The 57,671-nt window shown below is 52.1% G+C and carries 56 protein-coding genes and 3 tRNA genes (1 of these 59 running past the window's edge); 38 read left to right on the top strand and 21 right to left on the bottom strand.

Going from position 1 to position 57,671, the window contains the following annotated elements; all coding sequences use genetic code 11:
• The 4 genes from silA to NBA72_RS13640 all read left to right on the top strand — a co-directional run.
• Positions 1–2,711 carry the 3' portion of a Cu(+)/Ag(+) efflux RND transporter permease subunit SilA gene (gene silA, locus NBA72_RS13655; RefSeq protein WP_000574021.1) on the top strand. 436 nt of this gene lie to the left of the window's left edge, so the window shows 2,711 of its 3,147 coding nt (coding positions 437–3,147); its start codon lies off the left edge, out of view; its stop codon occupies positions 2,709–2,711.
• An 86-nt stretch (positions 2,712–2,797) separates the two neighbouring features.
• Positions 2,798–3,238: a DUF411 domain-containing protein gene (locus NBA72_RS13650; protein WP_002436620.1), complete on the top strand. Its 441-nt coding sequence runs from the start codon at positions 2,798–2,800 to the stop codon at positions 3,236–3,238.
• Positions 3,239–3,335: 97 nt separating this feature from the next.
• A complete protein-coding gene (gene silP, locus NBA72_RS13645) occupies positions 3,336–5,807 on the top strand; it encodes an Ag(+)-translocating P-type ATPase SilP (protein ID WP_129244003.1) in 2,472 nt (823 codons plus the stop codon).
• 40 nt (positions 5,808–5,847) lie between these two features.
• Positions 5,848–6,045 (top strand): DUF2933 domain-containing protein, encoded by a 198-nt coding sequence (locus NBA72_RS13640; RefSeq protein WP_000843497.1) that lies wholly within the window; start codon positions 5,848–5,850, stop codon positions 6,043–6,045.
• 33 nt (positions 6,046–6,078) lie between these two features.
• Here the strand turns inward: NBA72_RS13640 and NBA72_RS13635 are convergent, their stop codons facing one another.
• Both NBA72_RS13635 and NBA72_RS13630 read right to left on the bottom strand, forming a co-directional pair.
• Complete coding sequence (locus NBA72_RS13635; RefSeq protein WP_042949231.1) at positions 6,079–6,816, bottom strand: peptidoglycan DD-metalloendopeptidase family protein; 738 nt, start codon at positions 6,814–6,816, stop codon at positions 6,079–6,081.
• 288 nt (positions 6,817–7,104) lie between these two features.
• The gene (locus tag NBA72_RS13630; RefSeq protein WP_001023257.1) at positions 7,105–7,554 is read right to left on the bottom strand and encodes a copper resistance protein; all 450 of its coding nucleotides are present in this window, start codon (positions 7,552–7,554) and stop codon (positions 7,105–7,107) included.
• Between the two features lie 233 nt (positions 7,555–7,787).
• Between NBA72_RS13630 and pcoA the strand changes: the two genes are divergently transcribed.
• From pcoA to NBA72_RS13530, 20 genes are all read left to right on the top strand, one after another.
• Positions 7,788–9,605 (top strand): multicopper oxidase PcoA, encoded by a 1,818-nt coding sequence (pcoA, locus tag NBA72_RS13625; RefSeq protein ID WP_000925242.1) that lies wholly within the window; start codon positions 7,788–7,790, stop codon positions 9,603–9,605.
• Positions 9,606–9,610: 5 nt separating this feature from the next.
• Positions 9,611–10,501 (top strand): copper resistance outer membrane transporter PcoB, encoded by an 891-nt coding sequence (gene pcoB / locus NBA72_RS13620; RefSeq protein ID WP_006785895.1) that lies wholly within the window; start codon positions 9,611–9,613, stop codon positions 10,499–10,501.
• 39 nt (positions 10,502–10,540) lie between these two features.
• Complete coding sequence (pcoC, locus tag NBA72_RS13615) at positions 10,541–10,921, top strand: copper resistance system metallochaperone PcoC (protein ID WP_000025662.1); 381 nt, start codon at positions 10,541–10,543, stop codon at positions 10,919–10,921.
• Between the two features lie 55 nt (positions 10,922–10,976).
• A complete protein-coding gene (gene pcoD, locus NBA72_RS13610; RefSeq protein WP_229692861.1) occupies positions 10,977–11,855 on the top strand; it encodes a copper resistance inner membrane protein PcoD in 879 nt (292 codons plus the stop codon).
• Between the two features lie 54 nt (positions 11,856–11,909).
• Positions 11,910–12,590 (top strand): copper response regulator transcription factor PcoR, encoded by a 681-nt coding sequence (gene pcoR, locus NBA72_RS13605; RefSeq protein WP_001188930.1) that lies wholly within the window; start codon positions 11,910–11,912, stop codon positions 12,588–12,590.
• Positions 12,587–13,987, top strand: coding sequence for a copper resistance membrane spanning protein PcoS (gene pcoS, locus NBA72_RS13600; RefSeq protein WP_006785898.1), 1,401 nt, complete (start codon positions 12,587–12,589; stop codon positions 13,985–13,987). The genes pcoR and pcoS overlap by 4 nt, the downstream gene beginning before the upstream one ends.
• 215 nt (positions 13,988–14,202) lie before the next feature.
• Positions 14,203–14,637, top strand: coding sequence for a copper resistance system metallochaperone PcoE (gene pcoE / locus NBA72_RS13595; protein ID WP_004388336.1), 435 nt, complete (start codon positions 14,203–14,205; stop codon positions 14,635–14,637).
• 184 nt (positions 14,638–14,821) lie between these two features.
• Positions 14,822–15,567, top strand: a protein-coding gene (locus tag NBA72_RS13590) for an IS1-like element IS1B family transposase (protein WP_223151193.1) whose coding sequence is annotated in 2 segments (ribosomal slippage) — positions 14,822–15,071 and positions 15,071–15,567 — 747 coding nt in all. Because the reading frame shifts where the segments join, the coding sequence is not laid out codon by codon here.
• Positions 15,564–16,544: an IS5-like element ISKpn26 family transposase gene (locus NBA72_RS13585; protein WP_020899206.1), complete on the top strand. Its 981-nt coding sequence runs from the start codon at positions 15,564–15,566 to the stop codon at positions 16,542–16,544. Before NBA72_RS13590 ends, NBA72_RS13585 begins: the two co-directional genes overlap by 4 nt.
• Before the next feature lie 589 nt (positions 16,545–17,133).
• Positions 17,134–17,502, top strand: a complete 369-nt coding sequence (locus NBA72_RS13580; protein WP_154283625.1) for a hypothetical protein — start codon at positions 17,134–17,136, stop codon at positions 17,500–17,502.
• A 462-nt stretch (positions 17,503–17,964) separates the two neighbouring features.
• On the top strand, positions 17,965–18,330 hold the full coding sequence (locus NBA72_RS13575) for a hypothetical protein (RefSeq protein WP_006781400.1): 366 nt from the start codon (positions 17,965–17,967) through the stop codon (positions 18,328–18,330).
• 84 nt (positions 18,331–18,414) lie between these two features.
• Positions 18,415–19,062: a hypothetical protein gene (locus NBA72_RS13570; RefSeq protein WP_006781402.1), complete on the top strand. Its 648-nt coding sequence runs from the start codon at positions 18,415–18,417 to the stop codon at positions 19,060–19,062.
• Between the two features lie 75 nt (positions 19,063–19,137).
• A complete protein-coding gene (locus tag NBA72_RS13565; protein ID WP_006781404.1) occupies positions 19,138–19,740 on the top strand; it encodes a DUF3085 domain-containing protein in 603 nt (200 codons plus the stop codon).
• Between the two features lie 67 nt (positions 19,741–19,807).
• A complete protein-coding gene (locus NBA72_RS13560) occupies positions 19,808–20,155 on the top strand; it encodes a hypothetical protein (RefSeq protein ID WP_006781405.1) in 348 nt (115 codons plus the stop codon).
• Positions 20,156–20,236: 81 nt separating this feature from the next.
• A complete protein-coding gene (locus NBA72_RS13555; protein ID WP_006781408.1) occupies positions 20,237–21,223 on the top strand; it encodes an ArdC family protein in 987 nt (328 codons plus the stop codon).
• Between the two features lie 105 nt (positions 21,224–21,328).
• Positions 21,329–22,261: a DUF1281 domain-containing protein gene (locus tag NBA72_RS13550; protein WP_006781409.1), complete on the top strand. Its 933-nt coding sequence runs from the start codon at positions 21,329–21,331 to the stop codon at positions 22,259–22,261.
• A 108-nt stretch (positions 22,262–22,369) separates the two neighbouring features.
• On the top strand, positions 22,370–23,053 hold the full coding sequence (locus NBA72_RS13545) for an N-6 DNA methylase (protein ID WP_006781411.1): 684 nt from the start codon (positions 22,370–22,372) through the stop codon (positions 23,051–23,053).
• 128 nt (positions 23,054–23,181) lie between these two features.
• The gene (locus tag NBA72_RS13540; protein WP_006781413.1) at positions 23,182–24,690 is read left to right on the top strand and encodes a UvrD-helicase domain-containing protein; all 1,509 of its coding nucleotides are present in this window, start codon (positions 23,182–23,184) and stop codon (positions 24,688–24,690) included.
• A 66-nt stretch (positions 24,691–24,756) separates the two neighbouring features.
• Positions 24,757–26,400 (top strand): conjugal transfer nickase/helicase domain-containing protein, encoded by a 1,644-nt coding sequence (locus NBA72_RS13535; RefSeq protein ID WP_006781415.1) that lies wholly within the window; start codon positions 24,757–24,759, stop codon positions 26,398–26,400.
• Between the two features lie 57 nt (positions 26,401–26,457).
• Positions 26,458–27,459 (top strand): tyrosine-type recombinase/integrase, encoded by a 1,002-nt coding sequence (locus NBA72_RS13530; RefSeq protein ID WP_006781417.1) that lies wholly within the window; start codon positions 26,458–26,460, stop codon positions 27,457–27,459.
• Positions 27,460–27,640: 181 nt separating this feature from the next.
• Here NBA72_RS13530 and NBA72_RS13525 read toward each other — a convergent pair.
• From NBA72_RS13525 to aspA, 6 genes are all read right to left on the bottom strand, one after another.
• Positions 27,641–27,716 (bottom strand) — tRNA-Phe (locus tag NBA72_RS13525).
• A gap of 115 nt (positions 27,717–27,831) precedes the next feature.
• Positions 27,832–28,407, bottom strand: a complete 576-nt coding sequence (locus NBA72_RS13520) for a transcriptional regulator (RefSeq protein WP_001188509.1) — start codon at positions 28,405–28,407, stop codon at positions 27,832–27,834.
• Positions 28,408–28,443: 36 nt separating this feature from the next.
• A complete protein-coding gene (locus NBA72_RS13515) occupies positions 28,444–30,147 on the bottom strand; it encodes a protein-disulfide reductase DsbD (RefSeq protein ID WP_024156592.1) in 1,704 nt (567 codons plus the stop codon).
• The gene (gene cutA, locus NBA72_RS13510; protein WP_000887832.1) at positions 30,123–30,470 is read right to left on the bottom strand and encodes a divalent cation tolerance protein CutA; all 348 of its coding nucleotides are present in this window, start codon (positions 30,468–30,470) and stop codon (positions 30,123–30,125) included. The genes NBA72_RS13515 and cutA overlap by 25 nt, the downstream gene beginning before the upstream one ends.
• A gap of 120 nt (positions 30,471–30,590) precedes the next feature.
• Positions 30,591–31,892 carry an anaerobic C4-dicarboxylate transporter DcuA gene (dcuA, locus tag NBA72_RS13505; RefSeq protein ID WP_000637595.1) on the bottom strand — a complete coding sequence of 434 codons (1,302 nt, stop codon included), beginning with the start codon at positions 31,890–31,892 and terminating at the stop codon, positions 30,591–30,593.
• A 114-nt stretch (positions 31,893–32,006) separates the two neighbouring features.
• Positions 32,007–33,443: an aspartate ammonia-lyase gene (gene aspA / locus NBA72_RS13500; protein WP_000069440.1), complete on the bottom strand. Its 1,437-nt coding sequence runs from the start codon at positions 33,441–33,443 to the stop codon at positions 32,007–32,009.
• A gap of 340 nt (positions 33,444–33,783) precedes the next feature.
• Here aspA and NBA72_RS13495 point away from each other — a divergent pair, with 340 nt between their 5' ends.
• Complete coding sequence (locus tag NBA72_RS13495) at positions 33,784–34,260, top strand: FxsA family protein (RefSeq protein WP_042947915.1); 477 nt, start codon at positions 33,784–33,786, stop codon at positions 34,258–34,260.
• A gap of 58 nt (positions 34,261–34,318) precedes the next feature.
• On the opposite strand, the gene yjeH is transcribed toward NBA72_RS13495, so the two are convergent.
• Positions 34,319–35,560, bottom strand: a complete 1,242-nt coding sequence (gene yjeH / locus NBA72_RS13490; RefSeq protein WP_023136358.1) for an L-methionine/branched-chain amino acid transporter — start codon at positions 35,558–35,560, stop codon at positions 34,319–34,321.
• Between the two features lie 275 nt (positions 35,561–35,835).
• On the opposite strand from yjeH, the gene NBA72_RS13485 reads away from it, so the two are divergent.
• The 3 genes from NBA72_RS13485 (at position 35,836) to NBA72_RS13475 (ending at position 38,416) form a co-directional block, all read left to right on the top strand.
• On the top strand, positions 35,836–36,129 hold the full coding sequence (locus tag NBA72_RS13485; protein ID WP_000027827.1) for a co-chaperone GroES: 294 nt from the start codon (positions 35,836–35,838) through the stop codon (positions 36,127–36,129).
• Positions 36,130–36,172: 43 nt separating this feature from the next.
• Complete coding sequence (gene groL, locus NBA72_RS13480; RefSeq protein ID WP_000729126.1) at positions 36,173–37,819, top strand: chaperonin GroEL; 1,647 nt, start codon at positions 36,173–36,175, stop codon at positions 37,817–37,819.
• 243 nt (positions 37,820–38,062) lie between these two features.
• Entirely contained in the window at positions 38,063–38,416 is a 354-nt protein-coding gene (locus NBA72_RS13475) for a DUF4156 domain-containing protein (protein ID WP_000558210.1), read from the top strand.
• 47 nt (positions 38,417–38,463) lie between these two features.
• Here the strand turns inward: NBA72_RS13475 and NBA72_RS13470 are convergent, their stop codons facing one another.
• A complete protein-coding gene (locus NBA72_RS13470; RefSeq protein ID WP_001229227.1) occupies positions 38,464–39,321 on the bottom strand; it encodes a YjeJ family protein in 858 nt (285 codons plus the stop codon).
• 281 nt (positions 39,322–39,602) lie between these two features.
• On the bottom strand, positions 39,603–40,631 hold the full coding sequence (epmB, locus tag NBA72_RS13465; RefSeq protein ID WP_000940482.1) for an EF-P beta-lysylation protein EpmB: 1,029 nt from the start codon (positions 40,629–40,631) through the stop codon (positions 39,603–39,605).
• 40 nt (positions 40,632–40,671) lie between these two features.
• Between epmB and efp the strand changes: the two genes are divergently transcribed.
• From efp to ecnB, 3 genes are all read left to right on the top strand, one after another.
• Positions 40,672–41,238: an elongation factor P gene (gene efp, locus NBA72_RS13460; RefSeq protein WP_000257282.1), complete on the top strand. Its 567-nt coding sequence runs from the start codon at positions 40,672–40,674 to the stop codon at positions 41,236–41,238.
• Between the two features lie 60 nt (positions 41,239–41,298).
• A complete protein-coding gene (locus tag NBA72_RS13455; RefSeq protein WP_000977686.1) occupies positions 41,299–41,433 on the top strand; it encodes an entericidin A/B family lipoprotein in 135 nt (44 codons plus the stop codon).
• Positions 41,434–41,540: 107 nt separating this feature from the next.
• Positions 41,541–41,687: a lipoprotein toxin entericidin B gene (gene ecnB / locus NBA72_RS13450; protein ID WP_000239598.1), complete on the top strand. Its 147-nt coding sequence runs from the start codon at positions 41,541–41,543 to the stop codon at positions 41,685–41,687.
• 30 nt (positions 41,688–41,717) lie between these two features.
• Here ecnB and NBA72_RS13445 read toward each other — a convergent pair whose 3' ends face one another.
• Positions 41,718–42,305, bottom strand: a complete 588-nt coding sequence (locus NBA72_RS13445) for a response regulator transcription factor (RefSeq protein WP_001763937.1) — start codon at positions 42,303–42,305, stop codon at positions 41,718–41,720.
• Positions 42,306–42,561: 256 nt separating this feature from the next.
• Between NBA72_RS13445 and sugE the strand changes: the two genes are divergently transcribed.
• A complete protein-coding gene (gene sugE, locus NBA72_RS13440; RefSeq protein ID WP_000118469.1) occupies positions 42,562–42,879 on the top strand; it encodes a quaternary ammonium compound efflux SMR transporter SugE in 318 nt (105 codons plus the stop codon).
• 16 nt (positions 42,880–42,895) lie between these two features.
• On the opposite strand, the gene NBA72_RS13435 is transcribed toward sugE, so the two are convergent.
• The 5 genes from NBA72_RS13435 to frdA all read right to left on the bottom strand — a co-directional run bounded on the left by NBA72_RS13435 (position 42,896) and on the right by frdA (position 46,834).
• On the bottom strand, positions 42,896–43,429 hold the full coding sequence (locus NBA72_RS13435; protein WP_001238398.1) for a lipocalin family protein: 534 nt from the start codon (positions 43,427–43,429) through the stop codon (positions 42,896–42,898).
• Between the two features lie 111 nt (positions 43,430–43,540).
• The gene (gene frdD, locus NBA72_RS13430) at positions 43,541–43,900 is read right to left on the bottom strand and encodes a fumarate reductase subunit FrdD (protein ID WP_000609650.1); all 360 of its coding nucleotides are present in this window, start codon (positions 43,898–43,900) and stop codon (positions 43,541–43,543) included.
• Positions 43,901–43,910: 10 nt separating this feature from the next.
• Positions 43,911–44,306: a fumarate reductase subunit FrdC gene (gene frdC, locus NBA72_RS13425; RefSeq protein WP_042947908.1), complete on the bottom strand. Its 396-nt coding sequence runs from the start codon at positions 44,304–44,306 to the stop codon at positions 43,911–43,913.
• A gap of 10 nt (positions 44,307–44,316) precedes the next feature.
• Positions 44,317–45,051, bottom strand: a complete 735-nt coding sequence (gene frdB, locus NBA72_RS13420; RefSeq protein WP_000829509.1) for a fumarate reductase iron-sulfur protein — start codon at positions 45,049–45,051, stop codon at positions 44,317–44,319.
• Positions 45,044–46,834, bottom strand: a complete 1,791-nt coding sequence (gene frdA / locus NBA72_RS13415; protein WP_001192952.1) for a fumarate reductase (quinol) flavoprotein subunit — start codon at positions 46,832–46,834, stop codon at positions 45,044–45,046. The genes frdB and frdA overlap by 8 nt, the downstream gene beginning before the upstream one ends.
• 322 nt (positions 46,835–47,156) lie before the next feature.
• Here frdA and epmA point away from each other — a divergent pair, with 322 nt between their 5' ends.
• The 3 genes from epmA to NBA72_RS13400 all read left to right on the top strand — a co-directional run bounded on the left by epmA (position 47,157) and on the right by NBA72_RS13400 (position 50,228).
• Positions 47,157–48,134, top strand: coding sequence for an elongation factor P--(R)-beta-lysine ligase (epmA, locus tag NBA72_RS13410; RefSeq protein ID WP_000004797.1), 978 nt, complete (start codon positions 47,157–47,159; stop codon positions 48,132–48,134).
• 225 nt (positions 48,135–48,359) lie between these two features.
• On the top strand, positions 48,360–49,862 hold the full coding sequence (yjeM, locus tag NBA72_RS13405) for a glutamate/gamma-aminobutyrate family transporter YjeM (RefSeq protein ID WP_042947905.1): 1,503 nt from the start codon (positions 48,360–48,362) through the stop codon (positions 49,860–49,862).
• A gap of 51 nt (positions 49,863–49,913) precedes the next feature.
• Positions 49,914–50,228, top strand: coding sequence for a YjeO family protein (locus tag NBA72_RS13400; RefSeq protein WP_000074655.1), 315 nt, complete (start codon positions 49,914–49,916; stop codon positions 50,226–50,228).
• Between the two features lie 66 nt (positions 50,229–50,294).
• On the opposite strand, the gene mscM is transcribed toward NBA72_RS13400, so the two are convergent.
• From mscM to rsgA, 3 genes are all read right to left on the bottom strand, one after another.
• Positions 50,295–53,621, bottom strand: a complete 3,327-nt coding sequence (gene mscM / locus NBA72_RS13395; RefSeq protein WP_001236755.1) for a miniconductance mechanosensitive channel MscM — start codon at positions 53,619–53,621, stop codon at positions 50,295–50,297.
• Positions 53,622–53,639: 18 nt separating this feature from the next.
• Positions 53,640–54,608, bottom strand: coding sequence for an archaetidylserine decarboxylase (asd, locus tag NBA72_RS13390; RefSeq protein WP_000934949.1), 969 nt, complete (start codon positions 54,606–54,608; stop codon positions 53,640–53,642).
• A 91-nt stretch (positions 54,609–54,699) separates the two neighbouring features.
• Entirely contained in the window at positions 54,700–55,752 is a 1,053-nt protein-coding gene (gene rsgA, locus NBA72_RS13385; protein WP_000041945.1) for a small ribosomal subunit biogenesis GTPase RsgA, read from the bottom strand.
• Between the two features lie 106 nt (positions 55,753–55,858).
• On the opposite strand from rsgA, the gene orn reads away from it, so the two are divergent.
• Positions 55,859–56,404 (top strand): oligoribonuclease, encoded by a 546-nt coding sequence (gene orn, locus NBA72_RS13380; RefSeq protein WP_023207253.1) that lies wholly within the window; start codon positions 55,859–55,861, stop codon positions 56,402–56,404.
• Between the two features lie 61 nt (positions 56,405–56,465).
• On the opposite strand, the gene NBA72_RS13375 is transcribed toward orn, so the two are convergent.
• Positions 56,466–57,206, bottom strand: coding sequence for an arginine ABC transporter substrate-binding protein (locus NBA72_RS13375; RefSeq protein ID WP_000727892.1), 741 nt, complete (start codon positions 57,204–57,206; stop codon positions 56,466–56,468).
• A gap of 275 nt (positions 57,207–57,481) precedes the next feature.
• On the opposite strand from NBA72_RS13375, the gene NBA72_RS13370 reads away from it, so the two are divergent.
• Together NBA72_RS13370 and NBA72_RS13365 are read left to right on the top strand one after the other, a co-directional pair.
• Positions 57,482–57,557, top strand: a tRNA-Gly gene (locus tag NBA72_RS13370).
• 37 nt (positions 57,558–57,594) lie between these two features.
• A tRNA-Gly gene (locus NBA72_RS13365) sits at positions 57,595–57,670 on the top strand.
• Position 57,671 lies beyond the last annotated feature (1 nt).

Raw genomic sequence — 57,671 nt, 5'->3', positions numbered from 1 at the left:
ATCGCAACGGAAAACACGACCTTTCAGAACTGCGCTCTCTGCAGGACTGGTTCCTGAAATTTGAGCTGAAAACCATCCCGAACGTGGCTGAGGTCGCTTCGGTTGGCGGCGTGGTGAAACAGTACCAGATTCAGGTCAATCCGGTAAAACTGTCCCAGTACGGTATCAGCCTGCCCGAAGTGAAACAGGCACTTGAATCGTCTAACCAGGAGGCCGGTGGCTCATCCGTTGAAATGGCCGAAGCGGAGTATATGGTCCGTGCCAGCGGTTATCTTCAGAGCATTGATGATTTTAATAACATCGTCCTGAAAACAGGTGAGAACGGCGTGCCGGTTTATCTGCGGGATGTTGCCCGCGTGCAGACCGGGCCCGAAATGAGGCGTGGTATTGCCGAGCTGAACGGCCAGGGAGAAGTCGCTGGCGGCGTGGTGATCCTGCGGTCGGGTAAAAATGCGCGCGACGTTATCACGGCAGTGAGGGATAAACTGGAGACGCTGAAGGCCAGCCTGCCGGAAGGCGTTGAAATCGTGACCACCTACGATCGCAGCCAGTTAATCGACCGGGCGATTGATAACCTCAGTTCCAAACTTCTGGAAGAGTTTATCGTGGTGGCCATCGTCTGTGCTCTGTTCCTGTGGCACGTACGTTCTGCCCTGGTGGCGATTATCTCTCTGCCGCTTGGCCTGTGTATCGCCTTTATCGTCATGCACTTCCAGGGACTGAACGCCAATATCATGTCGCTGGGAGGGATAGCGATTGCCGTCGGTGCGATGGTGGATGCCGCCATTGTGATGATTGAAAATGCGCACAAACGGCTTGAGGAGTGGGATCATCAGCATCCGGGTGAGCAGATTGACAACGCCACCCGCTGGAAGGTGATTACCGACGCCTCCGTGGAAGTGGGACCCGCGTTGTTCATTAGCCTGCTGATCATCACCCTGTCCTTTATTCCTATCTTTACCCTGGAAGGGCAGGAAGGTCGTCTGTTTGGCCCGCTGGCATTCACGAAAACGTACTCCATGGCGGGAGCGGCCGCACTGGCCATCATCGTCATTCCTATTCTGATGGGATTCTGGATCCGGGGGAAAATTCCTGCCGAGACAAGTAACCCCCTGAACCGGGTGCTGATCAAAGCGTATCATCCTTTGCTGCTGCGGGTCCTCCACTGGCCAAAAACAACCCTGCTGGTTGCGGCCTTGTCCATTTTCACGGTTATCTGGCCACTGAGTCAGGTGGGCGGTGAATTTCTGCCGAAGATTAACGAGGGCGATCTGCTGTATATGCCGTCGACCTTGCCTGGCGTCTCTCCGGCAGAAGCTGCAGCGCTCCTGCAGACAACAGACAAGTTAATCAAAAGCGTTCCTGAAGTGGCTTCTGTATTTGGCAAGACCGGTAAAGCAGAGACCGCAACGGATTCCGCGCCGCTCGAAATGGTGGAAACCACGATCCAGCTCAAACCTGAGGATCAGTGGCGTCCCGGCATGACAATTGACAAGATTATTGATGAACTCGACAGGACAGTCCGTTTACCGGGTCTGGCAAACCTCTGGGTGCCGCCTATCCGTAACCGTATTGATATGCTCTCAACCGGGATCAAAAGCCCGATAGGTATCAAAGTGTCCGGGACTGTTCTGTCCGATATCGACGCGACGGCGCAGAGTATCGAGGCGGTAGCCAAAACCGTGCCTGGCGTGGTGTCTGTCCTGGCTGAGCGACTTGAGGGCGGGCGCTACATCGATATCGATATCAACCGGGAGAAAGCCTCCCGCTACGGGATGACGGTAGGTGATGTCCAGCTGTTCGTCTCTTCAGCAATCGGAGGTGCTATGGTGGGTGAGACGGTTGAAGGGGTGGCCCGGTACCCTATTAACATTCGCTACCCGCAGGATTACCGGAACAGTCCGCAGGCGCTGAAACAGATGCCGATCCTGACCCCGATGAAGCAGCAGATCACGCTGGGCGATGTCGCGGATATTAACGTCGTTTCTGGACCAACCATGCTGAAAACCGAAAATGCCCGGCCAGCCAGCTGGATTTATGTTGATGCCCGCGGCAGGGACATGGTGTCGGTGGTTAACGACATTAAGACGGCCATCAGCGAGAAAGTGAAACTGAGACCGGGAACCAGTGTGGCATTCTCCGGACAGTTTGAACTGCTTGAGCATGCCAACAAGAAACTGAAGCTGATGGTGCCGATGACGGTGATGATCATTTTCATCCTGTTGTATCTGGCATTCCGCCGGGTTGACGAAGCCCTGCTGATCCTGATGAGCCTGCCGTTCGCCCTGGTTGGCGGAATATGGTTCCTGTACTGGCAGGGCTTCCATATGTCAGTGGCGACCGGAACCGGGTTTATCGCCCTGGCCGGGGTGGCAGCAGAGTTTGGCGTGGTCATGCTGATGTATCTGCGTCATGCCATTGAAGCGCACCCGGAATTGTCCCGTAAAGAGACGTTCACACCGGAAGGTCTTGATGAAGCCCTCTATCATGGTGCCGTACTGCGTGTCCGGCCGAAAGCCATGACCGTGGCGGTGATCATTGCGGGTCTGCTGCCAATACTCTGGGGAACCGGCGCAGGTTCAGAAGTCATGAGCCGTATTGCTGCGCCAATGATTGGTGGGATGATCACGGCTCCGCTGCTGTCCCTGTTCATTATTCCTGCCGCCTACAAATTAATCTGGCTGCGCAGACATAAAAAAAGCGTGTCATAACCCTGAAAGGGCGCCCCCAGTGGGCGTCCTTCTGCACTGATTCACCCTGACGTCAGGGTTTATATCGATAATATACAGAGGTGAGTATGAAAAAAGTGGTTCTAATGGCCCTGGCTCTCGGCCTGTCACTGCCTGCAATGGCGAGTGAAAAAGTCATTGATATGTACAAATCTGAAAACTGTGGCTGTTGTTCCCTGTGGGGCAAAGCGATGGAAAAAGACGGGTTCGAAGTGCGAACTCACGTCATGAATGATCAGGCGCTGTCAGCCCTGAAAGAAAAGCATGCTGTTCCTGCTGGACTACGAAGTTGTCATACCGCGGTTGTAGGTAATTTGATCATTGAAGGCCATGTGCCTGCGGCAACGATACATAAGGCCATGCAGTCTGGTTCGGGTATATACGGTCTCGCCACCCCCGGTATGCCAGCAGGAAGTCCGGGAATGGAGATGGGGGCCCGAAAAGAGGCTTACGATGTTATCGCATTCTCACCGGAGGGCAGTAAAAAAGTCTTCCAGCGAATCGAATAGTCAGCGGAACGGCTGATAACGGGACGCCGGCAGCAGGCACTCTTATGCCGGCGGCATTCGTGGTAATCGCATCCATGACATATCCTGAAGACAGAAAATGCTTCAGATATGCATAAGGAGAGTTACTGTGAAAAATGACAATGCAGTGGAACATAACAACCAGACTGCTTCTGAGCAGACATCATCCCCGGACGAGAGTCACGCATTGCATAAGGTGAGAGATCCCGTGTGCGGGATGGTCATCCTGCCTGACAAGGCGCACAGCAGCATTCGATACCAGGACCATCAGCTTTATTTCTGCTCCGCCAGCTGTGAGAGCAAATTTAAAGCCCATCCCGATCATTATTTTACCGAAGATGCCAGTGAACATCACCATCACCACGACCACCATGAAGTCAGCCCTGATAAGATAAAACAGTCTCACCGCCAGGCGGAGAAAGAGATTTCTGAAGGTGTGTGGACATGTCCGATGCATCCGGAGATACGCCGTAGTGGTCCCGGAAGCTGTCCTGTCTGTGGAATGGCACTGGAGCCGCTCGTAGCTACGGCATCCACGGGGACGAGTGATGAACTTCGCGACATGACAAGACGCTTCTGGCTGGGGTTGTTGCTGGCGTTTCCGGTTCTGATACTCGAAATGGGTTCTCATCTGTTTCCCGCTTTGAGGAATACAGTACCGCCACAGTACAACACATGGCTGCAGTTACTTCTGGCCTCTCCTGTCGTTTTGTGGTGTGGCTGGCCATTCTTCGCCCGGGCCGGAATGTCGTTACGTAACCGCTCCCTGAATATGTTTACCCTTGTTGCAATGGGGACCGGCGTAGCCTGGGTTTACAGCGTCATTGCAACCGTCTTCCCCTCCTGGTTTCCTGCATCGTTCAGAAACATGGATGGCCTGGTGGCCATTTATTTTGAAGCCGCAGCTGTTATTACGGTGCTTGTTCTGCTGGGACAGGTCCTTGAATTGCGGGCAAGGGAACAAACCTCAGGTGCCATTACTGCGCTTCTTAACCTTGCCCCCAAAACCGCCAGGCGGCTGGATCAAGACGGTCATGAAACGGATATTAATGCGGAAGATGTCCTGCCTGGCGATAAGCTCCGCATCAGACCTGGAGAGAGTATTCCGGTCGACGGTATCGTGGTCGAAGGCAAAACAACCGTTGATGAATCGATGGTGACCGGGGAATCTATGCCTGTTACCAAAACGGAGGGTGACCCTGTCATCGGGGGGACCATTAATCAGACAGGTAGTCTTATCATCCGTGCAGAGAAAGTCGGTGATGAAACGATGCTCTCACGAATTGTTCAGATGGTCGCTGATGCACAGCGTTCGCGGGCCCCCATCCAGAGAATGGCTGACAGCGTTTCAGGCTGGTTTGTTCCTCTGGTGATACTTATCGCGGTTGTTGCTTTCATGATCTGGTCTGTCTGGGGGCCCGAGCCCAGGATGGCGCACGGTCTCATTGCGGCTGTGTCGGTCCTGATTATTGCCTGTCCCTGCGCGCTGGGGCTGGCCACGCCGATGTCGATAATGGTGGGGGTGGGCAAAGGAGCCCAGGCCGGGGTGTTAATCAAGAATGCCGAAGCCCTTGAGCGTCTTGAAAAAGTGGACACGCTGGTTGTCGACAAAACAGGCACGCTCACGGAAGGTTCGCCGACGGTGACAGGGATTATCAGTCTCAATCCGGGTGGGGAAACATCTCTTTTGCGTGTAACGGCCGCAGTGGAAAAAGGCTCGCAGCATCCGCTGGGTATGGCAGTAGTTAAAGCAGCACAGGAAAAGGGGATCGCAATACCCGCAGTCACTCATTTCAATGCGCCGTCGGGTAAAGGTGTCTCAGGCGATGTCGAAGGTCAACGGGTTGTTATTGGTAATGAACTGGCTATGCAGGAAAACAGTATCGTTATTGATAATCAAAAGGCCGTTGCGGATACGTTGCGGATGGAAGGCGCTACCGTTATCTATGTGGCCACAGACGGGCACCTTGCAGGCCTGATAGCTATCTCGGATCCCGTGAAAGCAACCACGCCGGATGCGCTTAAAGCTTTGCGTCAGGCGGGGATCCGCATCGTTATGCTCACCGGGGATAACCAGCTTACCGCTGAAGCAGTCGCACGGAAACTGGGAATAGATGAGGTTGAAGCCGGGATTCTGCCGGATGGCAAAAAAGCAGTGATAACCCGACTGAAAGCGTCTGGCCATGTGGTTGCGATGGCCGGAGACGGTGTGAATGATGCCCCGGCGCTGGCAGCGGCTGACGTGGGTATAGCCATGGGAACGGGTACAGATGTGGCAATTGAAAGTGCCGGAGTCACCCTTCTCAAAGGCGACTTGATGATACTGAACAGGGCCCGTCATCTGTCAGAAATCACCATGAAAAATATCCGACAGAATCTGTTTTTTGCATTTATCTACAACGCACTTGGCGTGCCTGTGGCTGCAGGTCTGCTTTATCCTGTGTATGGAATACTGCTGTCGCCAGTTATTGCGGCGGCGGCCATGGCTCTTTCCTCCGTCAGCGTCATTGTGAATGCGTTGCGTCTGAAAAGTGTCAGGCTCGGGAAATAACACTGAGTGAAGGGGCTGTTACGAACAGAAGGAGTCCAGTATGAAAAGTACCACCTATGCGCTTATTGCTGTCGCCGCGATCGCGGCATTTGCCCTCCTGCGCGAACACTGGTCACATGTGGCAGGTTACTGGCCATATCTGTTATTGCTGGTCTGCCCGCTAATGCATCTTTTCCACGGCCACGGAGGGCATGGAGATCATCAACATCAAGGAAGTGAAAACGATAAAAAAAATTAATCCGGCAGACGGGGCCGCGTCGCGGCCCCGTTATCAGTCCAGGTATCGTTCGTAGTCTCTGGCATGCGCAAAGGCATGCTGTTCAAGTTTGTTATCAGCGGGTGCCGCTGCCCGGAACGCCAGTGAGTTAACAGGATTGTTATTGATGACCAGCTCGTAATGCAGATGAGGACCGGATGAACGTCCGCTGTTACCGGATAACGCAATAACGTCTCCCCGGGTAACCCTGGCCCCTTTAGTAACGAGTATTTTATTGAGGTGGAGATAGCGAGTTTTAACACCGGCTTTTCCCGTTACTTCAACAAAATATCCCATGGTACTGTTGTATTCGGCCCGGGTGATTTTTCCGTCGATGACGCTGACTATTTTCGTGTTCATGGGCATGGAATAATCAATGCCATTATGGGGACTCACTTTTCCCGATACCGGGTTAAGTCTTGCAGGATTGAAAGGCGAACTGAGTCTTGCTGTGGCCGGTAACGGATAATCGAGACTGCCTTTCCCGGAAGTATCGGAAAGGTTATAGAACTTTTTATCTGATATACGATACGCCGTGTAATTAAATGAACCGGACGTAAATTTATAGGCCACGACACGTGATTTTCCCGCTTTCTTTTGCAGTACGAGTTTTAATGATTCATTTTTTTTCAAATGCCGCAGATTAAACCGGGAAGGCAAGGAGCGCTGAAGAGTAGCGATCTCGTTCGATTCCAGCCCCGAGCGGGTGGCTGAAAGGTAGGCATTTTCTTTTACGACATCGGTAGAATACATTTACTGGAATTCGCCGTTAGCATGAACACTGCGGCGTATGCTAGGGGTTTTCAGGAGGCGTGTCATCTGTCAGTTAATCGGGAGCACCGTTGATGGTCGTCATTTTTGTAACATATCTTGTTTCCCGTTTGCTCCTGAAGCTCTGGGAACTGTATGACCAGCCCGACGGTGATGATTAACGGGACTGAAACAGGTTACGGCAGAGCAATATGGGGCTCATGTCCTGCTACGTAACCCGTCAGTAAAGCCCTGCTGCGCACCTGACGCTAAGCACTAACCCGCCTGCAGTTACCTGGTCGAATACAGCCCGCGAAGCTTTCTTGCCTGCGTCTGATGTGCTTCCGCACCGGCATTATTGACCTGCTCATGCACGAGAGCGGCTTTTTCTCCGGCATTCAGTTCGTTAAAAGAAGAAGACGAGGTCTTTGAATTTGCATCACTGCCGGACAGCATTTTTTTATGTTCCTCAATCATTTTCTGATGCGCATAGGACGCGCTGTTGTTCATAAATGAATGAGCAACAATGGCCCTTTCATGTTCATTCATTTCAGAGAATGAGGGCGTGTTGTTTTTATTAACCCTGTCCGGTAAGTTTTCATGCGTCGAGGAATTCACATGACTGACGGCTGAGGCATTATTAACAAATCGATGTGCTTCATGGGCAATATCACTGGACTGAGCAAAAGCTGCCCCACAAAATAAAGCTGTAAACGCAGTGGTCGTGATTAATATATTCATGTGTAATTACCTTCTGAGGTACATAAAAGATGTCCTTATGATCATATATAAAAATAATCAACCTGTGGGGAAGATGACGTAAATGTAATACAGCTATGTACATTACACGATTGTAATGAATTTGTTTCTTAAGGTGTGCTAGATTCATTTCATTGTAGTGGATGAACCAGTAATTTAATTTAAATCGGTTCTCGAATTCTGTCAGTAACCATACTTTAAATAAGGGAATGCGCATGCTGTTGAAAACGTCTCGACGAACTTTCCTGAAGGGGTTAACCCTCTCTGGCGTAGCCGGAAGTCTTGGCGTATGGAGTTTCAATGCGCGTTCCAGTCTGAGCCTGCCAGTTGCCGCATCCCTGCAGGGTACTCAGTTTGACCTGACCATTGGTGAAACGGCCGTCAATATCACGGGCAGTGAGCGTCAGGCCAAAACAATCAATGGAGGCCTGCCGGGGCCCGTTCTTCGCTGGAAAGAAGGTGACACCATTACCCTGAAGGTCAAAAACCGTCTTAATGAACAGACGTCCATTCACTGGCACGGCATTATTCTTCCGGCCAATATGGATGGTGTTCCGGGGCTGAGTTTTATGGGCATAGAGCCTGATGATACCTACGTTTACACCTTTAAGGTTAAGCAGAACGGGACTTACTGGTACCACAGCCATTCCGGTCTGCAGGAACAGGAGGGGGTATACGGTGCCATTATCATCGATGCCAGGGAGCCAGAACCGTTTGCTTACGATCGTGAGCATGTGGTCATGTTGTCTGACTGGACCGATGAAAATCCTCACAGCCTGCTGAAAAAATTAAAAAAACAGTCGGATTACTACAATTTCAATAAACCAACCGTTGGCTCTTTTTTCCGCGACGTGAATACCAGGGGGCTGTCAGCCACCATTGCCGATCGGAAAATGTGGGCTGAAATGAAAATGAATCCGACTGACCTCGCGGATGTCAGTGGCTACACCTACACCTATCTCATGAACGGGCAGGCCCCGCTGAAAAACTGGACCGGACTGTTCCGTCCCGGTGAAAAGATACGCTTACGGTTTATCAACGGCTCGGCAATGACCTATTTCGATATCCGTATCCCCGGGCTGAAAATGACGGTCGTGGCTGCAGATGGCCAGTATGTAAACCCGGTTACCGTTGACGAATTCAGGATTGCCGTTGCCGAAACCTATGATGTCATTGTGGAGCCTCAGGGTGAGGCCTATACCATCTTCGCACAATCCATGGACAGGACCGGTTACGCTCGAGGGACACTGGCCACGAGAGAGGGGTTAAGTGCTGCCGTTCCCCCCCTCGATCCCCGTCCTCTGTTGACCATGGAAGACATGGGTATGGGGGGAATGGGACATGATATGGCAGGAATGGACCACAGCCAGATGGGAGGCATGGATAACAGCGGAGAGATGATGTCTATGGACGGTGCTGACCTTCCGGATAGCGGGACATCCTCCGCGCCCATGGATCACAGCAGCATGGCCGGTATGGATCATTCCCGGATGGCCGGAATGCCGGGTATGCAAAGTCATCCTGCGTCAGAAACGGATAACCCACTGGTTGATATGCAGGCGATGAGCGTCTCTCCGAAATTAAATGATCCGGGTATTGGTCTTCGAAATAACGGAAGAAAGGTTCTCACGTACGCGGATTTGAAAAGCCGCTTTGAGGATCCTGACGGACGTGAACCTGGCCGTACCATAGAACTGCATTTAACCGGCCACATGGAAAAGTTTGCCTGGTCATTTAACGGAATCAAGTTTTCAGATGCCGCACCGGTGCTGCTGAAATACGGTGAGCGGCTCAGGATCACGCTGATCAACGATACCATGATGACTCACCCCATTCACCTGCATGGTATGTGGAGCGATCTGGAAGATGAAAACGGTAATTTCATGGTTCGTAAACACACAATAGATGTTCCCCCTGGTACAAAACGCAGTTACAGAGTGACAGCAGATGCGCTTGGCCGCTGGGCGTATCACTGCCATTTGCTCTATCACATGGAAATGGGAATGTTTCGTGAAGTCCGGGTGGAGGAATGATGCGAATGAAGAGAAATTTGAAGGCCATACCTGTTCTGGTCGCCGGTTTGTTTACCTCACAGCTTTCTATTGCGGCGGGCTCCGTCTCTGCAGATCCCCACGCCGGGCACGACATGTCTGCCATGCAGATGCCAGCAGATGAGAATTTCACTGAGATGACGTCAATGGAGCCCATTGTAACTGAGAGCAGAACGCCAATTCCGCCTGTTACCGATGCCGACCGGAAGGCTGCATTCGGCAATTTACAGGGGCATGCGATTCACGACAGTGCGATTAATTATCTGGTTCTGCTGGATCAACTGGAATGGCAACGGTCGGATAACACCAACAATTTCAGCTGGAGTGTTAACAGCTGGATTGGAGGCGACACAGATCGGATTTGGCTAAAGAGTGAAGGTGAACGAAGCAATGGGGAAACGGAGGCGGCTGAAGCGCAGTTACTCTGGGGACATGCGGTTGGCCCATGGTGGGATTTGGTTGCGGGTGTCAGGCAGGATTTCAGACCTGCTTCTGCCCGGACCTGGGCTGCTGTCGGTTTTCAGGGGCTGGCACTCTATAATTTTGAGTCTGAAATTTCGGGTTTTGTCAGTAATGGCGGAAAAGCAGCCCTTCGTCTGGGAGGAGAATACGACGTTTTACTGACTAACCGGCTCATACTCCAGCCATCCTATGAGGTGAATTTCTACAGTCAGGATGATGAATCGCGGGGTCGCGGCAGGGGACTGACTGACACAGAGCTGGGGCTCCGGCTGCGCTATGAAATACGCCGTGAGTTTGCACCCTATATAGGCGTTTCCTGGAATCAACTTTACGGGAAAACATCCGATATGGCGAAAAGAGAAGGTGAGAAAGACCATCAGGTAGTATTCCTGGCGGGAGCCAGAATCTGGTTTTAACGCACTGATATAAAACACTCAACTAAACAGGTAAATAAAATGTCGATTTTAAATAAAGCCATTCTTACAGGTGGCCTCGTTATGGGCGTTGCTTTCTCTGCTATGGCCCATCCGGAATTAAAAAGCTCTGTGCCACAGGCTGATTCAGCCGTAGCGGCCCCGGAAAAGATTCAGCTTAATTTCTCGGAAAATCTGACCGTGAAATTCTCAGGTGCAAAATTAACGATGACGGGTATGAAAGGCATGTCATCACATTCTCCGATGCCGGTCGCGGCAAAAGTGGCGCCAGGCGCTGACCCTAAATCGATGGTCATTATTCCGCGAGAGCCTTTACCCGCTGGCACTTATCGTGTTGACTGGCGCGCGGTTTCTTCAGATACGCACCCTATTACCGGTAATTACACCTTTACAGTGAAGTAATATTATGAACGACCTGATTATGATTGTTATTCGTTTTCTTCTTTATCTGGATTTGATGGTAATATTTGGATTGCCATTTTTTCAGATATATGGAATAAGCGGTGTCAGACATGAAACCTATAACCTGACTAATTTCAGGTCGTTTATAACCTTTGCTGTTGTTACAGGCATCATTCTTACTGGCATTAATATGCTCCTGGTATCTAATGCCATGAGTGGAGTAACTGACCTCAGAGAATTATCCATCCATGTTATCGAGATGGTGATAGAAGAAACTGATGTGGGTATTAGCTGGATTGTCAGGCTCTGTGCCCTGTTTACCACACTCGGTGCTTTGTTCCTTTACACTAATAAGAGAGTATTGTCCTGCCTGCTGATGACGATGAGTGGGGGCGTGGCGCTGGCTACACTTGCCTGGGGAGGACACGCCGTTATGCATGACGGTCTGCATTACTATCTCCATTTACTGAGCGATCTGACCCATCTCGGCGCTGCAGGTGCCTGGACAGGTGCTCTGGTTGCATTTGCTATCCTGCTGATGCGCAGAAACGAGCATAATGCACAGAGCGTCATTGTGATATCTGACTCCCTGGCAAAATTTGCCACGGCAGGAACGGTGATTGTTGTAGCCCTGATCCTGAGTGCGCTGGTCAACTATCTGTATATTGCTGAGGGTAACTTAACTCCCTTATTCAACAGTTCCTGGGGGAGGATATTGCTTGCCAAGACGGCTCTGTTTGTTCTGATGCTTCTTCTGGCTGCAGCAAACCGGTTTCACCTGGGTCCCCGGCTTGAAGTTATGGTCAGGGAAGGGAATTATGATCGCAGCGTTGCCCTGATGCGAAACAGCATCCTGACAGAATTCGTTGTTGCGATTATCATTCTGGGCGCCGTAGCGTGGCTCGGAATGCTTGCTCCGTCTCAGGTCAGCTAGGGGACAGCCAAAGCTCATGCGTGAGATTTTTACTTTCATATCAGCGAGTTGACCATGCAGCGTATTTTAATCGTTGAAGACGAACAAAAAACAGGTCGTTACCTGCAGCAGGGACTGGTTGAGGAAGGCTATCAGGCCGATCTCTTTAATAATGGCCGCGATGGTCTCGGGGCCGCGTCGAAGGGACAGTATGATTTGATAATACTGGACGTGATGCTGCCTTTCCTCGACGGGTGGCAAATCATCAGCGCACTGAGGGAGTCCGGGCACGAAGAACCGGTCCTGTTTTTAACCGCAAAGGACAACGTGCGGGACAAAGTGAAAGGACTGGAGCTTGGCGCAGATGACTACCTGATTAAGCCCTTTGATTTTACGGAGCTGGTTGCACGTGTAAGAACCCTACTGCGCCGGGCACGCTCGCAGGCCGCAACAGTCTGCACCATCGCCGATATGACCGTTGATATGGTGCGCCGGACCGTGATCCGTTCGGGGAAGAAGATCCATCTCACCGGTAAAGAATACGTTCTGCTTGAGTTGCTGCTGCAACGCACCGGAGAAGTGTTACCCAGGAGTCTTATCTCGTCCCTGGTCTGGAACATGAATTTTGACAGTGATACGAATGTGATTGATGTCGCCGTGAGACGTCTGAGAAGTAAAATTGATGATGACTTTGAGCCAAAACTGATCCATACCGTTCGCGGTGCCGGATATGTCCTGGAGATCAGAGAAGAGTGAGGTTCAAAATTTCCCTGACCACACGCCTGAGCCTGATTTTTTCTGCGGTGATGCTTACGGTATGGTGGTTATCAAGTTTTATCCTGATTAGCACCCTTAATGGCTATTTCGATAATCAGGACCGCGATTTTCTGACAGGTAAACTTCAGCTCACCGAAGAGTTTCTTAAAACAGAGACGTTCAGGAACAAAACGGATATTAAGTCATTATCAGAAAAAATAAACGATGCGATGGTGGGGCACAATGGCTTATTCATTTCTATAAAAAACATGGAAAATGAAAAAATTGTTGAACTCTATGCCAAAAATTCTGTTGTTCCAGCGGTCCTGCTTAATAAGTCGGGTGATATTCTCGACTATATGATCCAGACGGAAGAAAATAACACCGTGTACCGCAGTATCTCGCGGCGGGTTGCCGTGACGCCGGAACAGGGTAAAAGCAAACATGTCATCATTACGGTTGCCACGGATACTGGGTATCACACCCTGTTTATGGACAAACTCAGTACCTGGCTGTTCTGGTTCAATATCGGTCTGGTCTTTATTTCTGTTTTTCTGGGCTGGCTGACCACACGTATTGGTCTGAAACCGCTACGGGAAATGACCAGTCTGGCTTCCTCCATGACCGTACACAGCCTGGATCAGCGTCTAAATCCCGATCTGGCTCCGCCGGAAATCTCTGAGACCATGCAGGAGTTCAATAATATGTTTGATCGCCTGGAGGGGGCATTCCGGAAACTGTCAGATTTCTCGTCTGACATCGCGCATGAGCTGCGCACACCAGTCAGTAATCTGATGATGCAGACGCAGTTTGCACTGGCTAAGGAAAGGGATGTTTCGCATTACCGCGAAATTTTATTCGCTAACCTGGAAGAACTGAAAAGGTTGTCACGAATGACCAGTGACATGCTTTTTCTGGCACGTTCAGAGCATGGTCTGCTGCGGCTGGATAAACATGATGTGGATCTGGCAGCCGAACTGAATGAATTACGTGAGTTGTTCGAGCCCCTGGCAGACGAAACAGGAAAGACAATCACGGTTGAAGGAGAGGGCGTTGTTGCCGGAGACAGCGATATGCTCCGACGTGCTTTCAGTAACCTGCTTTCCAATGCAATCAAGTATTCTCCCGATAACACCTGTACAGCGATACACCTTGAGCGTGACAGTGACTGTGTGAACGTGATGATTACGAATACGATATCCGGCCAGGTTCCCGCTAATCTGGAACGTTTGTTTGACCGGTTCTATCGCGCAGACTCATCAAGGTTCTACAACACGGAAGGCGCGGGGCTGGGATTATCAATTACAAGGTCGATCATTCATGCTCACGGCGGCGAGCTGTCAGCAGAACAGCAGGGGCGGGAAATTGTGTTCAGTGTGCGTCTGTTAATGGATTAATACCGTTATTCAGGAGAAACCCGGAAGGTGACAAAAATGTCATCGTTCAGTCACGCGATAAACAGAGGCGGTTTTTTATAATCAGCCATAAATCAGGACAGCGTGATAATTCAATCGCCCGGTTCCTAGCATGATGATCAACCAGCCCTGAGATCAAATGCTTTCTCTGTTATAAGCATTGATTGTTCGGGTATGAAAACACCGGAGACCCAACCATGAAAAAGATCCTTGTATCCTTTATTGCCATGATGGCTGTCGCTTCATCTGCCTGGGCTGCAGAGACAATGAACATGCATGACCAGGTAAATAATGCCCAGGCGCCTGCCCATCAGATGCAATCATCCGCTGAAAAAAGTGCAGTTCAGGGGGAGAGCATGAAAATGATGGATATGAGCGGTCACGATCAGGCCGCAATGTCCCATGAAATGATGCAAAACGGCAATTCTGCTGCCCATCAGGACATGGCTGAAATGCATAAAAAAATGATGAAATCCAAGCCAGCAGCTTCTAACGAAACAGCAAAATCATTTTCCGAAATGAACGAGCATGAGAAAGCCGCTGTTGTGCATGAGAAGGCGAATAATGGTCAATCTTCCGTTATTCATCAGCAGCAGGCTGAAAAGCATCGCAGCCAGATCACCCAGAATTAACCCGCAGCTCCACTTGTTAGACCCTCATTTGACGCCGAAGTCACTGGCTTACGCTCCCGTCCGGGAGCGTTTTTTTAACTCTCTCATAAATTTTCAACTGTCAAGGGAATGGCATTCATCTGACCAACGGGTGATGCTGCCAACTTACTGATTTAGTGTATGATGGTGTTTTTGAGGTGCTCCAGTGGCTTCTGTTTCTATCAGCTGTCCCTCCTGTTCAGCTACTGACGGGGTGGTGCGTAACGGCAAAAGCACTGCCGGACATCAGCGCTATCTCTGCTCTCACTGCCGTAAAACATGGCAACTGCAGTTCACTTACACCGCTTCTCAACCCGGTACGCACCAGAAAATCATTGATATGGCCATGAATGGCGTTGGATGCCGGGCAACCGCCCGCATTATGGGCGTTGGCCTCAACACGATTTTCCGCCATTTAAAAAACTCAGGCCGCAGTCGGTAACCTCGCGCATACAGCCGGGCAGTGACGTCATCGTCTGCGCGGAAATGGACGAACAGTGGGGATACGTCGGGGCTAAATCGCGCCAGCGCTGGCTGTTTTACGCGTATGACAGGCTCCGGAAGACGGTTGTTGCGCACGTATTCGGTGAACGCACTATGGCGACGCTGGGGCGTCTTATGAGCCTGCTGTCACCCTTTGACGTGGTGATATGGATGACGGATGGCTGGCCGCTGTATGAATCCCGCCTGAAGGGAAAGCTGCACGTAATCAGCAAGCGATATACGCAGCGAATTGAGCGGCATAACCTGAATCTGAGGCAGCACCTGGCACGGCTGGGACGGAAGTCGCTGTCGTTCTCAAAATCGGTGGAGCTGCATGACAAAGTCATCGGGCATTATGGAAGGTGCGAACAAGTTCCTGATATGAGATCATCATATTCATCCGGAGCGCATCCCAGAGGGACATCATGAGCCATCAACTCACCTTCGCCGATAGTGAATTCAGCACTAAGCGCCGTCAGACCCGAAAAGAGATTTTCCTCTCCCGCATGGAGCAGATTCTGCCATGGCAGAATATGACCGCTGTCATCGAGCCGTTTTATCCCAAGGCGGGCAATGGCCGACGGCCCTATCCGCTGGAGACCATGCTGCGTATTCACTGCATGCAGCATTGGTACAACCTGAGCGACGGTGCCATGGAAGATGCCCTGTACGAAATCGCCTCCATGCGCCTGTTTGCCCGATTATCCCTGGATAGCGCCCTGCCGGATCGCACCACCATCATGAATTTCCGCCACCTGCTCGAGCAGCATCAACTGGCCCGTCAATTGTTCAAGACCATCAATCGCTGGCTGGCCGAAGCAGGCGTCATGATGACCCAAGGCACTTTGGTGGATGCCACCATCATTGAGGCACCCAGCTCTACCAAGAACAAAGAGCAGCAACGCGATCCGGAGATGCATCAGACCAAGAAAGGCAATCAGTGGCACTTTGGCATGAAGGCCCACATTGGTGTCGATGCCAAGAGTGGCCTGACCCACAGCCTAGTCACCACCGCGGCCAACGAGCATGACCTCAATCAGCTGGGTAATCTGCTTCATGGAGAGGAGCAATTTGTCTCAGCCGATGCCGGCTACCAAGGAGCGCCACAGCGCGAGGAGCTGGCCGAGGTGGATGTGGACTGGCTGATCGCCGAGCGTCCCGGCAGGGTAAAAACCTTGAAGCAGCATCCGCGCAAGAACAAAACGGCCATCAACATCGAATACATGAAAGCCAGCATCCGTGCCAGGGGGGAGCACCCGTTTCGCATCATCAAGCGGCAGTTCGGCTTCGTGAAAGCCAGATACAAGGGGCTGCTGAAAAACGATAACCAACTGGCGATGTTATTCACCCTGGCCAACCTGTTTCGGGTGGACCAAATGATACGTCAGTGGGAGAGATCTCAGTAAAAACCGGAAATAACGCCAGAAATGGTGGAAAAAATAGCCTAAATAGGCTGATTCGATGTGTTTGCGGGAAAAAAATCGGCCCAGATCCGCGAAATTTTAATCAGCGAGTCAGCTTGGGAAGAAATGACCTGCTTATTCGCACCTTCCTTAGTTAGGATATAAGTCAGCGAAAATGTATAAATAATCTTAGCCGTAGGCTAGGGACTGTTATTAAAAAAAGTTAATGACAATATTGTGCCAGTTCGTCAGTTGACATGTTCACTATTTGCTCTGAAAATAGACAGGCTTACTTGTTGCTACATGCAACCAGCTAATGCTCCGGCAGTCTGAGAGGAGCGCCTTCGGGTGACTAGCAGCTAACGTTTCACCGGTCTGAGAGAAACACCTTCGGGTGACCGGAAAATCCTCGCAGCCTGAGAGAGGATACCTTCGGGTGGTAAATCCGTTTAACCTCTGGAAACGGATATCGCTGAACAGTGATTGAGGTCATTTCAACTTATCAGACAGTCAGAATGTTGTTTTTTCTGACTCCCCGACGGGAAACACTTCCCGGTCGGGCAGGTGTTTCCTTTTTTTATGGAGAAACACCATGTCTGTCATCTCTTTTGCGGTTTTCCCTGAACATCTCCTTACTCAGCTTCAGCAGTCTGCTGACGCAGCTGTCCGGAGATTGAAATCTTTCATTTATCTGCATCGCAACAGCAGCTGGTATGTCAACGGTTCGGGCAATTATGCCGTCCGTGCGCACATCACTTCTGTCAAAGACCAGGGCGTTAACGTCTTTCTTACCGTTCGTACAGGTTGCCACCGCGCCGAGTATGTTTTTCACCGCCTGCCGGTTTCCTTTCCTGAGGGAATAACAGGTCGTCGAAACGCATACCGCCATGCTTGCCGTCAGGCACAGCATCTGGCACACCTGCGCTACCGTTTTCTTTCCGGAGGGCATTCTCATGACTGAAGCACTGCACGATGTCACTTTCCGTATTCTGTCGATGTCTGAGACGCGACGGGATGTATGTCCCGCTCAGTATGGCCCCGTAAGTGGTGTTTTCATCCGGGCGAAATCCTCAGAGATAACGTCTCCTGTGGCGAACAGGTTTTTGTCGCACCGCTCGGTGATTGTGATCCGGCTGACCCCGAACTCTGTGTATGGTGTCAGTATTACGGATATTCTCCCCGGGTGGAGGCTGGCGACATACTGGATGGCGTGGCCGTTTCGGGCATAAATTCCGTAGATCCACTGTCGGTAGCTGCGTTGAAAAGCCTGCGCTTTAATCCTGAATATGTGTATCAGGAGCAATCTGATTCATATGCACTGAACTGATCGGTTGATGAACGCCGGTCAAAAAATGTTGTGGACCCTGACGGGGATATCTCTCCGTCGGAGGGAATATCCCGTTATTTACCTGAGGATATACCCATGCACACAGACGTTTATACGCTTAAAACTCCACTGGACACGCTCAGCTGGCTTTGCCTGCTTGAGAGTGAACTTCTGAGCATAAGGGCATTCCAGCGTCTCGATCTTCATACGGACCGGGATGAACCGAATGAACTGACGTTTCTGGAAGATTCCATCATTGGCACCGGCACAGCTTATGGCTGGTTTGTCTTTTTACTCGGGGAAGGCGATATTCCGCCTTTGCCTGATACGTCTAAAAATTTGCTCTTCACGCTGGACGAGCTGGGAAAAGAAATTAACCGGCCCTTCTGGGAGAAGGCCGTGGATGAAGGTATCCAGGATGCCCGGTGTGATCGGGCTATAGCGGCTCTCGAACGGATGTAACCAGCAGAAAGAACACACCCTGACGGGGATTTACTCCCGTCCGGGGGATAAATCCCCCCTTTTTTATTCGCGGAGGATTTATCGATGAAAAACCTGTTTTCTTCGCCGGCTTCCATGTCGGTTGTCTACACCATCGAGCACGTCAGCACGGTTCCGTTGCGACACTGGCATGCTTTCGTTCTGGCCGTCACAGAAACTTTCTGGCAACTGCCGGTGCGTCTGCGTCCGGGGAATACGTATCTGCCGTCGCTTAATCGCGCGGCTGACCTCTTTCCGGTTGCTGATGTCATGGCGTTTTGTGGCGACACAGGCGGCAGTGTCTGGCCGGTCAACATGACGATTGAGCGTGAGCGCAACCGCAATACGCTGAGTATCCAGGAGCTGGATTTTCAGCATCAGCCCTGCGATTTCTTTGCACGCATTGTGATGGTCCTGCTGCATAACCTGTGTCCGGGCAGCTTTCGGATACATTCTTCTGACGAAGGCCGCAGCTGGGCGTTACCGTTACGCTGGATTGAGCGACATCTCGGCCTGCCTGAGCAGCCGACGCTGACCGCGCCTCAGCCGGTACTGAAAACGCCGGTGCGTGGTGACGCGTTTGATTCCCTGCTGCTGCAGCTGCTCTGCGGTGGTGAGCGTGTGCTGAGCAACGACGACTGGAATGCGTTTACGGAGGCTGAATTTCAGCTGTATGAACTGAAGCGGGTCGCGGAAAAAACTGACGCGCTGTAAACAGTACTGACTTTAACCCCGTCGGGAGAGATCACTCCGGACGGGGCGGCTCTCCCGTTTTTAAAGGAGAGCCCCATGCTTTTTTTCGACAACAAAGACCTGACGAACGTCCTGCTGGCCGCCCGCATGCAGGGAGGTCAGCTTCACCTGGCAAAGGATGAGGGTGTTTATCTTATGCCGGCCACCGGTGCCTGGCAGGGCAACGATCCGGTGCCGCGTATTGCGTATGCCACAGGGTGTCACCCTCAGAAAAATGAGGACTGGTACGACACGGCACGCCTGCTTGCCGGCGGCGATGATTTCATTGAATCACTGTCGATAAGCGACGCGGTAGCCACCTCTGTACTGTCCGGCAGGACGGACCTGAGGATCCTGATTACCGACACACAGATACAGGTGCTCACCGCAGCGACTGACCGGGTGAAAGTCGCGCAGTACCGCCAGAAAGCCGATCAGCTTCTGGCGAGTGCAGTCTGTCACTTCAATGCCTGTGTCGGGCCTGATGAACTCTGCCGCTGGCGTGAAAACGCCGTGCGTCTGCTAAAGCAGGCGGCCTTCATCAGTTGTAAGCGGGCGAAGCCTGAAGATCATCAAACCTTTCTGAACGCCTGTGGCAGGCTGCAGGCCAGGTTATCGCAGGTGACCCCGCAGGGGGCGCTGCGAATAACCGGACGTTAACTCACCCCGGCAGGGACTTTTCCTGCCGGAAAGGTTCCTGCCTCTTTCTGAACCGAAGGAGGCCCGTATGGGACTGGATATTTTTCTCTACAGCCAGCACAGGCAGATCGTCGCAGTACCGGCACCGTATCATCCGGTGTATGAACTGAGCCGCGATTTTTCACTGATTACCTGGGTGGATAAGCATGTCGGTGAGGTGGAAAACGCGACCTGTCTGGAACTGTCACGCGAGCATATTCAGCAACTGAAAGAGAGGCTGGACTGTGCGATTGCGACATTTACAGAGGGGAATGAGGATAATCAGCTTCTTCAGCGCCGGCTGCAGTACGTTTTCACCCTGCGTGACAGGCTGGAAAGCCTGCTCAGTGATTTTGACTTTGAACATGAATACCTGTGGTTTTATGCCGCATGGTAACTGACTTCTGAATTTCCCGTCGACGGGCGTATCTCTGCGCCCGCCGGCGCAGGGGTATGCCTCTGATTAAAGGTATATCTCATGAAAAAAACGACTTCACACAAGGCGGCCCGCCGTCCGGCAAAACATACTGACCTTTATCGTCAGATCACCGACCGCATTGTTGTCGCTCTGGAAAACGGCGTCGCGCCCTGGCGTAAGCCGTGGCGCGCGGCTGCCGGCATCGGTCTGGCCGGTCTGCCCCTAAATGCCACAACCGGACGTCACTACAGCGGCGTGAATGTCCTGCTTCTCTGGATGTCAGCGGAAGAGCAGGGTTTTCGCAATAACCGCTGGATGACTTACCGGCAGGCGCAGCAGGCTGGCGGGCAGGTGCGTAAGGGTGAGAAAGCCACCCTGGCGGTGGTTTATAAGGACTGGACGAAGCAGGCGGAGGATCGCGAAGGCAACCGCCTTTATGACAGTGACGGTAAACCGCTGATGGAAACCGTGCCGATGCTTAAACCCCTGCAGCTGTTCAACGCTGAGCAGTGTGAGGGGTTGCCGGCAGAGGTTGCGGCTTCACCTGAGCAACCGCCGACGGTGGATGAGGACGGCATACTCAGCCCGGACGTGATGAACAGGGTGATCCGGATGTTTAACGCCACAGGGGTTAAACACCGGATGCTGCCTCAGAACCGGGCTTATTACCGTCCGCTGACGGATGAAATTGTGATGCCGGTGGCTGAGCAGTTTTTTACGGAGGCGGACTGCTGGTCCACGCTGCTGCATGAACTGGTACACAGTACCGGTCATGCGAAGCGACTTAACCGGGAGGGGATAACCTCCTCATCCCGCAAGTTCGGGGACCCGGTGTATGCCTTTGAGGAGCTCATCGCCGAAATGGGCAGTGCGTTTTTGTGTGCCCAACTCGGGGTATTCGGTGAGGTTCAGCACGACAGCTATGTGGACCACTGGCTGAAGGTGCTGAAATCTGACAAAAAGGCCCTGTTCCGCGCCTGCCGGCATGCCCGGGAAGCGTCGGAATATCTACTGGCACTGCCTGAAAGTCAGGCTGTGGCGGCGTAATTAACTTATCCGGTGGCGGTTATTCCGTAACTGTCGCCCTCCCGTGAGGACACCGCTCCTCACGGGGCTGTGTCCTCTTTTTTTTATGAAAGAGGAGTATTCACTATGTCCGAATGGTGTCATAACCGCCTGGAAATCACCGGTAAATCCGTCTGCATTGATGTCATGCTGCAGTGGATAAACGGAACTGACGTACCGCGTCACCGCCACGCAGTGCAGCAGAGCATACAGCTTTTTCTGGCTGGCGCGGCGGGGATACTCAAGCCGGTGCGCACAACGTCGTATCCGCCCTGTCAGGGGCTGGTCCGTGCAGGCACAGGGCTTTCCACTGCGGCCAATCAGGCGTTTGAAAGCTGGCTGGCGCTCCTGCTGAAGGATGCCATCCTCGATGCGGAAACCATCCGGGCCATTGACCGGCTGTATCACCAGTCAGGTCTGGGCGCGCTGAAATGGGAGAATATTCCCGACCCGGCACGTGAGGTTATGGCGGAGCTGATTGCCAGGCAATACACCGACTGGTTTGGTCTGGTCAGCGCCGGCGATGAGTCTGATGCCGCAACTGCCTGGGAGCGGCTCAGCCAGTATCCTGAACGCTCCCAGCCCTGCGATATGCTGGCCGTCATACCTACGCGGCTGGCAGCAGAGCTGAACGGTTCCGGAGGGCTGATGTCAGGCGTATCGACCACAACCAGCCTCTACTGCCGGCAGTACGGCATGGAGTGGCCTGCCGGGCACAATGTCAACTGGCAGCGGCATTCGCCAAACAGTCTTACGCTGCAGATGGATACGCCCTGGCTTCCGCCGTCAGGTGAGGTTGTCGGGGAAATTTCTGCGGTATTTGACTGCGAGGTGCGTCACAGCTACAGCGAGCCCGTGAGCGGGCTCAGCGGTTACGACTGCTATGACGGCGGCGAACATGTCGACGGACACAAAGGTGCGGCCGGCGCGTCTCAGCCCGGTCAGGTGCTTTATCTCGTCAGCGATGAGCCGGCGTTATCGACTCAGGAAGCAGCATCTTATCGTGAGGTCCGGGGGTAAAAGCCTGTTCCTCCGTTAACCCAGCCACGGCAATGCCGTGGCTTTTTACCCTCAGGGGACACGTCCCCTGGTCAGGGTGCGTGTTCCCTTTTTTTATGGAGAAGACGCATGCCTGGCATGATTAACCACGAAAAAGCCTTTGTTAAGTTGTTCAGTCAGACGGCCCGGTATCATCACCGGTTTAAAGTGTTTGAAGACTTCATCAGCTGCAGCGTCATCGCGCTGGAAAACCGGCTTCACTTCAGTGAAGCGCAGGAGCAAAAGTATCTGCGTATAGTCGGTGGATACGAAAAGGAGGACGTCACGCGCATGGCGCAGCTGCTGGCCCACGTTGTTAACGGGCTGGGTGAAGCGCCCGGGGACTTCCTTGGCCGCGTCTTTATGCAGCTGGAGCTGGGTGACAAATACAGGGGGCAGTTTTTCACGCCCTGGGACGTGGCCAGAATGATGGCGGCCATGCAGCTGGGCGACACTGAAGCGTTGTTCCGTGACAAACCCTTCATCACCCTGAGTGAACCTGCGTGCGGTGCCGGCTGCATGGTGCTGGCATTTGCTGATGTTCTGCAAAAGGCGGGGTGGCCACCGCACCGGTATCTGTGGGTATCCGCGACAGATATCGATCCGCTTGCGGCCGGAATGGCTTACATACAGCTGTCCCTGTGCGGGATTGCCGGCGAAGTGGTGGTAGGTAATACCCTGGCGAATGAACGACGCCGGATACTCTATACCCCCGGGCACTATCTCGGCGGCTGGCCTGTTCGTCTGGATCCACGGTACTTGCAGGCGGCATAATCACATCCACACGCTCCCGCCCGGGAGCGTTTTTTATTTCTGAAGCACGGTATCTGGTTTTTTATCGTAGTGAACTCTTCCCGCTGTCAGGCTGTTTTTTTTCACATCTGCTGCTGCGGGAGAACACAGTGACCTGGAAAACAACAGCCGAACAAAACGCCATCATCGAATGGAAGGGTAATCATCTTGTGGTAAATGCGTTTGCAGGCACAGGCAAAACCTCCACGTTAGTGAACTACGCTGAAGCCAACCCGGAAAGTAAGATGCTTTACCTTGCCTATAATCGCGCTGTGCGGGATGAGGCTGAACGCAAATTCCCCTATAACGTAGAGTGTAAAACGTCGCATCAGCTGGCATGGGCCCGTTTCGGCAGGCATTTCCGTGACCGGCTGACAGCCAGTCTGCGCATTACGGATGTGGCCCGCAAGCTCAATACCCGCCACTGGCCGCTGGCGCGGCTGGCGCTAAGCGGGCTGAACATGTTCCTCTGCAGTGCAGATACTGAGCCGGGGCTGATACATCTGCCGTCTGAGGATGATCGCCACGGTCTCGATGCCGGTAAAATTCTGGGGGCAATCCAAATCCTCTGGTATGAAATGAGCCGTACTGATTCAACCTTTCCCGTCACGCACGACACCTACCTTAAACTTTTCCAGCTTTCACATCCTGATTTATCAACACGCTGGGATACCATCCTTTTCGATGAGGCGCAGGACGCTAACCCGGTGACCAGTGCGTTTGTACTGAATCAGCCCTGCCGGGTCATCCTGGTCGGCGACCGCTACCAGCAGATTTACCGCTTTCGCGGGGCGGATAACGCGCTCAATGCCCCTCAGCTGGCGCAGGCAGACAAATTGTGGCTGACGGCGAGTTTTCGTTTTGGCCCTGAGGTCGCGCGTATGGCCAACATCCTGCTGGACCGTGCCGGTGAAGATAAACAGGTAACAGGCAACGGGGGGGAAGACAGTGTGGTGACCCGAATTCCGGAGGGAACTGAGCACATTGCTGTACTGAGCCGGACGGTATCCGGTGTGATTGGGAGTGCTTTAACGGCAAGTCTCATGGAGAAAAAGGTCTTCTGGGTCGGCGGGATTGAAGGCTACAAGACCGAAGAGCTTGAGGATCTGTACTGGTTCTCCGCCGATATGCCTGAAAAGATGCAGTCCCCGCGCTTCAGCCGGGACTACCGGGATTTTGACGAGTACTGCTCGATAGCCAAAGCCACGCAGGACGTGGAGATGAACCAGGCTATTCGCCTGCTCGATGACTTTTTCCCGCTCCCTCAAAAGCTGGCCATTATGCGCCGTCAGGTCGTCACTCATGAAAAAGAGGCTCAGGTCACGGTTTCAACCGCACACCGCAGCAAGGGGCTCGAATGGCCGGTGGTGATGCTGAGTGAGGATTTTACCGACATTACCGACCCGCTTCTTTCGCAGGATGAGCGGCAGGATGAGACCAACCTGCTGTACGTGGCTGTCACCCGGGCCAGAAGAACGCTCGTGCTTAACGAGTTGATGCGCTGGCTGAGCGATGAAGGCGGGAAAAACCGCGAGACGACGTACGAAACCGTACCGTCCGGAAATGGAGAGAGTGCCGACAGCCACGAAGAAACGGGAAAAACTTCTGAGAATGAGTAACTGGTTTTTTATGGTGAAGCGCGGGGAGTGTCACAACACTGGGCAGCCCTATACCAGGAGAAAATCATGCGCGACAGAATCAGGACTCTGAGGTTTCTGTTTTCAAAAGGTGAACCGGAACCAGCACGTCATGTATCCGCTTTCACACCTGCCGGCTACCACGCTCCGCGTACGGTCGATACGCTGTGCTGTAGCCCGTTGAGAAAAACCTGCCTGCAACAAATATGGGAAAACAGCTCACTTCCGGCGGATGTTTATCACCGGTTTTATATAACGCCACTGCATGGCTTACTGGCCAGGGTACAGAATGTGCCGGCAACACAGCAGGGAAGGTGGTCGCAGTCAGACGGCTTCGGGGACCTTACGCTGCAGTTCACAACCTGTGCGGTCAGACTGGCCAAAGGATACATGTTTCCACCCGGAGCTGCGCCAGAAGAGCAGGCAGAGCAAAACGTGATGTGGAATACGGTCATTTTCTGGTCTGCACTGTTCTGGCATTTGCCGCTCCTGGCGTCTCTGGAGGGGGAGCTGCTTGATGGTAAAAGCTGGCTTCCGGGAATAACCGTTCCGGACTCGCCTTATCGATTTCGCTTCCGGGAAGCTGACAACTCCTCAGCTTTTGCAGCGCTGGCAGCCGGACAACTTATGCCAGCGGAAGCGACAGGCTGGCTGGCAGAAAATCCCGAAGCTCTGGGCAATCTTGCCGGGGCCTTATGGAACCAGCATCCGGCAATGCCGTTGATCCGAAGCCTGATGAAACAAGCAGCTGAGAAAACAGAGTCTCCTCTGATGGAGAGGAAACCTGCGGAAATTTTAGGTTCTTATGCAGGTGAAATTCCAGTAAATACAGCCCTTTCAAATGAGGGGGGCGCTACGGTTTTACCTACAGATATGTTATCTGAACAAACAGCTCTGAGCGGGGCAACTGATCCATCTTCCCCTGAGATCTTTACACTTGCCACAGGTATTGATAACCCCACTCAGCTTAGTGATTCACCAGTTAAAAGCCGTGAAGAAAACGAAGCAGAAAGTGTTTTAAGCGAAATCGAAAAAAGTACTGGCTCTGACTCTCTGCCCTCTGAAGATGATGCTGATGCTCTCCTTTCTCTTTTCGACATGTCAGGAGATGCTAAAGCTTCAGAAAATGAAGGTGAGGTACAGGCAGGCGTGTCCGTTGTGATTGCAGAGGAACAGCAATCGTCAGAACCCCTTGAAAAGATAGAAGACCCCGCAAATGAAAAGGAACCGTCTGCAAAAGGAAACTCGGACTATTCTCAGGTTGCAATTGTTAACAAATGTGATGAAAGATCAGATTCCGTACCCGTAGCAGTCTCCGGTACTGACGTAGCGGAAGGAGAACAGTTTTTTGACTGGCTCCGGGAGGGACTCAATCGGGGAGATATTAGTTTTAATGGTAAAGCAGACAAAATCCATGTTATTGCCGGCTATGTCTTTTTACCCGTCCCCGGTATCTTTTTCGACTACCTTAAGGCCACTGGTTCGACTATTCAACGGGAAAGCATTCAGGCTTCTTTTGAGCGACTTAACCTGCATAAGCGTCGTGATAACAGGAGATTTTATTTTGCTCAGCTTTACGATACACCCGACAAGTCCGGGAGGTTCAAACGGGTAAAAGGCTACCTGGTGAAAAGCAGGCGGGTATACAGAAAGACCATCCCTCAGGACAGTCAGTTCATTTTGTTCCCCTGACCACAACGTCGGTCTGACATCTGGTGCGTTACTGTTACTAAGAGAGGAATGGAAAAAATGAACGAAAATAGTGCTGACTGGCTCTGGCAGGAACTTATGGATGAGTACTTTTTCTGTAAATCGCTGCGCGAAGATACCGAGTGGAGTTATAAGAAGGTTGTTCGTGGTTTCAGGAAGCATATCGGGGAAGCCTGTCCGCCTTACGGCATAACCAGTCGCGATGTGCTTGAGTGGCGAAGGCATGTGCTCAAGAAGCAGTGCCTTTCTGCACATACCTGGAACAATAAGGTCAGCCATATGCGTGCCCTGTATAATTTTGCCATCACTTCTCAACTGACGAACTTAAGTAAAAATCCCTTCAATGGCGTATCGGTCAAACAGGACAAGAAGCGTAAAAAAACGCTAACAAAAAACCAGATGACAAAAATCTGGCTAACTATGCAGCAATTTGCTTCTGAGCCCAGAACCGAATCTAAATGCGCTCTGAGGCCAGTATGGTACTGGCTGACTGTCCTGGACACCTTGCGTTACACTGGTATGCGGCAAAATCAACTGCTCCATATACGTCTAAAAGATGTGTCTCTTGACGATGGGTGGATTGAATTAAGAGCGGAAGGCAGTAAAACGTACCGGGAATGGCGGGTTCCCGTTGTCAGTCATTTACGACCGAGACTGGAAGCATTGCTTCAGCGTGCAAGGGACTGCGGTGCCGGCAATAATGATGCGCTTTTTCACTATGAGCGGTTTGTCTCTTCGCCTGCAGAAAGGGCGTCTCTTTCGGAAAAACCATCGCTGCAACCGTTACGCTCTTTTTTTCGTAGACTGTCAAAAGAGTGCGGATTTGATGTTTCTCCCCACCGGTTCAGGCACACCCTTGCCACGACACTGATGAGCTCGCCTGAACGAAACCTGCAGCTGGTTAAGGGATTGCTGGGGCACCGCAACGTGAGTACAACAATGGAATATGTTGATATCAGTATGGATATTGTGAGCCAGGCGCTGGAAAAGGAAATGGCACTTTACACCGATAAGGCTGAAGAGATGTTTTACAATGGTTGACATTCAGTCACGTCATTGTAATTATTCACAGTGATCGAGAAAAGGGAGCCTGTGTCAGCAGGCTCCCTAATCGAGAGGGTAACTTCTTGATGTATGCTGATGTGAGGATCAACATCAACAAGTACCACTCCCGTTAAACGCCCGTCAGTTTTCTCACCTCTGACCAGCGTGCTTCGAATAGTGGTGCCCGGAGGCGGAATCGAACCACCGACACGGGGATTTTCAATCCCCTGCTCTACCGACTGAGCTATCCGGGCAACGGGGCGCATTAAACCGTAAAGGGGCGCGGTCGTCAACGGCTTTACACGAAAAAAGTGATAAAAGCGCGCTGACTGCCTGCTTTTCAGGCAAAATGCATAAAATCAGTACCCGTCAGGTGAGCGCTCCACCCTGACGGCACTGTGCAAAACGCAGAATATCTTCCGCCAACCGCTGAGCGGTATCTACATCAGCCTGACTGCGGTTGACCAGCATTCGGCTGAGACAACCTTCCAGCACCAGTTCCATCTGCCTTGCAACCATCGCCGGATCGTCAATTTCCAGCGTGGTCAGTAGCTCATGGGTAAAATCATGTGCCGCGCGTTTTTGTTGATTAGCCAGTTGGTGAATAGGATGGGTTGGGTCGGGATAAAACGTACAGGCGGCAATGAACAAGCAACCAGGATAACGGTTATTACTGACACATTCCGAAAGCGCGCTGTAGCGTGCCAGTAGCTTTTGTTCAGCAGAAAGCGTCTCATCAAGAAGAAGCTGGCGTCGCCAGATATCTACCTGCTGACTCAGATAACGTAGCGCGTCATATAAAATGGCTTCTTTATCTGGCCAGAAACGCTGTAATGTGTCGAGTGGGCGATTTACGCGCTCCGCCACCATTTCCAGCGTAGTATCGGCTATCCCTTGCGTCTCCAGTAATTTCAGAGCTTCTCCCAGAATATCTTCACGTTGCACGGTATTCTCCTCCGTCTTTGCTTTTGCAAGTGTCGCTCACGGTTGGCGATCGTGCAAATGCGCGCTAAAGGTGGCGGCGTCCATAAAGCCGGTGACTCGCGATTGCGGCTGTTCCTGGCCTTGGGCATTAAAGAACAGAATGGTGGGCAGCCCGAGGACTTGCAGATGCTTTAACAGCGCGACATCCTGCGCATTATTAGCGGTGACGTTAGCCTGCAAGAGCACCGTGTCGCCGAGCGCCTGCTGGACCCTCGGATCGCTGAAGGTATACTTTTCAAACTCTTTACAGGCCACGCACCAGTCGGCGTAGAAATCCAGCATAACGGGTTTGCCTTTGGCCTGCGCCAGCGCCTGATTGAGTTCATCCACGGTAGAAATAGCCGTGAAATTGAGGTGCGCTGGAGCTTGCGCGGATGGCGATCCGAACGCCCAATCCTGTAGAGGCCGCACGCTAATGAGCGCTGCCGCCAGCAGGATAATCTGTACGATACGCATCCACGCTCGTCTGGCCTGAAGGCTGGTGATAAAGGCCCAACCAAAGAAAGCGACGCCCAGCAGCGACCACAGACGTAAACCCCAAGCCTCGCCAATAATCCGCTCCAGTAAAAAGACCGGTAACGCGAGGATCACGAAACCAAAAGCGGTTTTGACATGCGCCATCCACGGGCCGCTTTTCGGTAGCAGACGGTTGCCAAACACGGTGACCAGCATTAGCGGCAGACCCATACCTAATGCATACAAATACAGCGTACCGCCGCCCAGCCACATGTTGCCGCTCTGAGCGATATAAAGCAGGATCGCGCTTAACGGCGCTGTGGTACAGGGCGAGCAAATTAATCCTGCAATCGCCCCCATAACAAAAACACCGCCGGGCGAGCCGCCTTGCTGACGATTACTCATTAATGTCAGCCGGGTTTGCAGTGAGGAGGGGAGCTGTAGTGTGAACAGGCCAAACATCGACAACGCAAGCAGGGTGAACACGATGGCAAGGCCGATTAACACATAAGGGTGCTGCAGCGCCGCCTGAAACTGTAATCCCGCCGCGGCGACGACCAGACCCAGTGCGGTATAGGTCAGCGCCATCCCTTGTACATAGATAAAGGCCAGCAGCAGTGCGCGCCCCGTCGACAAACGCTGCCTTCCCCCCAGGACAATACCGGAAATCAGCGGATACATGGGTAAAACGCAGGGCGTAAAGGCGATGCCTATGCCGATCAGTAGCGCCCAGAGCGCAGAAAAAGGTAGCTGGGCGGCGGGTTTTGACATCTCACCCGTCTGGGTGACAGCAGGCGTCGGCGTGGCGTCTATTGCCGCGGCAACTTCACTTAGCGGCACCGTTTTCGTTTCCGGCGGATAACAGAATCCCGCATCGGCGCACCCCTGGTACGTTACCGTTAATGTCGCGCCAGCCGCCGCCTGGTTAACCGTTACCGGAACGTTTAGCCGCTTACGGTAGATTTCGCTTTTTCCGTAGAACTCATCTTCATGCCAGACGCCTGCCGGGAGTTGGACTGCGGCGATATCCGCTTTCGTCGGCGTGATACTGATTTGTTTACGGTAAAGGTAGTAACCCTCTTTTACCTGCCAGGAGAGGGTAAGATCGTGTTGATTTTGCTGAAAATCAAAAACAAACGCCCGGTCTGCCGGGACGAACTGCGAGCGACCCGGCGCGTCGAATAATCCGGCGAAGGCGGATGTGCTGCACAGCAGCAGGATCAGCGTAAAGATGCGTTGAGCCATGAGAGGTAATCAGTATCTCCGTGAGTAACAGGTAAAACCAGAAGTTCAGGCGTTTGATACGGGTGATGAGACTTCAGGCAGTCGATAAGCGCTTGCTGATGTGAAACGGTGGTTTTTAAGATCATTTGAACTTCATACTCCTGCTCCAGTTTGCCTTCCCAGTAGTACAGCGATGTCGCGCCGGGGAGGAGGGTGGCGCAGGCGGCCAGTTTTTCCGCCAGCACTTTGGCGGCCAGATCCTGGGCGGTAGCTTCATCCGGGGCGGTACAAAGCACCACAACGGCCTCGGGGATGGAAATATCCTGACTCTTAACATCAAGCATAAACACCTCGAAAGAACAAAAAGACCCGCAAGTGAACGGTCACTATACAACGGACGAGGGCAGGATGTTAGTCAAAGGGCGGGAGAATGCGGGGCGTGATACGCCCCGCGGGTGAAACACTTACAGCATAAAGCTGCCCAGCAGGAAGCCGAAGCAGACAGCCAGAACGACGCCCAGGGTGCCTGGGATGAAGAACGGGTGGTTAAAGACGAATTTACCGATACGGGTTGTACCGGTGTCATCCATCTGTACCGCCGCAACCAGAGTCGGGTAGGTCGGCAAAATGAACAGGCCGGAAACGGCGGCGAAGGAAGCGACTGCCGTCAGCGGAGAGACGTTCAGCGCCAGCGCCATCGGCATCAGCGCTTTCGCCGTTGCCGCCTGAGAGTAGAGCAGCGCGGAAGCAAAGAAGAAGATGACGGCCAGCAGCCACGGATGACCCTGGATGACGCTACCCGCAGTGTCTTTGATCCAGTCGATGTTAGCGGATACGAAGGTATCGCCCAGCCACGCCACGCCCAGAATACAGATACAGGCGCTCATCCCTGCTTTAAAGGTACTGGAGTTGAGGATGGCGTCAGTTTCCACTTTACACAGGATGGTGGTCAGCGTTGCGACGCTCAACATGATGATCAAAATAGCGTTGGTGGTGTTCATCAGCGGTTTCTCAACCAGGCCGAGGCTCGGACTGTTGACAATCGCATAAACAACCACGCAGATAACGCCCAGCAGGAACAGCCAGACGGAATTTTTTGCCATCGGTTTGATTTCAATCTGCTTTTCACCACGCAGTTCAATCAGCCCTTCTTCCAGACGCTTGCGGTAAATCGGGTCGTCAGACAGTTTGGAGTTGAACAGCATCGTGACCAGGAAGGACATCACCAGCACCGCCAGCAGCGTAGAGGGGATAACTACGGACAGCAGGTGAATGTAGCTAATGCCATGACCTTCCATAACAGAAGACATATACACCACGGCCGCAGAAATCGGCGAGGCGGTAATCGCAATCTGCGCGGATACCACGGCGGTCGAGAGCGGACGGCAAGGTTTGATTCCCTGCTCCTTCGCGACTTCAGCAATAACCGGCAGCGTTGCCAGGGAAATGTTCCCGGTACCAGCAAAAATAGTCAGGAAATAGGTCACAATCGGTGCGAGGATAGTGATGTATTTCGGGTTCTTACGCAGCAGTTTTTCCGTCTGGTTTACCAAATAATCCAGACCGCCCGCAACCTGCATAGCAGAGATCGCGGCGATAACCGCCATGATGATGGAAATGACATCGAATGGAATTGTCCCTGGCTTCACGCCGATGGCGGCAAGTACCAGAACACCCAGCCCACCTGCGAATCCAATACCGATGCCCCCAAGTCTGGCGCCCAAAAAGATTGCCAGCAAAACAATGATAAGTTCGACAACTATCATATTAGCCTTCCTTGTTGTTTAACAAGTTGATATTAAATTGTTGTTATTTGGTAACTTCTTGTAAGAAAAAAGGCACGTCATCGTGACGTGCCTCTTTGGTACTACCCTGTACGATTACTGTTCGCTTTCATCAGTATAACGTTTAGCTTTATAAGCCGGGTGCATCAAGTTCTGTACGGAGAAAATATCGTCCAGCTCGGCTTCCGTTAACAGGCCGCGCTCCAGCACAACTTCACGTACGCTCTTACCGGTTTCAGCACAGATTTTACCGACGATGTCGCCGTTGTGGTGGCCGATGAACGGGTTGAGGTAAGTGACGATACCGATGGAGTTATAAACGTACCCTTCGCACACTTCTTTATTCGCGGTAATGCCGTTAACGCATTTTTCCAGCAGGTTGTAGCACGCGTTGCTCAGAATGTGGATGGATTCGAACATCGCCTGACCGATAACCGGTTCCATAACGTTCAACTGCAACTGACCGGCTTCCGCCGCCATCGTAACGGTGGTGTCGTTACCGATGACTTTAAAGCATACCTGGTTTACGACTTCCGGTACTACCGGGTTCACTTTGGCTGGCATGATGGAAGAGCCCGCCTGCAGTTCCGGCAGGTTGATCTCGTTCAGGCCGGCACGAGGACCAGAAGAGAGCAAGCGCAGGTCGTTACAGATTTTGGACATCTTCACTGCCAGACGTTTCAGCGCGCTGTGAACCATAACATATGCGCCACAGTCAGATGTCGCCTCAATCAGATCTTCAGCCGGAACACAGGCGAAACCAGTGACTTCAGCCAGTTTTTTCACCGCCAGCGGAGAGTATTCTTTCGGCGTGTTCAGACCGGTACCGATTGCCGTTGCGCCAAGGTTGACTTCCAGCAGCAGCTCAGCAGTACGCTCGATGCTTTTCACTTCTTCTTTCAGCAGGATGCTAAACGCACGGAATTCTTGACCAAGCGTCATCGGTACGGCGTCCTGCAACTGGGTACGACCCATTTTCAGGATGTCCTGGAATTCAACCGCTTTACGTTCGAAACCTTCACGCAACTGGTTGATGGCATCGATCAGTTTGACGATAGAGGCGTAAACCGCTACACGGAAGCCTGTCGGATAGGCGTCGTTAGTGGATTGACATTTATTCACGTGGTCGTTCGGGTTCAGGTACTGATATTCACCTTTCTGATGACCCATCAGTTCCAGCCCGATGTTGGCCAGCACTTCGTTGGTATTCATGTTGACGGAAGTGCCCGCGCCGCCCTGGTAGACATCTACCGGGAACTGGTCCATGCACTTACCGTTGTTAAGGACTTCATCACATGCGGCAATGATGGCATTCGCCACACTCTTAGGAATGGTTTGCAGCTCTTTGTTGGCCAGCGCCGCCGCTTTTTTTACCATAACCATGCCACGCACAAATTCAGGGATGTCGCTGATTTTGTTATTGCTAATGTAGAAGTTTTCAATCGCTCTCAGAGTGTGAACACCATAATAGGCTTCAGCTGGAACTTCCCTGGTACCCAACAGATCTTCTTCGATACGAATGTTGTTTGACATGTGAACCTTCTTTTTCAAGCTGCCAATGATTTTTACTTTAAAACACACAGGATATATGTGATTTCGAATGTTTTCTGACCGACGATTATCCCCTCCATCGGCCTGATAAACGAGATCATATGCTGGTTCAGAATTCCTACCGTAATCTGGATCACTTAAAGTGTGGGAATTTACCCCTTATTTATTATTTTGTGAAATAGGTCACCGCTTTAGTATTACTACCTAAAATAGGTGTACAAACCACTTGAAATTTTGCTACGCACCACCATATCGAATCGATGCGAATCGCAACCCCATTCAAATGGTCGTCGCAGACGGCCATGACTTACAGGAGAGTCCTTTGCGCTGGATACCCTTTTTAGCTGTCTTTCTCTATGTTTACATTGAGATTTCTATCTTTATCCATGTCGCCCATGTGCTTGGCGTCCTGATGACGCTAATCCTGGTGATTTTTACGTCTGTTATCGGTATGTCGCTGGTACGTAACCAGGGTTTTAAAAACTTTTTGCTGATGCAACAAAAAATGGCGGCCGGTGAGAGCCCGGCGGCAGAAATGATTAAGAGTGTATCGCTGATCATCGCTGGCTTACTGCTCCTGTTGCCGGGGTTTTTCACCGATTTTCTCGGCCTTCTCCTTTTGTTACCGCCAGTGCAAAAACATTTGACGCTGAAGTTGCTGCCGCATTTACGTTTTTCCCGGATGCCGGGTGGCGGGTTTAGCGCGGGTACTGGCGGTGGCGAAACATTTGACGGCGAGTATCAGCGTAAAGATGACGATCGCGATCGTATTGAACATAAAGACGATCGTCGGGATTAAAGGTAGAGATGTTGGTCGGATAAGTCGCGTGAGGCGTTATCCGGCCAGCGGATGCGTCTTACGCCATGCGTTTTCGCTTCGGTAAAAACAGCCATAATGCAGCCAGCATGATAATGGCATATAAGCTTTTCCACCCCAGCATTGCCAGCAATAACAGGCACAGTAGACAACCCGTCACCGCCAGTGCATAGCAACGCCCTTTCAACAGTCGACAGCCCGCCAGCATACAAAGCAGATAGAGCATAATAAAAATACCGTTAGCATAGACGATCAGCGCATTGAGGTTAATCTTCAGGGCGTAGACGACCAGAGAACTCACGCAACAACAGGCCAGAATAACGTTTAACGCGTGCAAGGGAAGGCGCCCGGGAGAGAGTTGAGCCAGATAGTGATCGGGCTGATATTGCATTTGCGTCCATATCAGACGCGCAAAACTCTGAGCATACACATTCAGGCTGGCAAAGCAGGTGAGATAACCAATAATGCAGGCTACCCACAACGCCTGGATACCGAAGAGATGAACAATAATAAGCGGTAGCGAGGCTGTTGCCGCTATCTTGTCGCTATAGACGCCAAAATGCAGCACCACGGCGGTACAGGCCCAATAAATGGCGCCGGCCAGCATCAGGCCAATGATCAATGCGCGCGGAAAATCACGTTCAGGATTTTTAAATTCAGACGACAAATGCGTAAACGCCTCAATTCCCACAAATCCCCAGAACATGATCGCCAGGGCGGTACACAGCCGGGAAAAGGTGATTTCGTTTGCGGCTGGGAAGGTGATATCTGCAGGTTTAATCGCGCCTTTCCACAGAATGGCGGCAATAAGCGCGATAATTAATCCAGCGATAATGGCTTGCAGGTTGGCGCTGGAGCTGGCGCCGCGCGATCCCATAAACCATAGTAAACCTAGAGTACCCAGCTCCCCAAATAAGAGCTGTTCGCTTTGCCAGCCAAACAGCGCCTGGCCGAAACCCACCGCAATATGCAAGGCTGCGGGAAAACTAACAGGAATGACTGATAAAAACAGCCAACTGATCACTCGTTGCAGACGCGGGCCAAATGCCATCCCGACAAAATGCGCTACGCCGCCAGCGTGTGGAAAATGACGCCCCAGCACAGCAAAGACAATCGCAATAGGGAAAATCAAAATAATGAGCAGCGGCCATGCCCAAAGGCTGATGTCGCCTGCCGCCAGCGCAGCCAGCTCCGGAAGCGCAAAAACGCCAGTCCCTAATAATGATGTGGTTAACAAGATAACGCCCTGAACCAACCCAAGCTCTTTTTTTAGTTCATTCATCAGCTCATTATCCGGCGGCATTGTAACGTCAGGTGACGACAGACATTTTTAAGCGTATCACACACGCCTTTTCTTATAGCAGGATGTTCTAAACCTTGGGTAAACGTGAGATAAGTAGCGTTTTTACCGCTTTTTTCGCTCAGAAGAATTTTTTTTCATCTCCCCCCTTGAAGGGGCAAAACCCCATCCCCATCTCTCTGGTCACCAGCCGGGAAACCGTTTACGGGCCGGCGTCACCCATAACTGATAATGACTTTCTCAAAGGAGAGCTATCAATGAGTATTCGTCCGTTACATGATCGTGTGATCGTCAAACGTAAAGAAGTTGAGTCTAAATCTGCTGGCGGCATCGTACTGACCGGTTCCGCAGCGGGTAAATCAACTCGTGGCGAAATCATCGCTGTCGGTAAGGGTCGCATCCTGGACAACGGTACTGTACAGCCGCTGGACGTGAAAGTTGGCGACATCGTTATTTTTAACGATGGCTACGGTGTGAAATCTGAAAAGATCGACAATGAAGAAGTGTTGATCATGTCTGAAAGCGACATTCTGGCAATTGTTGAAGCGTAATCCGCGAACGACACTGAACATACGAATTTAAGGGAAAGAGAAAATGGCAGCTAAAGACGTAAAATTCGGTAACGACGCTCGTGTGAAAATGCTGCGCGGCGTAAACGTACTGGCAGATGCAGTGAAAGTAACCCTCGGTCCGAAAGGCCGTAACGTGGTTCTGGATAAATCTTTCGGTGCGCCGACTATCACTAAAGATGGTGTTTCCGTAGCGCGTGAAATCGAACTGGAAGACAAGTTTGAAAACATGGGCGCGCAGATGGTGAAAGAAGTTGCCTCTAAAGCGAACGACGCTGCAGGCGACGGCACCACCACCGCGACCGTACTGGCGCAGTCCATCATTACCGAAGGCCTGAAAGCCGTTGCTGCGGGCATGAACCCGATGGACCTGAAACGTGGTATCGACAAAGCGGTTGCTGCGGCGGTTGAAGAGCTGAAAGCCCTGTCCGTACCGTGCTCCGACTCTAAAGCGATTGCTCAGGTAGGTACTATCTCCGCTAACTCCGACGAAACCGTAGGTAAACTGATCGCGGAAGCGATGGATAAAGTCGGTAAAGAAGGCGTCATCACCGTTGAAGACGGTACCGGTCTGCAGGACGAACTGGACGTGGTTGAAGGTATGCAGTTTGACCGCGGCTACCTGTCTCCTTACTTCATCAACAAGCCGGAAACTGGCGCAGTAGAGCTGGAAAGCCCGTTCATCCTGCTGGCTGATAAGAAAATCTCCAACATCCGCGAAATGCTGCCGGTTCTGGAAGCCGTTGCAAAAGCAGGCAAACCGCTGCTGATCATCGCTGAAGATGTTGAAGGCGAAGCGCTGGCTACCCTGGTAGTGAACACCATGCGTGGCATCGTGAAAGTGGCTGCGGTTAAAGCACCGGGCTTCGGCGATCGTCGTAAGGCGATGCTGCAGGATATCGCTACCCTGACCGGCGGTACCGTAATCTCTGAAGAGATCGGTATGGAGCTGGAAAAAGCAACCCTGGAAGACCTGGGTCAGGCGAAACGTGTTGTGATCAACAAAGACACCACCACCATCATTGATGGCGTGGGTGAAGAAGCTGCCATCCAGGGCCGTGTTGCTCAGATCCGTCAGCAGATTGAAGAAGCGACCTCCGACTACGATCGTGAAAAACTGCAGGAGCGCGTAGCGAAACTGGCAGGCGGCGTTGCGGTAATCAAAGTTGGCGCTGCGACCGAAGTTGAAATGAAAGAGAAGAAGGCCCGCGTTGAAGATGCCCTGCACGCGACCCGTGCTGCGGTAGAAGAAGGTGTGGTTGCTGGTGGTGGCGTTGCGCTGATCCGCGTTGCTTCTAAAATTGCTGACCTGAAAGGCCAGAACGAAGACCAGAACGTGGGTATCAAAGTTGCGCTGCGCGCAATGGAAGCTCCGCTGCGTCAGATCGTGCTGAACTGCGGCGAAGAGCCGTCTGTTGTCGCTAACACCGTTAAAGGCGGCGACGGTAACTACGGTTACAACGCAGCAACTGAAGAATACGGCAACATGATCGATATGGGTATCCTGGACCCAACCAAAGTTACCCGTTCTGCGCTGCAGTACGCGGCTTCTGTGGCTGGTCTGATGATCACTACCGAGTGCATGGTGACCGACCTGCCGAAAAGCGATGCTCCTGATTTAGGCGCTGCTGGCGGCATGGGTGGTATGGGTGGTATGGGCGGCATGATGTAATTGCCCACCCCCTGCATCCTTCAGGCTGCAGATGCGTTGGCTAACCCCAGTCACTTACTTGAGTAAGTGACTGGGGATTAACAAACTGGCCGCCTTCCTGCAACCAGAATGATTTGGGTGCTTATCTCCCAGAATTGAGAAACCCCCGGGCAGAAATGACCGGGGGTTTTTCTTTTAGTCATCTTTTTAGTATAAGATTCAGATACGGACAAAACGTCCAGCTCATTGATTATGGGGAATAACATGCACGTGAAATATTTAGCAGGGATCGTTGGCGCCGCGCTGCTGATGGCGGGTTGTAGCTCCAGCAACGAACTCACCGCTGCCGGCCAAAATGTACGCTTTGTCGAAGATAAGCCAGGCGCGGAATGCCAGCTAATTGGTACGGCAACCGGTAAACAGAGTAACTGGTTTTCAGGCCAGCACGGCGAAGAGGGTGGCTCAATGCGTGGCGCAGCGAACGATCTGCGTAATCAGGCGGCCGCGATGGGTGGAAACGTGCTGTATGGCGTAAGTAGTCCGTCGCAGGGCATGTTGTCCAGTTTTGTCCCGACGGCCAGCGAGATGAACGGCCAGGTTTATAAATGTCCGAACTGATATGTCTGAATCGTAACGCCCTCTGAAAGATTCAGAGGGCGATATGGTTAGCGTTTTTCCTGGGATGACGCCATGCGTAGATTATGCAACGCGCGCATGCATTGATCTTGCGTCAGACGCGCTGCTTTACCGGTTCCAAGCGTTCTGACAAAAACCTTACACGGTTTTCCTTCCAGCTTTTTAAGACGCGGGCTGAAATTCAGCAAGCGGCGTGATATCGCTTCAGCTTCTTTAGAGCCTGACTGACTACGGGTCTTAATGATGGTGCCGCAATCATGCGATTGTCCTGCCTCATCCGTATAACGATAAACGAGCGCTAAATAATGGTTATACAGATTATGTTTCCAGTCAGGCTGGTTATAGGTATCGAATTCGATATTACCGTTTTCCAGGCAGTCAGCATCGTATAATGGTAAAAAGTCCAGCATTGAAGAAATACGCAATGCGAGCTCACGCATTTCGGCATTATTAATGGCGTGAATAATAGCCATCACCAGAACTTCAACCTGCCACTCACCGACCTGTAAATCAAGATGGCTACCATTGTGCAGCTTTAACGTAAAGGTTAATACTTTTTCTGTATTATCGCTCAACGCTAAAGATTCAACACGCTGATTAACATCGGCGTTTTCCAGCTCTTCACGGAGTATTGCCGGAATATTCTCATGCATTTTAAGCACGTGACTGCTTTTAGCTTTCTGGCGTTTTTCCTGCTCTTGTTCCGGAAGCGAGTGTTGTAAATAAAGCCGGTGTTCAAGGCCGATCAACAAGTCTCGCAGCGCGAGCACAGGAAAGAAAAGCAGTGTTTCTTTATTTCTCAGTGACTTCACCTTAAGCGCCAGCGCGATAAACTTATCATTGTGACGAATAACGCCGGTATTTAGTCCCTTAATCGTTAAGGCCATGTCAATTCTCCACAAATATAAAATAATTAAATGTTTTACTGCAATGTATTTGATATATAAATTGTTTATGCCGTCCTATAAAAAGGAGAACCAGTATAATTCGAAAATGCAGTACACGCTAAGCGAGTCCTAAAACGGACTTTCTTGAAAAGAGAGGACCGGAAAGGTGTATTTAACGAAGGTGAGTTTATCGTCGCCAGAGGGTGAGGAGAATCGTGGGGGAATCTCCTCGTAATATTGCGCGGTAATATTTTTCGTCGTCCCTGACGAGCCCGCGAGGATTAGCACTGCCGAAGCTGTAAATCCAGCGGTGTTTTGCTCGGTTCGCCGCCGATTTCACGCGCCAGTCTTGGCACCATATAGCCGGATACCAGCGTGAGCAGTTCGCGCATGATTTGCCGGGCTTCGTCATCGGTGACCATAAAATGCGCGGCGCCCTGCACTTTATCCAGCACATGCAGGTAATAGGGCATCACGCCGGCGTCAAATAGCGCGTTGCTCAGATTCGCCAGCGTTCGCGCGTTATCATTCACGCCACGCAGCAGGACGCTCTGGTTGAGAAGCGTGACGCCCACGTGGCGCAGTTTCTTCATCGCCAGGCAGAACGCCTCGTCCACTTCATTAGCGTGGTTGATATGGTTCACCAACAAAATTTGCAGACGTGACTGGTCAAAGCGGGCGACCAGTTCGTCAGTAATGCGTGCCGGGATGACGATAGGCAACCGACTGTGGATGCGTAGCCGCTTGACGTGCTTAATGGCTTCCAGTTGTGTGAGCAGCCAGTCCAGCTCATGATCTTTCGCCATCAGCGGATCGCCGCCGGAAAAGATGATCTCATCCAGTTCCGGGTGTGCGGCGATATACTCCAGCGCGACTGTCCAGTTGCGCTTATTGCCTTGATTCTCCGCATACGGGAAGTGACGACGGAAACAGTAGCGGCAATTTACCGCACATCCGCCTTTTACCAGCAATAGCGCCCGGTTTTGGTATTTATGCAATAATCCTGGCACCACGCTGTGTTGCTCTTCCAGTGGGTCGGTGGAGAAACCGGGGGCGACAATAAATTCATCCCGGGACGTCAGCACTTGACGTAAAAGAGGATCGTCAGGGTTGCCCTTCTCCATGCGCGCAATAAAAGCGCGCGGCACGCGGAGGGCAAACAAGCGCCTGGCGTCCTGTCCTGCCCGGAGGTTTTCATCAGCTTCAATCTGTAAAAGATGCAGCAGTTCGTCGGGATTGGTCACAACATCGGCAAGTTGCGCTAACCAATCTTCTCGCAATGGGGTATTTAGGGTTACAATATGCGCCATTTTGTGGCTTAGCTACCAGTTAACAATTTCAGAGGGCCTTATGGCGACTTACTATAGCAACGATTTTCGTTCCGGTCTTAAAATCATGTTGGATGGCGAACCTTATGCGGTTGAATCCAGTGAATTCGTGAAACCGGGTAAAGGCCAGGCGTTTGCCCGCGTTAAGCTGCGCCGTCTGCTGACCGGCACGCGCGTTGAGAAAACCTTCAAATCGACCGATTCCGCAGAAGGCGCGGATGTAGTCGATATGAACCTGACTTACCTGTACAACGACGGTGAGTTCTGGCATTTCATGAACAACGAAACCTTCGAGCAGCTGTCTGCAGATGCCAAGGCTATCGGCGACAACGCAAAATGGCTGTTGGATCAGGCGGAATGCATCGTAACCCTGTGGAACGGTCAGCCTATCTCTGTCACTCCGCCGAACTTTGTTGAACTGGAAATTGTTGATACCGACCCAGGTCTGAAGGGCGATACCGCAGGTACTGGCGGCAAACCAGCCACGCTGTCTACTGGCGCAGTGGTTAAAGTTCCGCTGTTCGTGCAGATTGGCGAAGTGATCAAAGTCGATACCCGTTCCGGCGAATACGTATCCCGCGTAAAATAATTTACGTTATCGGGAAAAATGGTGCAGCGTATGCTGCGCCATCCTATTTTTCGCGCCTCAATGATGAAACGCTTTATCGGTCTTGTCGCGCTGGTTCTTCTTACCGGCACATTATTAACGGCATGTAATACCGCCCGCGGCTTCGGCGAAGATATTCAGCATCTTGGCCACGCCATCTCCCGTGCAGCCAGCTAATCGCTTCTCGTCTTCCTAAAATTAGTCGATCGCCCGTCATTTTCTGGGATGTTGTCTATTATTAAGTTGCTATACACAAACAACATTGGCTAGAAAAGGAAGACATTATGGTTAAAAAGACAATTGCAGCGATCTTTTCTGTTTTGGTACTTTCCACTGTATTAACTGCTTGTAATACCACGCGCGGCGTGGGCGAGGACATCTCGGACGGTGGTAGTGCGATCTCTGGCGCTGCAACCAGAGCTCAGCAGTAATCATCAACGGTACGGCATGGCGTCGTACCGTTAATCGATTTTCTCCGGAAGCATAAGAAAGGGAGAATACCGATTATCCATATGAAGTTTCATACGGATATTACGCTTATAGGTGTAAACCGTTTTCCCGTGAATGCCAAGCGCATACGCAATCTCTTTATTGCTGGTGCCTTCCGTCCACATCGCGAGCACTTTTTCCTCCTGCGGAGAGAGCAATGGCGTGGCGCTTTCCGGCGCTTCCTGCAGTGGATGAGTATATAGCGCTCCTTTAATTCGTTGTGCAAGCTCATGTAAAGGCGTGTGTTTAGATAACACCGCATGACTGGCATATTGCGATCTGTACGGCATATTCCCTGACTGTAATAATACTAACGGCGTCATCCTGCAGGCGGCAAAAAATGCATTGATAGGCTGCTCGGGTAAGGCATCGTTGAGAAAACCATATAAATCAGCGATAACCAGATGGGGCTTCCATTGCAGAATATGTTCTTTCGCCAGTATAAGGTTATTCATCCCGGATACCAGCAGTGAAGAACTGAGCACATCAGTGTGATTAAGCCAGGCCTCCATGCCCGTACGGGTAAAGTGGCATCGGTCTATCACTAAAATTTTCAACATAGTTTTTTGCACCCGGAAGTAGATAAAGCACTTTCTTTCCCAGAAGGCGTTCCATCATAGAGAACTCCTGTGGGCGCTAAATGCGAAAACTACGCGGCTTAAAAGGGCCAATTCCCGCCTTTAGACGGAAAAAAATAAAAAGGTTGAAATTCATTTTCTCTCAGGCAAGAATGGCTTTTCATCCGTATACGTTACAGGACGACCTGTAAACGCTATTCTCACCGGGGACGGCCCCATTAATTATCTGGAGCCTGCTATGTCCTGGATCATTCTATTAATCGCTGGTTTACTTGAAGTGGTATGGGCTGTCGGCCTGAAGTATACCCACGGTTTTTCTCGTCTGACCCCCAGTATTATCACCATTACGGCCATGGTTATCAGTATGGCGTTACTTTCCTGGGCAATGAAAACGCTGCCTGTTGGAACGGCGTACGCCATCTGGACCGGCATCGGCGCCGTCGGGGCGGCAATCACCGGTATCCTTCTGCTGGGCGAGTCTGCCTCACCGGCGCGTTTGCTCAGTCTTGGCTTGATCGTCGCGGGTATCATTGGGCTAAAACTCAGTGCGCATTAATTCGTCGCTGATATTGCTACGAACCTGATTGTTTTACCCAAATTAATTTATTGACGTCAAACCCCTCCCGGGTCGCGACGGCCAGCATTTGCTGTTTTATTTCCTCAGAAAGCGTTGGCGTGCGAGAGAGTATCCACAGATAGTCGCGATCCGGGCCGCACACCAGCGCATGACGGTATTCCCGGTCAAGCGCAATCACGTTATAGCCGCCGTAGAACGGGCCGAAAAAAGAGACCTTGAGCGCGGCGCGGTTTGGACTACCGGTAAAATACGCTTTGCCTTCTGTTTTTTGCCACATTCCCCGATCCGGGTTATAGCCTTTATTGATGACATTAATCCCGCCATCGTCACGCAGACTATAGGTGGCCGTGACTTGTTCCAGTCCACGTTCAAATCGATGATCGAGGCGTGCGATCTCATACCAGGTGCCGAGGTAACGTTTGGCATCAAAGTTATTTACCACGGTAACGCCTTTAGGCGGGGTAGGTGAACTACAGGCGACAACCAAAAATGCCGCAGTAACCGCAGCAACGACGGGCAGCAAGCGCATAGCGTTTTTCCTTCCAGTGTTTTTTCTAAGTGTAGAACCTGGCGGGAAAATGAGAGGCAGGAAAAGAAAAAACGCCCTCTTATCGGGTAGATAAGAGGGCGTCGTGGCAACTTAGAGAGTGATAACGCCAATTGCCGTCACAACGGTCAGGATTGCCGCCAGACCGTAGAAGACCCATTTGCCCGCGGGCACGTGGATTTTCAGGTCATGCATCGCGTGGTGCATACGGTGTAGGCCACACCATAGCGGCAGCACGATCATCAGGAACAGAAAAACACGACCAATAAAGCTTTGGGCGAACGTCAGTACGCGCTCAAAACTCAGGGCATCGCCCGGAAATAGCCCCAGCGGCAGCATGATGCCAACCAGTAGCACGATCACCGGCGCGATGATCGCGCCCCACATACCGCCTGCGCCAAACAGTCCCCAGAATACGGGTTCATCAGAACGTTTTGGGTTTGGATTAATCATCCGGGACTCCTTACCAGAACAGGGCAACATACAGAATGACTACGGTGACTACCGCAGTGACCACCCAAAGCCCTTTGATGATTGGCTCTGGCCCCATTTTTTCGTCTTTTACAATGATATTGGCCGCCTTCGGCGCCAGTTCAAACCAGGTTTTGGTGTGCAGCAGCGCGGCCGCCAGGGTGATCAGGTTTAAGATCACTACCACCGGGTTTTGTAAAAAGCCGACGAATCCCATCCAGGATTCCGCGCCGTGTTTGAGCGCAAACAGACCGAAAATCAGTTCAATACTGAACCAGACTGCCGGCACCGCTGTGCCTTCGCGCAGCATATAAAAGCGATAAAACGGCAGTTTTTTCCACCAGGTGGACGTCATCGGCCGCATATAGGGTTTGCGTTTAGTCGTCATGTTGCACTCCTTAGCGTGGTTTCAGGGTGGCGATAAGAAAGTCTTTCGAGCTTTCCACTTTACCCTGCTGAATGGCCGCAGCCGGATCGACATGTTTTGGACAGACTTCGGAGCAGTAGCCCACGAAAGTACAGGTCCATACGCCGTTCGGACTGTTCAACTGCGCCATACGCTCCTTCTTACCGTGATCGCGGCTATCTTCGTTATAGCGATGCGCCAGCGTAATCGCAGCCGGTCCGATAAACTCAGGATTCAGACCGAACTGCGGGCACGCGGCGTAGCACAGACCACAGTTGATGCAACCGGAGAACTGATGATACTTCGCCATTTGCGCCGGGGTCTGGACATTCGGCCCCTGATCTGGCGTGCGAGAGTTGCCAATAATGTACGGTTTAATCGCTTCCAGGCTTTCGATAAAGTGCGTCATATCGACAACCAGATCGCGCTCAATCGGGAAGTTCGCCAGCGCTTCCACCTTCATACCGTTGGTGTAATCGCGCAGGAAGGTTTTACACGCCAGTTTAGGGACGTTGTTGACCATCATGCCGCAAGAGCCGCAGATCGCCATACGGCAGGACCAGCGGTAGCTCAGGTCTGGCGACAGGTTATCTTTGATGTAGCCCAACGCGTCCAGTAGCGATGTTGTTTCATCATAAGGAACTTCATAGAAAGCACTGTGCGGCGCGGTATCGGTTTCCGGGTTATAGCGCACCACCTCAACTTTCAGGTTTTTCATCTCAGCCATTCGCCTTCTCCTTCTTATCGGCTGCTTCCGCTTCACCGCCGTAAACACGTTTGGCTGGCGGCAGGGTGGTGATTTTCACGTCGCTGTATTCCAGACGGGTCGTGCCATCAGCATCGCGGAAGGCGAGGGTGTGCTTGAGGAAGTTCACATCGTCGCGCTCGGTACAGCCTTCATCCAGACGCTGATGCGCGCCGCGGGACTCTTTACGCGCCAGCGCAGAGTGCGCCATACATTCCGCCACGTTCAGACCATGACCCAGTTCGATGGTATACAGCAGGTCAGTGTTGAACACGCTGGAGGTATCGGAGATACGTACGCGCTTGAAACGTTCCTGAAGCTCGGCCAGTTTATCAATGGTTTTCTGCATCAATTCCGGGGTACGGTAAATACCACAACCTTCTTCCATAGACAGACCCATCTCATCGCGGATCTTCGACCAGTTTTCGTTGCCTTCCTGGTTCACCAGATTTTTCAGACGTTGTTCAATATCGGCAACCTGGGCGTCGAGCGCGGCGCTATTTGCGGCGCCTGCCGTCGCAGCGCGTTCCATTGCTTGTTCGCCAGCCAGACGACCAAATACCACCAGTTCCGCCAGTGAGTTGGAACCGAGGCGGTTCGCGCCATGCAGGCCAACAGAGGAGCATTCGCCAACGGCAAACAGCCCTTTGACACGGCTTTCACAGTTCTGGTCGGTTTCAATGCCGCCCATGGTGTAGTGCGCGGTCGGACGTACTGGAATCGGTTCTTTAACCGGATCGACGCCGACATAGGCTTTCGCCAGTTCGCAAATGAACGGCAGACGTTCATGCAGTTTCTTCTCGCCGAGATGACGCAGGTCGAGGTGAACCACATCGCCGCGCGGCGTGGAGATGGTGTTGCCTTTACGCCATTCGTGCCAGAAAGCCTGGGATACTTTGTCGCGCGGCCCCAGTTCCATATATTTGTTTTTCGGCTCGCCCAGCGGCGTTTCGGGGCCCATGCCGTAGTCTTGCAGGTAACGGTAGCCATTTTTATTGACCAGAATACCGCCTTCGCCGCGGCAACCTTCAGTCATCAGGATACCGGAACCTGGCAGGCCGGTCGGGTGATACTGAACGAATTCCATATCACGCAGCGGAACGCCGTGGCTCAGCGCCATGCCCATCCCGTCGCCGGTGACGATGCCGCCGTTGGTGTTATAGCGGTATACGCGGCCTGCGCCGCCTGTCGCCATGACCACGGCGTTGGCGCGGATTTGCACCAGCGTGCCTTCCATCATGTTCATTGCCACCAGGCCGCGCGCATGGTTGTCATCGACCAGAATATCCAGCACAAAATGTTCGTCAAAGCGCTGGATTTGTGGGAACTGCAGGGAAGTCTGGAACAGAGTATGCAGCATATGGAAGCCGGTTTTATCCGCGGCGAACCAGGTACGCTCGATTTTCATACCACCAAAGCGACGCACGTTAACGCTACCGTCCGGACGGCGGCTCCACGGGCAGCCCCATTGTTCCAGCTGCGTCATCTCAGTGGGACAATGGTGGACAAAGTAATCCACGACATCCTGCTCACACAGCCAGTCTCCGCCTGCTACCGTATCGTGAAAATGGTAGTCAAAGCTGTCATGATCCTGGGCGACAGCGGCTGAACCCCCTTCGGCAGCAACGGTGTGGCTGCGCATCGGGTACACTTTTGAGATCAGTGCGATTTTAGCATTGGGATTCGCCTGTGCGGCAGCAATTGCAGCACGTAATCCCGCGCCACCAGCGCCTATAATGGCAAGATCGGCTTGAAAGGTTTGCACGACATTCCTCCAGATTATTGTAATTTCACCCTCGCGCAGCCAGATAAAGCCTCTGGGTTCTGCGAAGTATGAATGCGTTTCCACTGCTCCTTTATGGGTACAACAGTATAGTCTCAGGGATGTGAGGGAAATTTGACGTGTTCGATTTTTTTAGCGTATCAGAGGGATGAATTATCATTGATTTTGATTAATTTAATTACTAAACCATCTGAAATCACTTTTTTTACCCTCCAGAAGGCGCCCGATACGCCTGCGCAAAATTTGTTTCGCCCGCGCGTTGCGAGTAGACTTCGTGACCTTGTCTTAAACTGGAGAAAGAATCATGAGCGAAACGGCAACCTGGCAGCCGAGCGCGTCCATCCCCAATTTATTAAAACGTGCGGCGATTATGGCGGAAATCCGTCGTTTCTTTGCCGATCGTGGAGTGCTTGAGGTTGAGACGCCCTGCATGAGTCAGGCGACGGTCACAGACATTCATCTGTTCCCGTTCGAAACGCGTTTCGTCGGACCTGGCCATTCCCAGGGGATGAACCTCTATTTAATGACCAGTCCGGAATACCATATGAAACGCCTGCTGGCGGCAGGGTGCGGTCCGGTTTTCCAGCTATGCCGCAGTTTCCGTAATGAAGAGATGGGACGACATCATAATCCGGAATTCACTATGCTGGAGTGGTATCGCCCGCATTACGATATGTACCGCCTGATGAATGAAGTGGATGATTTGCTTCAGCAAGTGCTGGATTGTCAACCTGCGGAAAGTCTCTCCTATCAACAGGCGTTTCAGCGCCATCTGGAGATTGACCCGTTATCAGCAGATAAAACGCAACTGCGTGAGGCGGCGGCAAAGCTTGATTTAAGCAATATCGCTGATACGGAAGAAGACCGTGATACGTTGCTGCAACTGCTGTTCACGATGGGGGTTGAGCCGCATATAGGTAAAGAAAAGCCGACCTTTATTTATCACTTTCCGGCCAGTCAGGCATCGCTGGCACAAATCAGTACCGAGGATCATCGCGTCGCCGAGCGCTTTGAGGTGTACTACAAAGGTATTGAGCTGGCGAATGGTTTCCACGAACTGACGGACGCACGTGAGCAACAACAGCGCTTTGAACAGGACAATCGTAAGCGCGCCGCTCGCGGTCTGCCGCAGCAGCCGATTGACCAAAATCTACTGGATGCGCTGGCCGCCGGTCTACCGGATTGTTCCGGCGTGGCGCTGGGTGTTGATCGTCTGGTGATGCTGGCGCTGGGAGCAGAAAGCCTGGCGGACGTGATTGCTTTTACGGTCGATCGGGCGTAAATCTGAAATTCACTCTTTCGCGAGATAAAATGGCGCAATAAGCGCCATTTTGTAGCATATTTTTTCAATTATCCTCTATTTGCCACAACATAAGGCTGGAAATTTGATGCCATTTAGGTATCAATCCTGTGTTGATTTTTTTATTGCTGACCTTTGTAAAAAAGAAGGCGGCGTCAATCGGTGAGCGGCGTCTGGCAAACGCGCTCGAGCGTAAGGGATGGTTGAATGACCCACACGATAAAAAAGATGAGCCTTATTGGGCTTATCCTGATGATTTTTACTTCTGTTTTTGGTTTTGCGAATAGCCCGTCGGCGTTTTATTTAATGGGGTATAGCGCAATCCCGTGGTATATATTTTCTGCCTTGCTGTTTTTTATTCCATTCGCCTTAATGATGGCTGAAATGGGTTCCGCTTATCGCAAAGAAGAGGGCGGGATCTATTCGTGGATGAATAATAGCGTGGGGCCACGTTACGCGTTTATTGGCACGTTTATGTGGTTTTCATCGTATGTCATATGGATGGTAAGTACGGCGGCAAAAATTTGGGTACCGTTTTCTACTTTTGTTTTTGGTGCCGATATGACGCAGCACTGGCGTATTGCGGGGCTTGAGCCTACGCAGGTTGTCGGGCTGCTCGCCGTCGGCTGGATGATTCTGGTGACGTGTGTCGCCGCCAGAGGGATCAATAAAATTGCGCGAATTACGGCGGTCGGAGGTATTGCCGTAATGTGCCTTAATTTAGTTTTATTGTTAGTGAGTGTCGCTATTTTGTTATTAAATGGTGGGCATTTTGCACAAGAAATTAATTTTACCTCGTCACCGAATCCGGGTTATCACTCCGGCCTGGCAATGTTGTCATTTGTGGTATTTGCTATTTTTGCTTACGGCGGTATTGAGGCTGTCGGCGGACTGGTGGATAAAACCGAGAAACCGGAAAAGAATTTTGCGAAAGGTATTGTTTTCGCGGCTATTGTGATTTCAATTGGTTATTCTTTGGCGATCTTTTTATGGGGCGTCAGCACTAACTGGCAACAGATATTAAGTAATAGCGCCGTTAACTTAGGGAATATTACCTACATTTTGATGTCGAGTTTAGGCACGACATTAGGTAACGCGTTAAACCTTTCTCCGGACGCAGCGATGACGGTGGGCGTCTGGTTTGCGCGTATCACCGGCCTTTCTATGTTTCTGGCTTATACCGGCGCGTTTTTTACGTTGAGCTATTCACCGCTGAAAGCCATTATTCAGGGGACGCCAAAAGCGTTGTGGCCCGCGCCGATGACGACACTGAACGCTAGCGGTATGCCGGCGACCGCTATGTGGCTACAGTGCGTGCTGGTGAGTCTGTTTATTTTGCTGGTCTCTTTTGGCGGTGACACCGCATCGGCGTTTTATAACAAACTCACGCTGATGGCGAACGTCTCAATGACCTTGCCATACCTGTTCCTTGCGCTGGCATTTCCCTTCTTTAAAGCGCGTCAGGATCTGGAGCGGCCATTTGTTCTCTTTAAAACCAAAGCCTCTACCCTGGTCGCGACGGGTGTTGTGGTGCTGGTGGTGACGTTTGCCAACGTCTTTACCATCATCCAGCCGGTGATTGAAGCTGGGGATTGGGACAGCGCCTTGTGGATGATCGGCGGCCCGATCTTCTTCTCGCTGCTGGCGATGGCGATTTATCAGAATTACAGCAGCCGCATGAGCGCCGATCCGGAGTGGGCGGCGGAGTAATCTTTGTCCGGATAGCGTTAGCTCATCGGCTTTATGAAAAGGATATTTATAATGAGTCCGAAAATGTTTGCATTGTGCGCTATCTGGATTTTACTGGCTATCCCACTCATCGCTGTATTTTCAGTCCTGGATAAAGAGTGGATGATTGGCGAGAGTGGGATAAACAACATTTGTGATGTGATGAGAACTGTCGAAAATGATGATTCCAGAGGTTTTGGCGCGATGATGACGCTGCCCCTGTTTTTCCCGTTTTTTTACGTTACTGTGTATAAGAAAATACGTAGTTGGTTTTTGTACTGTGTCGCGTTGGTGATATTTGCTTACTGGTCCTGGCAATTCTTCCTGCGCTATCAGTTTTGTGTGTGATCTATGCTAAAAGACCTGATAAGCCTATGTCATCGAGTCTTTTAGCGTCATCCGGCGCCATTGCGTTTACAAACTGCCCGCCGGGCGGCTGGTTTTACCCGCTGACGTTAACGTTCTCCCCGTTTGTTTACCGCCGAGGCTCTCCAGACGCATTTGGAACGGCGGGAACGGCATATCAATACCGTGCTCGCGGAAGCCAGCCAGAATCAATTGGTGGATCTCATGGCGTAATGGCATACGGTGTCCCATTTCCGCGGCATAGATACGCAGTTCAAAAATTTGAATACCCTGCTGGAGATCCACCAGAAAGATTTCAGGCGGCGGGTTGTCCAGCACCAAAGAACAGCGCTGCGCCGCCGTCAGCAGAATTTGCGTCACCTCTTCGCTATTGGCATCCGCTGGCGCCGGGATGGTTAACACCACGCGCGTAACGGAGTCAGACAGCGACCAGTTGATAAACTGTTCGGTGATAAAGGCTTTATTCGGCACGATAATCTCTTTACGATCCCAGTCGCTGATGGTGGTGGCGCGGGTATTGATTTTGGTCACGCTGCCGGTGAGATCGCGAATGGTCACCGTATCGCCGATACGAATCGGCTTTTCAAACAAAATAATCAGGCCGGAGATAAAGTTAGCGAAAATTTCTTGCAGGCCAAAACCAAGCCCAACGCCGAGCGCGGCCACCAGCCATTGTAGCTTCGACCACTCAATGCCGATCATCGAGAAACCGACCAGCCCGCCAATCAGCATTAACAGATATTTGGTGATGGTCGTGATGGCGTAACCGGTACCAGGCGTTAAATCGAGATGCTGTAATAACGCCAGTTCCAGCAGCGCAGGCAGATTACGCACCAACTGCGTGGTGATGATAAAGACCAGAATCGCAATGAGCACCGCCCCCAGAGTAATCGGCTCCAGGCTTTCCACGCCTTGCACCGTAGAGGTGACATCCCACAGCGAAATATTCTCCAGGAAGCCGAATGCCGAGTGGATTTCCGACCACAGTACAATTACCGATAGCAGGGCGATAAGCATCAGAATTGAGCGGACCAGACGCAGCGACTGGGCGCTAATAGCGTCAAGATCGATTTCACTTTCATCGATGTCGACCGCGCCTTCCAGGCTGGAGGAGTGCGCCGGTTCTTCTTCGCCGCGCGCGCGCTGCGCCAGCATTTCCGCCCGACGATGTTTGGCGCGGTCAAAAGCCAGTCGGCGTCGTTGGATCAGCATCCAGCGGCGAATGACGTGATAAATGACCAGCAACAGGAACCAGATGGCGACCGAGGTTTCCAGTCTCGCCAGTAGCGCCTGCGCCGTGGCCAGATAACCCACCGCCGCCGCCAGAATCGCGATAAGCGGCGCGCCCATCAGCATATTCCACAGCAGGCTGTTGACCATGTTGTCGCCGTTGCCTTCTTTATCAAGATAGAGCGGGATGCCCGCTTTTTTCAGACTCAGCGTGACCAGCGCCAGCGCGCCGCATATCAGGATGAAGCAAAGGCGGCCCAACGAGCCGGAAAACTCCCGATCGTTAAGATTATCAAACATGATCACTGCCATGATGAGCGGCACGATCAGCCCAATGCTCATCAGGTAGTAGCGCATCGCTTTCGCTACCCGGTTTCGCGGCCAGCCGAAATGCGCCACAAACAGACCATTAGGACGGGCAAAAGCGGCGCAAATCATGACTACCCACAACAGCGGTACTGTCGCCGTCACGCCATCACCGATGGCGACGGCCAGCGGATACGGCCAGGCTTCCTGTAGACCATAGCCGAGCGTCGCCCACAAGACCGGCAGCGGCGAGGCGACCAGAATCGACCAGAACACCGTTCGCAGCGTCAGCGAGAAGTGATCTTGAGTGACTTTCCCGACGCGCGAGGCCGAGCGCTCAAGGAACCGGTTGAAGTGTTGACGTGAATAGAGGCTAAACCCGACCAGCGCCAGCGCGCCGAATAACGGCAGTAGCGTCTCTTTGCTGGTCAGCATCATGATGCTGGCTTTACCTAACTGATTAAACGTATCTAATGAGATAAGCCGGCGTAAATCCTGAACCAAATCAACAGGCCAGGAGAGCGATAGCGGGCTAACGTCAGCGGTCCAGAACAGATAACGGTGGGTCGCTTCATTAACCTCTTTAAGCGCGTCCTCCAGTTGGCTGTTGGAGACTTTCAGTTTGGTCAGCTCCAGGATCAGCGTATCGCCGCCCTGTAACAACGAGTTGAGCAGCTCGCGCTGAGTGCGAAGCTGGGCGTCAAGAATCTGGTTTTGCTCGGCGGTCAGCGGCTGTCCATTGGCCTGACGTATTTGCCGTAGCTGCGGCTGTTTATTGAGTAACTCTTCATAGCGCATACGGTGGACGCGTAGCTGCGCCATTTCCGTATCAAGCTGCTGCGGCTTAGGCATCTCTGGCAGACGGGCGACCTGCGCACGCAGCGCTTCGCCAAGCATGTTGGACACGCCAAGCCATTGCGACTGCTCCCGCAGCGTATTGAGCGCCTGGCGCACCTGTAACGTTTGGCTGGTGGCCTGTCGCTGCTGCGAGGCGACCAGATCCATCCGCTGCGCTTGTTGATTAAGCGCCTGTGACAGCTCGCGGTTGACTTTAAATTGTTCGACGATGCCTTCCGGCAAACCGGCGCTGTTTTCCGCCAGCAGCTCAGTGCTTTCCAGCGCGCGTTCCGCTTCACGTTGGCGCAGGCTGTTGAGCTGATTGCGCAGCGCCTGAAGATACGCATCCAATTGCTGACTCTGTTTTTCCGCCAGCTCGGAACGCAGACGAGCCAGTTCCTGCCGGTTGTTGGCGGACAGTTGCGCCAACTCCAGTTCGTCGACTAACGCTTTTAGTTTGGCGGACTCCGCCTGCATACTGAGACTTTGCGCCTGGCTAAGCGCGGCACTTCCGCCTGCGGCGCCGAGCCGTCGCTCAATCTCATTAAGCTGGCGGCGGGCGTCGTTTTGCTGTTGGGGAAGCTGGCTGAGCGAGTCGGCGATCTCCCTGACGCGCTCCTGCTCCTGTTGCGCCTCGCGGGTTTTATCCAGTAGCTGGCTGCTAACCTGCAAGATCTCCTGATTTAACGCTTCGGTGGACATCTCTGGCGGTACGCTGCGAGGTTCATCGCGCAGATTATTCAACTGGGCGCGCAAGGTGGCGGATAGCTTAGGGAAGTTATCAATAACGTGTTGATATTGTTTCGCGCGCTCAAGCGAGCCTTTTCGCTCTTCAAGCGCGTTTAACGCAGTCTGGAGCGCCTCAACGGCTTCCGGCTGAGCGGGCTTCGCCGCTTTTGCCTGCTCCAGTTCCTGCGTGATTTGTTTGGCGTCGGGGGCCGTTGCGGCGAACGCCCCCGTGCTGAGGCACCAGGCCATCAGAAAAGCGATAATCAGGCGCACGTCAGCATTCTCTCTTGATTAGGTGTCGTCTTTTTTATTGTCAACCAGCGGGCTGGCGTCGTGTTCGGCTTTAATTTCTTCTGCCGGCAGCGGAGCAGGTTCTACCTCCGGCGCGACGAATGTTTCGGTCGACGTCGCCAGCGGTTGGCCAATTTTGGTAACGGACAGGCTTGCCAGCGACGCGATCAGATTCACTTTCCCCGGCGCAAATAAGTTGATGACCGTGGAACCCAGTTTAAAGCGCCCCATCTCCTGGCCTTTCAACAAGGCGACAGACCCTTCATGTTCGCCTTCTGGCCAGGTCCAGCGCTTGATGATGCCTTCGCGCGGCGGGGTAATGGTCCCCGCCCAGACAGTTTCGATACTGCCGACAATAGTTGCGCCGACCAGAATCTGCGCCATAGGACCGAACTCGGTATCAAACAGACAGATAACGCGCTCGTTGCGGGCAAACAGGTTGGGGACGTTTTGCGCGGTCAGATGGTTAACGGAGAACAGATCGCCCGGTACGTAGATCATTTCGCGCAGGATGCCGTTGCATGGCATATGCACGCGATGGTAGTCGCGAGGGGAGAGGTAAGTGGTCACAAACGTGCCGTTACGGAACTTATCCGCCATCAGGTAGTTACCCGCCAGCAACGCTTCAAGGCTGTAATTATGGCCTTTGGCCTGCAAAATTTTATCTTCTTCGATACGCCCCAACTGGCTTATCACGCCGTCAGCAGGCATCACCAGGATGTTAGGATCGGTATTGAGCGGACGCACGTCATCACGCAGCGGACGAACAAAGAAATCATTGAACGTACGATAGCTGGCGGTATCCGGTTTTTGCGCCTCGGTCATATCGACTTTGTAATACTTTACGAAGAGATCGATAACCAGTTTTGTCAGCCATCCTGCTCGTTTGCTTGCGCCCCAGCCCGCCAGGCGAGTGAGCCATAGTTTCGGCAGAATGTATTGTAGCGAAAGTTTAAATGAGTTTAACAAGGTAGCCTCCAGGCCATTGTTGTTCCTGAACCGGCAGTTATACCGGTATCCTGAAAAAAGGGGACGATTCTAACGACGCCTAGCGTATCTGTCAGTCGTCCGTATCAGAAAAGTTTTTACGCGTTTTTACCTGCGCCATACTTTCAAGAATTCGGTGATAATTTTCGAAACGGGTTTCCGCAATAGCGCCGTTCTCTACCGCTTCGCGAATGGCGCAGCCTGGATCGGCGTCATGCTTGCAGTCCCGGTATTTGCAATGTCCCAAATAGTCATGAAATTCGACAAAGCCCTGGGTGATTTGTTCCGGCTCCAGATGCCATAAGCCGAACTCGCGCACGCCGGGGGAATCAATGACATCGCCGCCATGCGGGAAATGATACAGACGAGCAGCGGTAGTGGTATGTTGACCCAGACCGGAGACATTCGACACATCGTTCGTCAGAATCTCGTTCTGTAAGCCGAGTAGAGCGTTTAGCAGACTGGATTTTCCGACGCCGGACTGCCCGGCAAAAATACTGATGCGACCGGTTAACGCCTCTTCCAGCGGTTTCAGACCATCCTGCGTATGGCTGGAGACCATCAGCACGCGATAGCCGATATTGCGGTAGATATCCATCTGCTCATTAACGAAGTCCATACCTTCGTCGTCCAGCAGATCAATTTTATTGAGTACGATAAGCGGCTCAACCTGTAGGGTTTCACAGCCGACCAGATAGCGATCGATGATATTCAGCGACAGCTCCGGTAAAATTGCGGAAACAATAACGATTTGGTCAATGTTGGCGGCAATAGGCTTCACGCCGTCGTAGAAGTCCGGGCGCGTCAATACCGAGGTGCGCTCATGCACCGCTTCAACGATGCCTTTTACGTTGACGCCCTCTGCGGCGGCTTTGCCCGGACGCCAGACGACGCGATCGCCCGTTACCAGCGAACGGATGGTGCGGCGGATATTGCAACGGTGAACCTCGCCGTCAGCAGACTCCACATCGGCATGCATACCAAAACGGCTAATGACGATACCTTCTGCAGGCTCGCCAAACAGGTTGTCATCGTAGTCGGCTTTCTCCGCGGACGTTTTTAAACGACGCTGGTGATTGGCGTTCACACGGCGCTGCTGGCCTTTGGAGAGTTTATTTTTGCTCAATCGTACTGGCTCCTGGTCGCCCATAGTGGGCAAAACATCTATGATACACGCAATTGTAGATGAATATAGTCACAGTGAATGTGACCTCTGAAGGGTGGAAAATAGCATGAGTGCCGATGAAAACAACCTGATTTGGATCGATCTGGAGATGACAGGTCTGGACCCCGAGCGCGATCGCATTATTGAGATAGCCACGCTGGTAACGGATGCCAGCCTGAATATTCTGGCGGAAGGGCCGACGATTGCGGTACATCAATCCGATGCGCAACTGGCGTTAATGGATGACTGGAACGTGCGCACCCATACCGGCAGCGGCCTGGTAGATCGCGTTAAGGCAAGTACGATGGGCGAACGAGACGCTGAACTGGCGACGATTGAATTTCTGAAAACGTGGGTGCCTGCGGGTAAGTCGCCGATTTGCGGTAACAGCATCGGTCAGGATCGTCGTTTTCTGTTTAAATATATGCCGGAACTGGAGGCCTACTTCCACTATCGCTATCTGGATGTCAGTACGCTCAAGGAACTGGCGCGCCGCTGGAAGCCGGAGATTCTGACCGGCTTTACCAAGCAGGGCACGCACCAGGCGATGGATGATATTCGCGAGTCGGTGGCGGAGCTGGCTTACTACCGCGAGCATTTCATTAAGCTGTGAGGCGTAACATGCCGGATGGCAACGCCACAGCGTCTCATCCGGCAGCTCTCCCCACACTGAATTACTGCGTAAACCATTTCTCCTGCATTTGCGCATATTCCGGCGATGCTTTCACCTTGTCGAGCGCGGCATTAATTTCTTGCAATAGCGCGTCGTTGCCTTTGCGTACCGCAATGCCTAACCCTTTTCCGTAGTAGTCAGGATCGCTGGCGCGTTCATCCATGATGGCGTAATCCGGATTGTTTTTTAGCCACTTACCAATCGCGGCGACATCGCCAAACACGCCCTCAAGACGGTTGTTTTTCAGATCGGTAAAGGCGTTTAGATAGCTGTCATAGGCGACTGGCGTGATGGCTTGTTGTTTATCCTGCAAATAGCGCTGATGCGTTGTACCGTTTTCCAGACCGACTTTTTTGCCTTTCAGATCGGCAAAAGTGTGATAAGCCCCTTTACGCGTGACGACTACCGCCGATAGACCTTCGTAATAGGGTTGGCTAAAGGAGACCTGCTGCTCACGTTTGGGCGTCATATCCATACCGGCGATCACCGCATCAAACTTTTTGAAGCGTAGGCCGGGGATCAGACTATCAAAGCTCTGGTTAGTGAATGAGCACTCCGCTTGCATCTCTTTGCAGACCGCGTTGGCGACATCAATATCGAAACCAACAATTTTATTATCGGCATCGACAAACTCATAGGGCGCATAAGTGGCGGAGGTGCCAAAATGTAATGTTCTGGCGGAAACGGAAGCGGCGTGAACGGAGAGGCTGGCTAACAGCATGACAATAAGTTTTTTTTTCATCTTGATCCCTGATATCAATTGGATGTTGTGGTCACCGTGCTATTCTTTTTTTGGCGCAGGGTGCTATTCTGATTCTGTGCCTTTAGGCGTGGCGTGAAAAGTTTTTTGTTGCATAGCGCACGCTTTGCTCGTTTTTTGTCTTGTTTGGTGATTTAATCAGCATTCAAACAAAAATCGCGAAAAAATGCGTTCAGGGGCTTGCAGCTAAATGGATTTCTCGTATAATGCGCCTCCCGTAACGACGCAGAAATGCGAATTACGACAGCAACAAATTTGCGGGAATAGCTCAGTTGGTAGAGCACGACCTTGCCAAGGTCGGGGTCGCGAGTTCGAGTCTCGTTTCCCGCTCCAAAATTTGAAAGTACTTGTTAAGTACAAGCGCACCCAAGCGGGAATAGCTCAGTTGGTAGAGCACGACCTTGCCAAGGTCGGGGTCGCGAGTTCGAGTCTCGTTTCCCGCTCCAA

Source organism: Salmonella sp. NW1250 (assembly GCF_051812965.1).
Classification (GTDB): domain Bacteria; phylum Pseudomonadota; class Gammaproteobacteria; order Enterobacterales; family Enterobacteriaceae; genus Salmonella; species Salmonella enterica.
Note: the sequence above shows the minus strand (reverse complement) of the source record. Positions and strands in the feature narration are given on the sequence as shown.

Excerpts from the sequence above, each read along its gene's own strand:
- NBA72_RS13550 (WP_006781409.1), top strand. The coding sequence starts at position 21,329 with ATGTCCGAATGGTGTCATAACCGCCTGGAAATCACCGGTAAATCCGTC.
- pcoE (WP_004388336.1), top strand. The coding sequence starts at position 14,203 with ATGAAAAAGATCCTTGTATCCTTTATTGCCATGATGGCTGTCGCTTCA.
- pcoD (WP_229692861.1), top strand. The coding sequence starts at position 10,977 with ATGGTAATATTTGGATTGCCATTTTTTCAGATATATGGAATAAGCGGT.
- NBA72_RS13640 (WP_000843497.1), top strand. The coding sequence starts at position 5,848 with ATGAAAAGTACCACCTATGCGCTTATTGCTGTCGCCGCGATCGCGGCA.
- NBA72_RS13535 (WP_006781415.1), top strand. The coding sequence starts at position 24,757 with ATGCGCGACAGAATCAGGACTCTGAGGTTTCTGTTTTCAAAAGGTGAA.
- NBA72_RS13580 (WP_154283625.1), top strand. The coding sequence starts at position 17,134 with ATGTCTGTCATCTCTTTTGCGGTTTTCCCTGAACATCTCCTTACTCAG.
- NBA72_RS13375 (WP_000727892.1), bottom strand. The coding sequence starts at position 57,206 with ATGAAAAAAAAACTTATTGTCATGCTGTTAGCCAGCCTCTCCGTTCAC.
- pcoR (WP_001188930.1), top strand. The coding sequence starts at position 11,910 with ATGCAGCGTATTTTAATCGTTGAAGACGAACAAAAAACAGGTCGTTAC.
- NBA72_RS13565 (WP_006781404.1), top strand. The coding sequence starts at position 19,138 with ATGCTTTTTTTCGACAACAAAGACCTGACGAACGTCCTGCTGGCCGCC.
- dcuA (WP_000637595.1), bottom strand. The coding sequence starts at position 31,892 with ATGATAGTTGTCGAACTTATCATTGTTTTGCTGGCAATCTTTTTGGGC.
- pcoC (WP_000025662.1), top strand. The coding sequence starts at position 10,541 with ATGTCGATTTTAAATAAAGCCATTCTTACAGGTGGCCTCGTTATGGGC.
- NBA72_RS13475 (WP_000558210.1), top strand. The coding sequence starts at position 38,063 with ATGCACGTGAAATATTTAGCAGGGATCGTTGGCGCCGCGCTGCTGATG.
- NBA72_RS13455 (WP_000977686.1), top strand. The coding sequence starts at position 41,299 with ATGATGAAACGCTTTATCGGTCTTGTCGCGCTGGTTCTTCTTACCGGC.
- yjeH (WP_023136358.1), bottom strand. The coding sequence starts at position 35,560 with ATGAATGAACTAAAAAAAGAGCTTGGGTTGGTTCAGGGCGTTATCTTG.
- aspA (WP_000069440.1), bottom strand. The coding sequence starts at position 33,443 with ATGTCAAACAACATTCGTATCGAAGAAGATCTGTTGGGTACCAGGGAA.
- ecnB (WP_000239598.1), top strand. The coding sequence starts at position 41,541 with ATGGTTAAAAAGACAATTGCAGCGATCTTTTCTGTTTTGGTACTTTCC.
- pcoA (WP_000925242.1), top strand. The coding sequence starts at position 7,788 with ATGCTGTTGAAAACGTCTCGACGAACTTTCCTGAAGGGGTTAACCCTC.
- NBA72_RS13435 (WP_001238398.1), bottom strand. The coding sequence starts at position 43,429 with ATGCGCTTGCTGCCCGTCGTTGCTGCGGTTACTGCGGCATTTTTGGTT.
- NBA72_RS13650 (WP_002436620.1), top strand. The coding sequence starts at position 2,798 with ATGAAAAAAGTGGTTCTAATGGCCCTGGCTCTCGGCCTGTCACTGCCT.
- NBA72_RS13585 (WP_020899206.1), top strand. The coding sequence starts at position 15,564 with ATGAGCCATCAACTCACCTTCGCCGATAGTGAATTCAGCACTAAGCGC.
- NBA72_RS13560 (WP_006781405.1), top strand. The coding sequence starts at position 19,808 with ATGGGACTGGATATTTTTCTCTACAGCCAGCACAGGCAGATCGTCGCA.
- NBA72_RS13530 (WP_006781417.1), top strand. The coding sequence starts at position 26,458 with ATGAACGAAAATAGTGCTGACTGGCTCTGGCAGGAACTTATGGATGAG.
- NBA72_RS13635 (WP_042949231.1), bottom strand. The coding sequence starts at position 6,816 with ATGTATTCTACCGATGTCGTAAAAGAAAATGCCTACCTTTCAGCCACC.
- groL (WP_000729126.1), top strand. The coding sequence starts at position 36,173 with ATGGCAGCTAAAGACGTAAAATTCGGTAACGACGCTCGTGTGAAAATG.
- NBA72_RS13570 (WP_006781402.1), top strand. The coding sequence starts at position 18,415 with ATGAAAAACCTGTTTTCTTCGCCGGCTTCCATGTCGGTTGTCTACACC.
- NBA72_RS13555 (WP_006781408.1), top strand. The coding sequence starts at position 20,237 with ATGAAAAAAACGACTTCACACAAGGCGGCCCGCCGTCCGGCAAAACAT.
- epmA (WP_000004797.1), top strand. The coding sequence starts at position 47,157 with ATGAGCGAAACGGCAACCTGGCAGCCGAGCGCGTCCATCCCCAATTTA.
- epmB (WP_000940482.1), bottom strand. The coding sequence starts at position 40,631 with ATGGCGCATATTGTAACCCTAAATACCCCATTGCGAGAAGATTGGTTA.
- cutA (WP_000887832.1), bottom strand. The coding sequence starts at position 30,470 with ATGCTTGATGTTAAGAGTCAGGATATTTCCATCCCCGAGGCCGTTGTG.
- yjeM (WP_042947905.1), top strand. The coding sequence starts at position 48,360 with ATGACCCACACGATAAAAAAGATGAGCCTTATTGGGCTTATCCTGATG.
- sugE (WP_000118469.1), top strand. The coding sequence starts at position 42,562 with ATGTCCTGGATCATTCTATTAATCGCTGGTTTACTTGAAGTGGTATGG.
- NBA72_RS13400 (WP_000074655.1), top strand. The coding sequence starts at position 49,914 with ATGAGTCCGAAAATGTTTGCATTGTGCGCTATCTGGATTTTACTGGCT.
- silP (WP_129244003.1), top strand. The coding sequence starts at position 3,336 with ATGCTTCAGATATGCATAAGGAGAGTTACTGTGAAAAATGACAATGCA.
- NBA72_RS13545 (WP_006781411.1), top strand. The coding sequence starts at position 22,370 with ATGCCTGGCATGATTAACCACGAAAAAGCCTTTGTTAAGTTGTTCAGT.
- frdD (WP_000609650.1), bottom strand. The coding sequence starts at position 43,900 with ATGATTAATCCAAACCCAAAACGTTCTGATGAACCCGTATTCTGGGGA.
- pcoB (WP_006785895.1), top strand. The coding sequence starts at position 9,611 with ATGAAGAGAAATTTGAAGGCCATACCTGTTCTGGTCGCCGGTTTGTTT.
- frdB (WP_000829509.1), bottom strand. The coding sequence starts at position 45,051 with ATGGCTGAGATGAAAAACCTGAAAGTTGAGGTGGTGCGCTATAACCCG.
- NBA72_RS13485 (WP_000027827.1), top strand. The coding sequence starts at position 35,836 with ATGAGTATTCGTCCGTTACATGATCGTGTGATCGTCAAACGTAAAGAA.
- efp (WP_000257282.1), top strand. The coding sequence starts at position 40,672 with ATGGCGACTTACTATAGCAACGATTTTCGTTCCGGTCTTAAAATCATG.
- NBA72_RS13575 (WP_006781400.1), top strand. The coding sequence starts at position 17,965 with ATGCACACAGACGTTTATACGCTTAAAACTCCACTGGACACGCTCAGC.
- NBA72_RS13470 (WP_001229227.1), bottom strand. The coding sequence starts at position 39,321 with ATGGCCTTAACGATTAAGGGACTAAATACCGGCGTTATTCGTCACAAT.
- NBA72_RS13515 (WP_024156592.1), bottom strand. The coding sequence starts at position 30,147 with ATGGCTCAACGCATCTTTACGCTGATCCTGCTGCTGTGCAGCACATCC.
- NBA72_RS13630 (WP_001023257.1), bottom strand. The coding sequence starts at position 7,554 with ATGAATATATTAATCACGACCACTGCGTTTACAGCTTTATTTTGTGGG.
- orn (WP_023207253.1), top strand. The coding sequence starts at position 55,859 with ATGAGTGCCGATGAAAACAACCTGATTTGGATCGATCTGGAGATGACA.
- NBA72_RS13445 (WP_001763937.1), bottom strand. The coding sequence starts at position 42,305 with ATGTTGAAAATTTTAGTGATAGACCGATGCCACTTTACCCGTACGGGC.
- frdC (WP_042947908.1), bottom strand. The coding sequence starts at position 44,306 with ATGACGACTAAACGCAAACCCTATATGCGGCCGATGACGTCCACCTGG.